At 39.7% G+C, this 57,498-nt stretch carries 64 protein-coding genes and 1 riboswitch (1 of these 65 cut by a window edge); of the genes, 22 read left to right on the top strand and 42 right to left on the bottom strand.

Going from position 1 to position 57,498, the window contains the following annotated elements:
• Positions 1–258 precede the first annotated feature (258 nt).
• Together ACQV1I_RS03820 and ACQV1I_RS03815 are read left to right on the top strand one after the other, a co-directional pair.
• A complete protein-coding gene (locus tag ACQV1I_RS03820; protein ID WP_116334781.1) occupies positions 259–4,839 on the top strand; it encodes a glutamate synthase-related protein in 4,581 nt (1,526 codons plus the stop codon).
• Positions 4,840–5,092: 253 nt separating this feature from the next.
• Positions 5,093–5,776, top strand: a complete 684-nt coding sequence (locus ACQV1I_RS03815; RefSeq protein WP_018672458.1) for a zinc metallopeptidase — start codon at positions 5,093–5,095, stop codon at positions 5,774–5,776.
• A gap of 66 nt (positions 5,777–5,842) precedes the next feature.
• Here ACQV1I_RS03815 and ACQV1I_RS03810 read toward each other — a convergent pair whose 3' ends face one another.
• The 6 genes from ACQV1I_RS03810 to fabL all read right to left on the bottom strand — a co-directional run bounded on the left by ACQV1I_RS03810 (position 5,843) and on the right by fabL (position 11,728).
• A complete protein-coding gene (locus tag ACQV1I_RS03810; protein WP_018672457.1) occupies positions 5,843–6,457 on the bottom strand; it encodes a DL-endopeptidase inhibitor IseA family protein in 615 nt (204 codons plus the stop codon).
• Between the two features lie 52 nt (positions 6,458–6,509).
• Positions 6,510–7,715 (bottom strand): MFS transporter, encoded by a 1,206-nt coding sequence (locus ACQV1I_RS03805; protein ID WP_018672456.1) that lies wholly within the window; start codon positions 7,713–7,715, stop codon positions 6,510–6,512.
• 68 nt (positions 7,716–7,783) lie between these two features.
• A complete protein-coding gene (locus ACQV1I_RS03800) occupies positions 7,784–9,577 on the bottom strand; it encodes an ABC transporter ATP-binding protein (RefSeq protein ID WP_116334782.1) in 1,794 nt (597 codons plus the stop codon).
• 285 nt (positions 9,578–9,862) lie between these two features.
• Entirely contained in the window at positions 9,863–10,405 is a 543-nt protein-coding gene (locus tag ACQV1I_RS03795) for a DUF402 domain-containing protein (protein WP_018672454.1), read from the bottom strand.
• Positions 10,406–10,452: 47 nt separating this feature from the next.
• Positions 10,453–10,866, bottom strand: a complete 414-nt coding sequence (locus tag ACQV1I_RS03790; protein WP_094701367.1) for a GNAT family N-acetyltransferase — start codon at positions 10,864–10,866, stop codon at positions 10,453–10,455.
• Positions 10,867–10,969: 103 nt separating this feature from the next.
• Positions 10,970–11,728, bottom strand: coding sequence for an enoyl-[acyl-carrier-protein] reductase FabL (gene fabL, locus ACQV1I_RS03785; RefSeq protein WP_094701366.1), 759 nt, complete (start codon positions 11,726–11,728; stop codon positions 10,970–10,972).
• A 536-nt stretch (positions 11,729–12,264) separates the two neighbouring features.
• Here fabL and ACQV1I_RS03780 point away from each other — a divergent pair.
• Both ACQV1I_RS03780 and ACQV1I_RS03775 read left to right on the top strand, forming a co-directional pair.
• On the top strand, positions 12,265–12,417 hold the full coding sequence (locus tag ACQV1I_RS03780) for a hypothetical protein (protein WP_018672450.1): 153 nt from the start codon (positions 12,265–12,267) through the stop codon (positions 12,415–12,417).
• A gap of 133 nt (positions 12,418–12,550) precedes the next feature.
• Positions 12,551–12,712 (top strand): hypothetical protein, encoded by a 162-nt coding sequence (locus tag ACQV1I_RS03775; RefSeq protein ID WP_018672449.1) that lies wholly within the window; start codon positions 12,551–12,553, stop codon positions 12,710–12,712.
• A gap of 51 nt (positions 12,713–12,763) precedes the next feature.
• Here ACQV1I_RS03775 and mutY read toward each other — a convergent pair whose 3' ends face one another.
• Positions 12,764–13,876, bottom strand: a complete 1,113-nt coding sequence (gene mutY / locus ACQV1I_RS03770; protein ID WP_094701365.1) for an A/G-specific adenine glycosylase — start codon at positions 13,874–13,876, stop codon at positions 12,764–12,766.
• 284 nt (positions 13,877–14,160) lie between these two features.
• On the opposite strand from mutY, the gene ACQV1I_RS03765 reads away from it, so the two are divergent.
• Entirely contained in the window at positions 14,161–15,168 is a 1,008-nt protein-coding gene (locus ACQV1I_RS03765) for a metal-dependent hydrolase (protein ID WP_094701364.1), read from the top strand.
• Between the two features lie 49 nt (positions 15,169–15,217).
• Here the strand turns inward: ACQV1I_RS03765 and ACQV1I_RS03760 are convergent, their stop codons facing one another.
• Together ACQV1I_RS03760 and ACQV1I_RS03755 are read right to left on the bottom strand one after the other, a co-directional pair.
• A complete protein-coding gene (locus ACQV1I_RS03760; RefSeq protein WP_018672446.1) occupies positions 15,218–16,132 on the bottom strand; it encodes a cation diffusion facilitator family transporter in 915 nt (304 codons plus the stop codon).
• Between the two features lie 538 nt (positions 16,133–16,670).
• Entirely contained in the window at positions 16,671–17,279 is a 609-nt protein-coding gene (locus tag ACQV1I_RS03755) for a superoxide dismutase (protein ID WP_018672445.1), read from the bottom strand.
• A 221-nt stretch (positions 17,280–17,500) separates the two neighbouring features.
• Between ACQV1I_RS03755 and ACQV1I_RS03750 the strand changes: the two genes are divergently transcribed.
• On the top strand, positions 17,501–18,268 hold the full coding sequence (locus tag ACQV1I_RS03750; RefSeq protein ID WP_018672444.1) for a TSUP family transporter: 768 nt from the start codon (positions 17,501–17,503) through the stop codon (positions 18,266–18,268).
• 122 nt (positions 18,269–18,390) lie between these two features.
• Here ACQV1I_RS03750 and ACQV1I_RS03745 read toward each other — a convergent pair whose 3' ends face one another.
• Entirely contained in the window at positions 18,391–18,567 is a 177-nt protein-coding gene (locus ACQV1I_RS03745) for a hypothetical protein (protein ID WP_176452440.1), read from the bottom strand.
• Between the two features lie 12 nt (positions 18,568–18,579).
• On the bottom strand, positions 18,580–18,822 hold the full coding sequence (locus ACQV1I_RS03740) for a YneF family protein (RefSeq protein ID WP_018672442.1): 243 nt from the start codon (positions 18,820–18,822) through the stop codon (positions 18,580–18,582).
• A gap of 147 nt (positions 18,823–18,969) precedes the next feature.
• Between ACQV1I_RS03740 and ACQV1I_RS03735 the strand changes: the two genes are divergently transcribed.
• Together ACQV1I_RS03735 and ACQV1I_RS03730 are read left to right on the top strand one after the other, a co-directional pair.
• Positions 18,970–19,707, top strand: a complete 738-nt coding sequence (locus ACQV1I_RS03735; protein WP_116334783.1) for an N-acetylmuramoyl-L-alanine amidase family protein — start codon at positions 18,970–18,972, stop codon at positions 19,705–19,707.
• A gap of 38 nt (positions 19,708–19,745) precedes the next feature.
• The gene (locus ACQV1I_RS03730; protein WP_116334784.1) at positions 19,746–20,387 is read left to right on the top strand and encodes a hypothetical protein; all 642 of its coding nucleotides are present in this window, start codon (positions 19,746–19,748) and stop codon (positions 20,385–20,387) included.
• A gap of 38 nt (positions 20,388–20,425) precedes the next feature.
• Here the strand turns inward: ACQV1I_RS03730 and ACQV1I_RS03725 are convergent, their stop codons facing one another.
• The 7 genes from ACQV1I_RS03725 to ACQV1I_RS03695 all read right to left on the bottom strand — a co-directional run bounded on the left by ACQV1I_RS03725 (position 20,426) and on the right by ACQV1I_RS03695 (position 26,077).
• Complete coding sequence (locus ACQV1I_RS03725) at positions 20,426–21,256, bottom strand: metallophosphoesterase (protein ID WP_018672439.1); 831 nt, start codon at positions 21,254–21,256, stop codon at positions 20,426–20,428.
• Between the two features lie 118 nt (positions 21,257–21,374).
• A complete protein-coding gene (locus tag ACQV1I_RS03720) occupies positions 21,375–22,004 on the bottom strand; it encodes a response regulator (protein ID WP_018672438.1) in 630 nt (209 codons plus the stop codon).
• The gene (locus tag ACQV1I_RS03715) at positions 21,979–23,130 is read right to left on the bottom strand and encodes a sensor histidine kinase (RefSeq protein WP_018672437.1); all 1,152 of its coding nucleotides are present in this window, start codon (positions 23,128–23,130) and stop codon (positions 21,979–21,981) included. The genes ACQV1I_RS03720 and ACQV1I_RS03715 overlap by 26 nt, the downstream gene beginning before the upstream one ends.
• A 19-nt stretch (positions 23,131–23,149) precedes the next feature.
• Positions 23,150–24,256: a cell wall-active antibiotics response protein LiaF gene (gene liaF, locus ACQV1I_RS03710; protein WP_116334785.1), complete on the bottom strand. Its 1,107-nt coding sequence runs from the start codon at positions 24,254–24,256 to the stop codon at positions 23,150–23,152.
• 29 nt (positions 24,257–24,285) lie between these two features.
• Positions 24,286–24,837, bottom strand: coding sequence for a class I SAM-dependent methyltransferase (locus ACQV1I_RS03705; RefSeq protein WP_094701357.1), 552 nt, complete (start codon positions 24,835–24,837; stop codon positions 24,286–24,288).
• A gap of 60 nt (positions 24,838–24,897) precedes the next feature.
• On the bottom strand, positions 24,898–25,602 hold the full coding sequence (locus ACQV1I_RS03700; protein WP_116334786.1) for a PspA/IM30 family protein: 705 nt from the start codon (positions 25,600–25,602) through the stop codon (positions 24,898–24,900).
• 43 nt (positions 25,603–25,645) lie between these two features.
• Positions 25,646–26,077 carry a LiaF transmembrane domain-containing protein gene (locus ACQV1I_RS03695; protein WP_094701356.1) on the bottom strand — a complete coding sequence of 144 codons (432 nt, stop codon included), beginning with the start codon at positions 26,075–26,077 and terminating at the stop codon, positions 25,646–25,648.
• Positions 26,078–26,446: 369 nt separating this feature from the next.
• Positions 26,447–26,584, top strand: a riboswitch (cyclic di-AMP (ydaO/yuaA leader).
• 6 nt (positions 26,585–26,590) lie between these two features.
• Here ACQV1I_RS03695 and ACQV1I_RS03690 point away from each other — a divergent pair.
• From ACQV1I_RS03690 to ACQV1I_RS03680, 3 genes are all read left to right on the top strand, one after another.
• Positions 26,591–27,043: a C40 family peptidase gene (locus ACQV1I_RS03690; protein ID WP_018672432.1), complete on the top strand. Its 453-nt coding sequence runs from the start codon at positions 26,591–26,593 to the stop codon at positions 27,041–27,043.
• Between the two features lie 203 nt (positions 27,044–27,246).
• Positions 27,247–27,972, top strand: a complete 726-nt coding sequence (locus tag ACQV1I_RS03685) for a response regulator transcription factor (RefSeq protein ID WP_094701355.1) — start codon at positions 27,247–27,249, stop codon at positions 27,970–27,972.
• A gap of 3 nt (positions 27,973–27,975) precedes the next feature.
• On the top strand, positions 27,976–29,355 hold the full coding sequence (locus ACQV1I_RS03680) for a sensor histidine kinase (RefSeq protein WP_116334787.1): 1,380 nt from the start codon (positions 27,976–27,978) through the stop codon (positions 29,353–29,355).
• Positions 29,356–29,511: 156 nt separating this feature from the next.
• Here the strand turns inward: ACQV1I_RS03680 and ACQV1I_RS03675 are convergent, their stop codons facing one another.
• On the bottom strand, positions 29,512–30,069 hold the full coding sequence (locus ACQV1I_RS03675) for a hypothetical protein (RefSeq protein WP_116334788.1): 558 nt from the start codon (positions 30,067–30,069) through the stop codon (positions 29,512–29,514).
• 239 nt (positions 30,070–30,308) lie between these two features.
• Positions 30,309–30,452, bottom strand: coding sequence for a protein YhfH (yhfH, locus tag ACQV1I_RS03670; RefSeq protein ID WP_018672428.1), 144 nt, complete (start codon positions 30,450–30,452; stop codon positions 30,309–30,311).
• Positions 30,453–30,901: 449 nt separating this feature from the next.
• Here yhfH and ACQV1I_RS03665 point away from each other — a divergent pair, with 449 nt between their 5' ends.
• The 3 genes from ACQV1I_RS03665 (at position 30,902) to ACQV1I_RS03655 (ending at position 32,266) form a co-directional block, all read left to right on the top strand.
• Positions 30,902–31,486, top strand: a complete 585-nt coding sequence (locus tag ACQV1I_RS03665; protein ID WP_116334789.1) for a TetR family transcriptional regulator — start codon at positions 30,902–30,904, stop codon at positions 31,484–31,486.
• A gap of 115 nt (positions 31,487–31,601) precedes the next feature.
• The gene (locus ACQV1I_RS03660) at positions 31,602–31,949 is read left to right on the top strand and encodes a DMT family transporter (protein ID WP_116334790.1); all 348 of its coding nucleotides are present in this window, start codon (positions 31,602–31,604) and stop codon (positions 31,947–31,949) included.
• 2 nt (positions 31,950–31,951) lie between these two features.
• Positions 31,952–32,266 (top strand): DMT family transporter, encoded by a 315-nt coding sequence (locus tag ACQV1I_RS03655; RefSeq protein ID WP_018672424.1) that lies wholly within the window; start codon positions 31,952–31,954, stop codon positions 32,264–32,266.
• Between the two features lie 93 nt (positions 32,267–32,359).
• Here the strand turns inward: ACQV1I_RS03655 and ACQV1I_RS03650 are convergent, their stop codons facing one another.
• Both ACQV1I_RS03650 and ACQV1I_RS03645 read right to left on the bottom strand, forming a co-directional pair.
• Complete coding sequence (locus ACQV1I_RS03650) at positions 32,360–33,190, bottom strand: transglycosylase domain-containing protein (protein WP_116334791.1); 831 nt, start codon at positions 33,188–33,190, stop codon at positions 32,360–32,362.
• 248 nt (positions 33,191–33,438) lie between these two features.
• The gene (locus ACQV1I_RS03645) at positions 33,439–33,780 is read right to left on the bottom strand and encodes a hypothetical protein (protein ID WP_018672422.1); all 342 of its coding nucleotides are present in this window, start codon (positions 33,778–33,780) and stop codon (positions 33,439–33,441) included.
• Positions 33,781–34,079: 299 nt separating this feature from the next.
• Here ACQV1I_RS03645 and ACQV1I_RS03640 point away from each other — a divergent pair, with 299 nt between their 5' ends.
• Positions 34,080–35,036, top strand: coding sequence for an RluA family pseudouridine synthase (locus tag ACQV1I_RS03640; RefSeq protein ID WP_018672421.1), 957 nt, complete (start codon positions 34,080–34,082; stop codon positions 35,034–35,036).
• 349 nt (positions 35,037–35,385) lie between these two features.
• Complete coding sequence (locus ACQV1I_RS03635) at positions 35,386–36,921, top strand: ABC-F family ATP-binding cassette domain-containing protein (RefSeq protein WP_094701348.1); 1,536 nt, start codon at positions 35,386–35,388, stop codon at positions 36,919–36,921.
• A gap of 154 nt (positions 36,922–37,075) precedes the next feature.
• On the opposite strand, the gene ACQV1I_RS03630 is transcribed toward ACQV1I_RS03635, so the two are convergent.
• Together ACQV1I_RS03630 and ACQV1I_RS03625 are read right to left on the bottom strand one after the other, a co-directional pair.
• The gene (locus ACQV1I_RS03630) at positions 37,076–38,347 is read right to left on the bottom strand and encodes an MFS transporter (protein WP_201747427.1); all 1,272 of its coding nucleotides are present in this window, start codon (positions 38,345–38,347) and stop codon (positions 37,076–37,078) included.
• 210 nt (positions 38,348–38,557) lie between these two features.
• Positions 38,558–38,917 (bottom strand): GIY-YIG nuclease family protein, encoded by a 360-nt coding sequence (locus ACQV1I_RS03625; protein WP_094701346.1) that lies wholly within the window; start codon positions 38,915–38,917, stop codon positions 38,558–38,560.
• Between the two features lie 344 nt (positions 38,918–39,261).
• On the opposite strand from ACQV1I_RS03625, the gene ACQV1I_RS03620 reads away from it, so the two are divergent.
• A complete protein-coding gene (locus ACQV1I_RS03620) occupies positions 39,262–40,893 on the top strand; it encodes a formate--tetrahydrofolate ligase (RefSeq protein ID WP_116334793.1) in 1,632 nt (543 codons plus the stop codon).
• 81 nt (positions 40,894–40,974) lie between these two features.
• On the opposite strand, the gene ACQV1I_RS03615 is transcribed toward ACQV1I_RS03620, so the two are convergent.
• The 5 genes from ACQV1I_RS03615 to ACQV1I_RS03595 form a co-directional block, all read right to left on the bottom strand.
• Entirely contained in the window at positions 40,975–41,607 is a 633-nt protein-coding gene (locus ACQV1I_RS03615; RefSeq protein WP_236645880.1) for a zinc ribbon domain-containing protein, read from the bottom strand.
• A 134-nt stretch (positions 41,608–41,741) separates the two neighbouring features.
• Entirely contained in the window at positions 41,742–41,915 is a 174-nt protein-coding gene (locus ACQV1I_RS03610) for a hypothetical protein (RefSeq protein WP_161555112.1), read from the bottom strand.
• Positions 41,916–42,226: 311 nt separating this feature from the next.
• A complete protein-coding gene (locus ACQV1I_RS03605) occupies positions 42,227–43,099 on the bottom strand; it encodes an ABC transporter ATP-binding protein (RefSeq protein ID WP_116334795.1) in 873 nt (290 codons plus the stop codon).
• Positions 43,096–44,100, bottom strand: a complete 1,005-nt coding sequence (locus ACQV1I_RS03600) for a FecCD family ABC transporter permease (RefSeq protein WP_116334796.1) — start codon at positions 44,098–44,100, stop codon at positions 43,096–43,098. The genes ACQV1I_RS03605 and ACQV1I_RS03600 overlap by 4 nt, the downstream gene beginning before the upstream one ends.
• Before the next feature lie 18 nt (positions 44,101–44,118).
• Positions 44,119–45,231, bottom strand: coding sequence for an ABC transporter substrate-binding protein (locus tag ACQV1I_RS03595; RefSeq protein WP_116334797.1), 1,113 nt, complete (start codon positions 45,229–45,231; stop codon positions 44,119–44,121).
• Between the two features lie 208 nt (positions 45,232–45,439).
• On the opposite strand from ACQV1I_RS03595, the gene ACQV1I_RS03590 reads away from it, so the two are divergent.
• Together ACQV1I_RS03590 and ACQV1I_RS03585 are read left to right on the top strand one after the other, a co-directional pair.
• Entirely contained in the window at positions 45,440–46,078 is a 639-nt protein-coding gene (locus ACQV1I_RS03590) for a phosphate starvation-inducible protein PhoH (protein WP_094701340.1), read from the top strand.
• Positions 46,078–46,683, top strand: coding sequence for a hypothetical protein (locus tag ACQV1I_RS03585; protein ID WP_094701339.1), 606 nt, complete (start codon positions 46,078–46,080; stop codon positions 46,681–46,683). The genes ACQV1I_RS03590 and ACQV1I_RS03585 overlap by 1 nt, the downstream gene beginning before the upstream one ends.
• Here the strand turns inward: ACQV1I_RS03585 and ACQV1I_RS03580 are convergent.
• Positions 46,602–46,778, bottom strand: coding sequence for an N-acetylmuramoyl-L-alanine amidase (locus ACQV1I_RS03580; protein WP_268878079.1), 177 nt, complete (start codon positions 46,776–46,778; stop codon positions 46,602–46,604). The genes ACQV1I_RS03585 and ACQV1I_RS03580 overlap by 82 nt on opposite strands.
• Positions 46,779–47,015: 237 nt before the next feature.
• Between ACQV1I_RS03580 and ACQV1I_RS03575 the strand changes: the two genes are divergently transcribed.
• Complete coding sequence (locus ACQV1I_RS03575) at positions 47,016–47,933, top strand: DMT family transporter (RefSeq protein ID WP_094701338.1); 918 nt, start codon at positions 47,016–47,018, stop codon at positions 47,931–47,933.
• A 102-nt stretch (positions 47,934–48,035) separates the two neighbouring features.
• On the opposite strand, the gene ACQV1I_RS03570 is transcribed toward ACQV1I_RS03575, so the two are convergent.
• The 4 genes from ACQV1I_RS03570 to ACQV1I_RS03555 all read right to left on the bottom strand — a co-directional run bounded on the left by ACQV1I_RS03570 (position 48,036) and on the right by ACQV1I_RS03555 (position 51,092).
• Positions 48,036–48,203 (bottom strand): hypothetical protein, encoded by a 168-nt coding sequence (locus ACQV1I_RS03570; protein WP_176452438.1) that lies wholly within the window; start codon positions 48,201–48,203, stop codon positions 48,036–48,038.
• Complete coding sequence (locus tag ACQV1I_RS03565) at positions 48,179–48,901, bottom strand: aspartate/glutamate racemase family protein (RefSeq protein ID WP_116334799.1); 723 nt, start codon at positions 48,899–48,901, stop codon at positions 48,179–48,181. The genes ACQV1I_RS03570 and ACQV1I_RS03565 overlap by 25 nt, the downstream gene beginning before the upstream one ends.
• 188 nt (positions 48,902–49,089) lie before the next feature.
• A complete protein-coding gene (locus ACQV1I_RS03560; protein ID WP_116334800.1) occupies positions 49,090–50,463 on the bottom strand; it encodes an MDR family MFS transporter in 1,374 nt (457 codons plus the stop codon).
• Between the two features lie 209 nt (positions 50,464–50,672).
• Positions 50,673–51,092, bottom strand: a complete 420-nt coding sequence (locus ACQV1I_RS03555) for an acyl-CoA thioesterase (protein ID WP_094701335.1) — start codon at positions 51,090–51,092, stop codon at positions 50,673–50,675.
• A 152-nt stretch (positions 51,093–51,244) separates the two neighbouring features.
• Here ACQV1I_RS03555 and ACQV1I_RS03550 point away from each other — a divergent pair, with 152 nt between their 5' ends.
• Together ACQV1I_RS03550 and ACQV1I_RS03545 are read left to right on the top strand one after the other, a co-directional pair.
• Entirely contained in the window at positions 51,245–51,703 is a 459-nt protein-coding gene (locus ACQV1I_RS03550) for a DinB family protein (RefSeq protein ID WP_094701334.1), read from the top strand.
• 2 nt (positions 51,704–51,705) lie between these two features.
• The gene (locus ACQV1I_RS03545; RefSeq protein WP_116334801.1) at positions 51,706–52,212 is read left to right on the top strand and encodes a GNAT family N-acetyltransferase; all 507 of its coding nucleotides are present in this window, start codon (positions 51,706–51,708) and stop codon (positions 52,210–52,212) included.
• A 446-nt stretch (positions 52,213–52,658) separates the two neighbouring features.
• Here the strand turns inward: ACQV1I_RS03545 and ACQV1I_RS03540 are convergent, their stop codons facing one another.
• The 8 genes from ACQV1I_RS03540 to vanS form a co-directional block, all read right to left on the bottom strand.
• A complete protein-coding gene (locus ACQV1I_RS03540) occupies positions 52,659–52,817 on the bottom strand; it encodes a hypothetical protein (RefSeq protein WP_161555113.1) in 159 nt (52 codons plus the stop codon).
• Positions 52,818–52,906: 89 nt separating this feature from the next.
• A complete protein-coding gene (locus ACQV1I_RS03535) occupies positions 52,907–53,200 on the bottom strand; it encodes a VanZ family protein (RefSeq protein ID WP_268878078.1) in 294 nt (97 codons plus the stop codon).
• A gap of 159 nt (positions 53,201–53,359) precedes the next feature.
• Positions 53,360–54,259, bottom strand: coding sequence for a VanY-A/VanY-F/VanY-M family D-Ala-D-Ala carboxypeptidase (gene vanY, locus ACQV1I_RS03530; RefSeq protein WP_094701331.1), 900 nt, complete (start codon positions 54,257–54,259; stop codon positions 53,360–53,362).
• Between the two features lie 14 nt (positions 54,260–54,273).
• Complete coding sequence (locus ACQV1I_RS03525) at positions 54,274–54,447, bottom strand: hypothetical protein (RefSeq protein ID WP_161555114.1); 174 nt, start codon at positions 54,445–54,447, stop codon at positions 54,274–54,276.
• Positions 54,448–54,614: 167 nt separating this feature from the next.
• Complete coding sequence (gene vanX / locus ACQV1I_RS03520) at positions 54,615–55,223, bottom strand: D-Ala-D-Ala dipeptidase VanX (protein ID WP_116334802.1); 609 nt, start codon at positions 55,221–55,223, stop codon at positions 54,615–54,617.
• 5 nt (positions 55,224–55,228) lie between these two features.
• Complete coding sequence (vanA, locus tag ACQV1I_RS03515) at positions 55,229–56,260, bottom strand: D-alanine--(R)-lactate ligase (RefSeq protein WP_116334803.1); 1,032 nt, start codon at positions 56,258–56,260, stop codon at positions 55,229–55,231.
• Positions 56,253–57,221, bottom strand: coding sequence for a VanH-A/VanH-Pt family D-lactate dehydrogenase (gene vanH / locus ACQV1I_RS03510; RefSeq protein ID WP_116334804.1), 969 nt, complete (start codon positions 57,219–57,221; stop codon positions 56,253–56,255). Before vanH ends, vanA begins: the two co-directional genes overlap by 8 nt.
• Before the next feature lie 224 nt (positions 57,222–57,445).
• A protein-coding gene (vanS, locus tag ACQV1I_RS03505) for a vancomycin resistance histidine kinase VanS (protein ID WP_116334805.1) crosses the window boundary here: on the bottom strand, positions 57,446–57,498 show its 3' end. It continues 1,102 nt past the right edge of the window; 53 of the gene's 1,155 nt are visible here — the last part of the coding sequence; its start codon lies off the right edge, out of view — the gene reads right to left on this strand; its stop codon occupies positions 57,446–57,448.

Here is a 57,498-nt window from a genome sequence, read left to right as displayed (position 1 = left end):
AAATATTGCTTAATAATTCCTTAAACACACAAATATCAGAAAAAAAATTGCATAAAAACGCTTACATTTGTATAATTAATTGTTTTGTTATTGTTTTGCTTGCCCCTTTCATGTTATTCTCAATGGTAAATAACGATATGCTTCCCCTGTTTGCTATATTGAACATCCACATTGAGGTCTACTCCTCTATAAAAGGATTTATACTCAACTGTCTTAGAAGAACTAAGGAGGTGGAGGTCAGGCCTACTGACCGTTACTATGCAAAAGAGAAATGAAAAGCATACACACACCGAAAACTTTCGGAATTATCACACAACAGAGCATGATAGCTGTGGAATTATCTGTATCATTGAAAAAAAAGGAACACCTACAAGAAAAAATGTAGATGAAACAATTCGTACCCTCGTACAAATGGAGCATCGCTCTGGATTTATTGATGGAGAAGGTGACGGATGTGGTGTATTAACTGATATCCCACGCTATATCTGGGAAAAAAATTTAGAAAACTCAATCTTTGAAAGCGATTTGGCTTATGATCCTTCCTTTGCTGTTGCTCATATTTTCGTTCCACGCAAAGGACATGAAGTAGAAAAAGTCCAAGAAGGAATTGGCTTGCTTATTAAAAAGTATGGCTTAATTATTTTAGCTCAACGTGAAAATCAAGTTCATTCAGACGTTCTAGGAAAAAACGGAAGACAGGATGAACCACTTTTTTGGCAAATTGCTCTAATGCCGAATCAAGCCACCCAAACAACTTCACTATCGCCTGAACAATACGCCAAATTATTGTTTGAACTGCACGTCGAAATTGAAGATACCTATCATGTACATGTTGCTTCCCTCAGTAATCGCACCGTTTCTTATAAATTGATGGGCGCAGCGAACATCTTACCCCGCTATTTCGTAGATTTAGCTGATCCATCCTTCGCCTCCACTGTTACAATCGGTCATAATCGCTACTCAACTAACACATTGTCTAATTTTTTCCGAGTTCAGCCCTTTTCTTTACTAGGACATAATGGCGAAATTAATACCATTAGTAAACTAGAAGAAGAAGCTCGCATGCTACAAGTGCCGTTAGTCGAAGGCGGTAGCGATTCTCAAAATCTAAATCGTACTATTGAAACTTTTATTCACCGCTACGGATTAACTCTGTTTGAATCCTTAGAGGTAATTTTTCCACCTATCCACAATGAAATCAAATTGTTATCTCATGATTTACAGGATTTATACACTTACTTACGACAGGCTTGGGGCCACTTTGCTCAGGGTCCTGCGGGAATTGTTTCTCGTTACTCCGATCAATGCGTATTTAGCGTGGACTCCTTGGGATTGCGCCCCGTCTGGATGGTAGAAAGTGAAGAATCACTTTATTTCTCCTCCGAACAAGGCATTATTCCTGTGTCAGAAATGGTTAGTGAACCAAAATCATTAGCACCTGGTGAGAAAATTGGTGTTCAGCTAAGCCCGCAGGGTATCACAATTTTTAGTCACTCAGAGTTACGAGAGCTTGTTAAAACTAGCTTCCAGACAAAAATTTCCTGTCAACACTTCCGCCAGCATTTACATTACGCCTATAAAAGTGAAATGGTTTCTCCTTCTTGTGATTATGAAGCGCCTACAGCTCAAACATTCAGTGCATTTGGCTGGGATCGAGAGCAAATTCAGCTTATTGAGCAAATGGCTTCTAATGGCGCAGAGCCGATTCGCTCCCTTGGCTATGACGGACCACTTGCGGCCCTCTCCAAAGAACGCCAGAATATCAGCGATTATATTAAAGAGAGCGTGGCAGTCGTAACCAATCCGGCAATTGACAGAGATCGTGAAATTGAGCATTTTTCAACACGTGTGGTTTTAGGAAAACGCACATTTCTATCCCAGAAAGATACCACACCACATACTCGCATGGAGATCGCTTCGCCGCTACTAGTAGAGGGACAATCGTTTCAAGAGCTTGCAACTCCTCAGGGAATGATGACTTTGGAACAAATTATCTCTAGCTTCCATAAAAATCCGCATAGTGTAGTCGTCCTGCCCATCGTATTTCGAGAAGCAGAACGTCTGCTAGAAGCCCTGGATCGTCTTGCCCAAGAAGCTTGTCAAGCTGTGGAAAAAGGTGCCTCCTTACTGATTCTCGATGACTCAATGGTGCATATTGAAAATCAATATTTTATTGATCCTTTACTCGTAACAGCTCACATTGACAAAGCGCTCAAACAAACTGAATCTTCCAGTAAGAACCTGCGAAGACAAGTAAGCATCATCGTTCGCTCCGGTGCTATTCGTTCCTTGCATGACATCGCTCTTCTACTGGGAAGCGGTGCAGAGGCGGTGGCTCCACACGTATTGTTTGCCACTGTATATGCAAAGGGCGGTACAACAGCTGTTCATAATCTATTTACAGCTTTAACGAAAGGCTTAGAAAAAGTAACATCAACGATCGGTATTCACGAACTACGTGGCTATGGACGCCTCTTTTCTGCAATAGGTATCAGTACAGAAGTGGCTAGTATCCTCCAAATCCCAACCTTCTGTGGCTCAGATAAAGCTGGCTTGTCACTTGACCAGTTAGAAGCGGAAAGCCGTCAACGCTACGAATTATATAGAGATGAAAAATCTCGTGAAGCACGAACCTTCCATCTATTTCCACGTTTATGGAAAGCAATAGGGCAAATTGCCAGTGCTGAAATACCTTATGCAGATTACGCATTAAAATTAGAAGAAAACGAACAGGCAAATCCGATTTCCATCCGTCACTTAACTGATATTGCTTATGAAAAAAGTAGCAATCAGCAAGAGGAAGCTCAAATCGAATCCGATCAAGTAGACAACAGCGTAGGGGAGCATTCATTACCGTTTATGATTTCTTCTATGTCATTTGGTTCACAGAATGAAACAGCCTTCCGTGCCTATGCAGAAGCAGCTGATCGACTAAATATGATTTCCATGAACGGTGAAGGTGGAGAGATTAAAGATATGCTGGGTCAATATCCACGCACCCGCGGTCAACAGATTGCATCAGGACGATTTGGCGTAAACGTTGAATTAGCTAATTCTTCAAACTTATTGGAAATCAAGATTGGCCAAGGGGCCAAACCAGGTGAAGGTGGGCATTTACCCGGCTCTAAAGTTACAGAAAAAATTGCTGCTGCCCGTAATGCTACCGTAGGTTCCGATCTAATCTCACCTTCCAACAACCATGACATTTACTCCATTGAAGACTTGGCTCAGATGATTACAGAATTAAAAACAGCCAATCATCAAGCAAAAGTATGCGTAAAGGTGCCTATCGTACCAAATATCGGGACCATTGCTGTTGGAATAGCCAAGTCTGGTGCTGATTACATTACGTTGTCAGGGTTTGATGGAGGTACAGGAGCTGCCCGTGTGCATGCCCTACAACACGTTGGACTTCCTGCTGAGATTGGTGTAAAAGCAGCTCATAATGCCTTACTGGAGGCTGGCCTACGCAATCAGGTGGAGCTATGGGCAGATGGTGGCGTCAAAAGCGCACTGGATGTAGCTAAATTAATGATGCTAGGGGCTAATCGCATTGGCTTTGCTACATTAGCTATGATTGCTGTTGGGTGTACCACCTGTCGTGGCTGTCATTTAGATACCTGTCACGTTGGGATAGCCACTCAAATTGACAATATGGAGGAGGCACATGAAAAAGGCTTACGCCGTTTTGTCCCACGTCAATTTGATTTAGCGGTAGCTGGTCTTACTAATCTGTTCACTCAATTTGGTCAGGAATTACAACGAATTACTGCTACACTTGGATTTACCCATTCGCAGGACTTAGTTGGTCGATCCGATTTGTTAGTGCAAGCACGTGGTTTTAACCAAATGGATTTGGATTCACTGCTTTCTGTACATCCATTGTTTACTACCAAACAATATCGTGAAGCTATTTATGAATCCACAGCGGCTAAGGTATTGGTAGCAGCAGGAATAACAGAAAAAATAGAACAAACTCATGAAAAAGATCACTATTTCAGCCAAGATCAACCCATTCAGCAAAATTTCTCAGCCATTTTATCAGGAGAACGAGTATTGGGAAGTCGTTGGTCAGGGGCACGTGTGAAACCTTATTTAGACGGAAGCTATGTGTCCTTTCCAGAAGTCTCTTTGCACCTTGATCACGGCAGTGTTCCAGGAAATGGGCTTGCAGCTTACAATGCGGAGGGTGTGAGAATACGAGTACAAGGCGGGGCACAAGATGGTGTAGGTAAAACAAGCTTTGGAGGCGTCGTCTCCATACTCAAATCTAAAGGAGCACACGGGCAATATATAAATGGGTCTGTTGGTAAAAGCTTTTGCTATGGGGCACAAAAAGGGCTATTTATCGTACAAGGGAATGCTGATTCTCGTGCCTGTATCCGACTTTCCGGTGCGGACGTTGTATTTGGCGGTGCTATTACAGAACCTCTTCAGGATCAATTAGGAGGTTTGGGTGCCCGGGCCAATCTAAAAGGTTTCGCTTTTGAATACATGACAAATGGTCGGGCAATCGTATTGGGTGATCCAGGTCCATGGATTTGTGCCGGAATGACAGGTGGTACCGTATATGTTCGACTACAACCAGAACTAGGCTTTGATGAAGATGCCTTGAAACGTCGTATCGCCAAAGGAGCCAAAGTATTTATTTACAAGCTTGATTCCAAAGGCATCTCTGATGTATCTGAACTACTAGGAAAATATAAAGAAGAGTTATCGGCTACTGAACAATATGAGGAAGCAGGGCTCATTCAAAAATTATTGGAACATCCAGAAGCACACTTTGTACAAATTACTCCTAAAAAAGAGCAAGCTGATCCATCTGTATCAACTGAATAACAAAAGAAGAGAAGCAGGCCCCGTCGTGGGCTTGTTTTTTATTTGATCTCTTTTTGTGGTACTATCAAAATAAATGAAACTTTTTTTAATTTAATTCGTATCTAAATTAACTGGCAAGACTGTGCTAACGAGCTACAATCTATTTCTTTTCATGTAAAGATGTATTTTTGTGTCTTCTCACCATTTTTAGTGCACAATGAGCATAGGATGAGAAAAGGACAAGAATAATCATCATAGATAGGAGTGATATTATATGTTTTTTACCCCATGGACGCTGTTAATTTTTGCGGCATTCGGTCTAACAATGTGGGCACAGTTCCGTGTTAAGGGAACGTTTAGCAAATACTCGGAGGTACCTGTCTCCTCTGGAATGACCGGAGCTGAAGCAGCTAGACATTTACTGGATTCTAACGGTTTATCGCATGTTCCAGTCGAACATATACCAGGTACTCTTACCGATCACTACGACCCTATGTCTAAAACTGTTCGCTTATCAGATCCTGTGTATTTTAGCGATTCCATCTCAGCAGTATCTGTAGCCTGTCATGAGGTAGGTCACGCGATTCAGCACAAGGTTGATTATCCAATGTTAGTTGCTAGACATCGCATTTTCCCATTAGTTAATCTTACCTCTGGGATAGCCCCTTTCTTGTTGTTAGGTGGTCTCTTCCTTAAAATCAGTGGTCTCTTCTTACTTGGGATCATTGCTTTTAGCGTAGCCGTTCTATTTCAAGTCATCACATTGCCAGTTGAATTTAATGCTAGTAGCCGCGCTAAAGATCTAATGATTAAAATGGGCTATATCCGCAATTCAGAAGAGCGTGAAGTTAAGGCCGTACTTGGTGCCGCAGCTCTTACTTATGTAGCGGCAGCTCTCATGTCTGTGCTACAGTTGCTAGAGTATATCTGGTTGTTTAAACGAGATAGCGACGACTAACTTTTACTTCCATTCACAAAAAAAGGCGTCCCATCAGGGGCGCCTTTCATTTGTTTTTGATGCAAATTACTCCTTCACACCGGGAATTGTATCAAGCTTCCATACGCCATCCTCTTGTTTAATACGTACAGAATAGACTTTAAAATCAACTTGATCGCCTTCTCCGATAGGAACTTTAATCTCATACTCTCTGCCATTTTGGTTTTCTGTAATCATTTCTGCCTGTCCACTACCCCATTGAAGCACACTACTTTTATCAATGCTTGGTTGAGCCAGCTTTCCATCTTTTTCAATCAGCTTGAGATTGTTCACTACTTTATCGCTTGCTGTTTTTGTATAGACATTCTCTAGATATTTCATCAGCTTTTCTTTTGTATCTATATCGCTTCCTACAAAGCGATAGTCTTTACCCTCATGAGTGAAGCTCTTACTTTTATCTGGCTCTATTTTTCCACCGTTCAATACATACGCATAAGCGTCTGCTCCCTCTGCGGCCAAAGCGACAGCTTCCTTTTCATCCATATTGATATGCTTACTTCCAGCTGGTTTTGTAATTTCAGTAGCTGGTTGAGCAGTTTCTGTCGTTGGAGTTGTAGGCTTCTGGTCTGGCTGATTGCCGGTACAACCTGCCAATGCTACAACCAAAGCTGATAAAAGCAGAAAGCCTGTCCATTTTTTCATATTGTTTCACTCCTTTTTCAGTATGACGACAAAACGTAGTGGCACGTTACGCCTATTCACTCGACACTGCTTGAAAACCATGTCGAACCACATACAAGAACCATAAAAAATTTATAAAGAGGAGGATGCTCGTCATTAAGAATACACCGTTTAATCCTACATATCCAGCTAGAAATCCACCTGTCATCGGTCCAAGCATATTGCCAAGACATAGAAAGCTATTATTATAGCCAAATACTCGACTAACCATATGACTTGGAGTAGCTTTTCGTAACAATGAATTAACAGCCGGTAATAGTCCACCTACACATAATCCCGCCATGAAACGCAAAATAAGTAGCTGCCAAAGCGTTTGCACCATCGCCGTTGGAATATAGACAATAGCAGAGGCAAGTAAACAGCCAAGCAATACTTTATGCGAACCAATTCTATCCCCCAATTTTCCTAATTGAGGAGAAGCTAGAACATTAGCTATCCCTGTCATAGCTGTAACCAATCCTGCAAAAAAGGCTACTCTCTCGCCACTTCCAATCAGCTCTTTAACAAAGATCGGTAAGATTGGAACAATCCCATTTAACGCAAATTGAACAATTACGGTCACTCCAAACAGAACCGGTAACGTTTTGCTTGCAAACACCATTTTAAAATCATCCCGCAAACTTGTCTGTTCTGTTTTTGGCAAAGGTGTAAAGTCTTCCTTGACGGTAAACGTGATGATGAGAGTTGCTATAAATAATAAACTACCCGTTACCATAAACACAGCACGGTACCCAACTAGATCAGCAAGCAAGCCTCCAAAGAAAGGCCCCATAATCGAACCAGATACAACACAGGATTGCAAAATACCCAAAGCCCACCCCGAACGCTCCTTAGGCACGCTGGAGGCTACCAAAGCATTGCTGGCAGGAATGATTCCACTAATCGTTCCGTTTAATAAACGCAGCAATAATAAATGCCATACATTTCCTGCCAGTCCGGTTAGCCCAATCGTAATTGACATTAAAAAACCAGAGCGGAGTATCATAATTTTACGCCCATATTTGTCTGCTAAATTCCCCCAAATAGGAGAAACTAATCCAGCCGTTAAAAAGTTAGCTCCAAATATGATCCCAGACCACAACGTTGCGTCATGAGTGTTCGTGATATGTAATTCTTCTTGAATAAAGAGCGGGAGAAATGGCATCACCATACTCATTCCTACCATAACGATAAACAAAGCACCACAGAGAACAAACAAATTGCGTTTCCAGGTCTCCATACCCTCACTCCTTATTTTAAGCCAGTGAAAAAGTCAGAGGCTGTTTTTCTAAGTTGGATGTTACCTGCTCATCCCATCGTGGAAATAGCTTCTTGATCTACGTTGCCAAAATCCTGTACGTTCCACAAAGCATGATAAACTCCTTGCTGTTGAAGAAGTTCTTCATGTTTCCCCATCTCCACAATTCGTCCATCCTTTAACACAACTATCTTGTCTGCATGCGTAATGGTAGACAGACGATGAGCCACAATAATAGTCGTTCTGCCCTTTGCCAAATGAGCTAAGGATTCTTGAATCATGTGCTCAGATTCCAAATCTAATGCGGAAGTGGCTTCATCTAAAATTAAAATAGCAGGGTCCTTTAAAAAGACGCGAGCAATAGCAATTCGTTGCTTCTGACCCCCTGAGAGCTTGACTCCTCTCTCACCCAATTCAGTATCGTAGCCCTCTGGTAACTCGCAAATAAAGTCATGTGCATTCGCGGCTTTGGCTGCTGCTAACATCTCTTCTTCTGTCGCTTGCGGATTCCCCATTGTAATATTCATTCTGGCTGACTCGCTAAACAAAATGTTATCCTGCATAACAATTCCAATTTGCTCACGTAAGCTGTTTTGAGTAACGTCCCGTACATCGATGCCATCAATAAGGATTCGTCCACCTGTCACATCCCAAAATCGCGGAATTAAACTAATAAGAGAAGACTTTCCACCTCCTGACATACCGACTAATGCTACCGTTTCACCAGGCTCAATCCGTAAATGTACGTCATGTAGAACAGGTTTATCTCCTTTGTTATAAGCAAATGTAACCTTTTCAAACTCTACACGCCCGCTAATCCTTTTTGTTACAGGATTCACGGGCAACGTACAAGCTCCAGGCCGATCCACGATATCATATTGCTCATCAATAAATTCAAACATACGATCCATAGAAGCAATCGCCTGCGTCAATGTAGTCGATGAATTAACAACCCGTCTAAGTGGTGTGTATAATCGCTCCAAATAAGCGTAAAAGGCCATGAGTGTTCCAATCGTTAACATACCTTGGATAACTTGATAACCGGCAAAGCCAATAACTAACAGCGGCGCAATATCAGTAATCGTATTAACCACAGAAAACGTATAGGCATTCCAACTAGTTTGCTCTAAAGCTTTATTTAGGAATCTTTGATTTTTCTTTTCAAATTGTTTAGCTTCATACTCTTCCAAAGCAAAACTACGAGTAACAGAAATTCCATTAACTCTCTCATGTAGATGCCCTTGTAATTCAGCTAGCTTCTGGGACCGATCCCTCATTAATTGGCGCAATCTCTTATAAAAATACTTAATCGAGAATCCGTATAAAGGAAACACAACAATAGCAATCAAAGTTAGTTTTACATCCATAAATAACATAATGGAAAGCGTAATCACAATGGTCACCAAATCCAGCCAAATATTCATAAGACCTGTTTCAATAAAGCTTTTTGTCTGTTCTACATCATTCACAACTCGTGAAATAATTTCACCTACCTTATGATTGTTGTAAAATCGCATAGATAATTTCTGTAGGTGGCTAAATAATTGATTACGAATGTCGAATAGAACACGACTGGATATCCATTGGGCGTAATATTGGCGATAGTACTCTACAGGAGCTCGCACGATTGTAAACAGAAAAAAAGCAGCACACATTAACCAAAACAATTGATATAGCTTATCTTCCTTAGGCATTGTACCGGTAACCAAGGTATCTATCACATACTTGAGAATTAATGGCATTAATAATGGAATCCCAAATTTTACAATACCGATACCAATGGTTAAAATAATTTTCACTTTGTAAGGTCCCACATAACGTAAATATCTGCGTATGCTACTCATAGCACCCCTCCTGCTGTTAGTATGAAAGATGGATGCGCCGCTTTAATCCTCCGAAGCTAAGTCTCTGTGAACCGATTTTACACCAGATAGACGGTTATGTCTTGTTGTCAAGTATATGGTAACAGCCCATTTACCTCCAATAAATTCACGTTTCTTTTTCTTTTTAGCCGGTTTTCTCTGTTTTCTAACTATTGTAAGCGTATGGGATTTAAAAATACCCCTGTTATCGTTGGCAAATTTGCGCTTGACCGATAACAGGGGTGTGTGTCCATGACATATAATTGACTACTCTTCATCATTGTGTTTTAACAGTTGATAACGTTCATACCATCTTTGAACAAACCCACTCTGGAAAGGCCCACGTCTCGCTTTGATCCACTCCAAAACCTCATCCAACGCCAAGTGAACCCGTTCTTTCACATATGGAGGGTAATTCATTTGTGCGCTATGTAGTGCATATTCTTCTTCATCTAATACCGTATACGTCATATCTGGATAGACCTTCACATCCAGATCATAGTCAATGTAGCTAAGTAAATTTCCTTTTAAACTGAAAGGAGAACCGATGTTACAATAATAGTAAATCCCGTCATCACGGATCATGGCGAGTATATTAAACCATTGTCCCCGTCCAAATGTACAGATTGCAGGCTCTCTTGTACGCCATTCACGCCCATCAGACTCTGTGACTTTGACACGATCATTACCGGCTATCACCACTGCATCGCTTGTATGAATAAGCGTAGTGCGATCCCAAGTACGGTGTAAGGACTGATTATGTTTGAAGCTTTCAATGCGTATAATGGAACCTGGTACTTGCGACGACATGACTCTCTCCTTTCTTCAATTCTGCATCTTTCAAAGAAATATTTCCTTTAGGAGGAAATCCTTTTAGAAAGCGTAATATACTGTTGCAACTCATATCCCATGGTTTGGTAAAAAGGTAGCACCCGTTCATTCGCCTGATTTACCATGATAAGAATTTGATTGACTCCACGTTGGTGAAAACGATTCTCTAGAGCTTCCACTAACTTACGGCCTATGCCCATTCCTTGGGAAGAAAGCGAAACGGCTAAACGATAAAAATAAGCACGAGTCCCATCTATCGTGCCGACAATAACGCCTACGACTTCTCCAGCTTCCTCAGCAACCATAACCAAGTCGCTGTCCCAAGCTAATTGTTTAGCAAGCGAATCCATCGTTTCGGTATCAGTTCGATCTAATTCTGTTTCTTGCCAAATACGAGTAATTGCCGCATAATCGCCCAGACGAAACGTCCGAATAATCATAATAGGCGCCTCCCTTAGACGGCTTCATTTTTCTATTGTACACTACTAGGGAAAGTTTGTCCCCTTAAACACAACTAACATTGTAGCAGTTTTCTAACAGGAACTAAACCAGTAAAGAAATACCGCCATCAACAATAATCGTCTGGCCGCAAATCATTTTTGCTTGGTCTGATAACAAGAACATCGCCGCATTAGCCAAATCCTCTTCTTCTACCATACGACCTACTGGAGTGCGGTTAGCGGATGCTTCTAATAATTCTTCTCGGTTTGGGAAGTGCTTTAATGCGCCTGTATCGACAACGCCTCCAGACACAGCATTTACAGAGATATTATACGGAGCTAATTCTACAGCAAGATAACGAGTTAAAGCCTCTACAGCGGCCTTAGATACTCCCACAGTTGTGTAATTTTCAATTACGCGTATGGAGCCCAAACTGGACAAGCTTACGATTTTACCACCATCATTTGTTTTTTCCATCAGTTTCGCTGCTTCTTGCGCACAGAATAATAAAGCTTTACTGTTAATTTCCATAGTCCAATCCCAGTGGCTCTCTTCAAGCTCCATTAAAGGTCGTAGGACACCAGAAGCTGCATTGTTTACAAGAATATCCAGACGGCCGAATACCTCATCAATCTCTTTAAACATTTCTTTGATTTTTGCAACATCTCCAACATTGGTTTTCACCAAATGAACGTGAACACCTTTCGCTTCCAATTCAGCTGCTGTTTCTCTTGCTGCTGTACGATTCCGTAGATAGTTAATGACTAAATCATAGCCTTGATCAGCTAATTGATGTGCAATCGCCTTCCCAATACCTCTGGTTCCACCTGTAACTAACGCCACTTTCCCATTTCTACTCATATATTTCTTCCCTTCTTCCTAAAATGTTAAAAAAACATTTCATCTACCAGCTATTAACATCTGGTACTAATTGACTTCTATATTATACAAGCTATATCATCGCATCGCTACGTGAAAATGTGGATAAGGTGTAGCCCTCATTACCTAATTATTGCCATCTAATTAATAAGCCTTCAATGTTTTTATTTTTTTTTACAAATGATTAATTTTATGCTTTACAAATTGAAAATAATGCCATACTATTAAGGAATAATACCAGTCATATGGAAAGGAGGTTCAGAAAATGATGTTTATGGGAATCTTTACACAATTAGTTGGCAACAATAGTGCTATGCATAATTTCATAACATTTTCTCTCCTCGCTTCCAGACAGGTGATGGTTGTTTAGCCATTCTTTATGCCTGATAAGTAGATCGTAGGAGAGGTATCTCTTGCGGTGCATATTTACTTTTACACGCTCAGACCGTGAGATACCCATATCTTACGGTCTTTTTATGTTCTTTTTTCATAGAAATTGAAAGGGGGTGACACAAGTCATGGTATTTCATTTTTTTATGTTTTCTGTTCAGATTAAACGCAACAAGCCGCCTGTTGAAAGACAAACAGAACTTTACTTCCAGGAACAATGGATTAAAGAACGCGATGAAAAACGGTACATGTTAGACGCCCAAACGCCGTATATTATGTAAGTATTCTTACTTTGAATGGGAGGAATGTTGAGATGAGAAATGTTAAACGTAAACAACGTATGAAGTATGTAGGTGTAAAGGCGCTAGATGGGACCTGACTGGATGAACAAAAAATAAAAGGAGGATGTGCACTGTGCATATTCCAATGATCTTTTTTACCATTATTATTGAACGTAAAAAGAAATCACCGGAGAAAACATACCGAGATTATATCCAACATAAACGTATTGAAAAAATCCGTGAAGAAAACCAACAACGATGTATTGAGCATCATTATTTAATGAATCGATTCTAAAAAATCGGAATAAGCCTGTAAAAAGCCCCTCTTGTGAAGGGGCTTTCTCCGTTAACAATTTTCTTCCTTCGCTAATATTTCGGCAATGATCTTATTGTGTAATACGGGGAATGCATATTGTGACATTTCCTCTGAGGTAACAAACACAGCATTCTCTTTTAGCGGCTCACCTGAAATGTGCTCCATTACATACACATCTACATTCCAATGCAAATGAGAGAAGGTATGTTGTACATTCATCAGATAATCTCCCAAATCTACCTCTAGTCCATACTCTTTTTCCAAGAAACGTAGCAATTGTTCCTCGTCATCCTTTGTCCCCGCATGCTCTATCATAGGAAATTCCCATAATCCTGCTAATAATCCCTGTTCAGGACGCTTTTGAATAAGGAATTGGGAGTCACGTTTTACTACCGCTGTTAGTAATTGAACGGGACGCGGTGGCTTTGCCTTCCCTTTGACGGGCAATGTATCCTGCACGCCTTCCTTTCGAGCTAAACAGTAATCAAAGACGGGACAGGTAAGGCATTGCGGATTTTTAGGCAGACAAACAAGTGCCCCTAATTCCATAATCGCTTGGTTAAAGTCACCCGCTCGTCCGATTGGAATTGTTTGTTTAACTAGCTGTTCCATTTTGGTCCGTGTAGCTGGTTTAGCAATATCATCATCCATCAGTAAAAGTCTGGAAAACACACGCATTACATTACCGTCCACCGCTGGTACAGGAACTTCATAAGCTATACTTAAAATGGCACCGGCTGTATATGGGCCTACACCCTTTAGCTTAGAAATTTCTTCAGGTGTGTCAGGAACTACTCCACCATACGAAACTGTAACCTCACGAGCTGCGGCTTGTAAGTTACGTGCTCGGGAATAATAACCTAGTCCTTCCCATGCTTTTAGAACCTGTTCCTCAGGAGCTGCAGCCAGCGCTTCCACTGTAGGGAATTTTTGCATAAAATTTTGATAGAAGGGTTTCACGGTTTCTACACGTGTCTGTTGTAGCATAATTTCTGAAACCCAGACACGATAAGGGTCTCGATTTATTCGCCATGGTAAATCTCGCTTTTGGGCATCATACCAATACAAGAGATCTTGAGCAAAATCAAACGCTTGAAATTCATCGGGCAGTGTATAAATAGTTGGTTGTTTTTTTCTTGTCATGCTTTTTCTTTGTTTCCCCTTTGTACTTTTCAGGTTACATCCATTTTTATATTGCAAGACGTGCAGAGATCATCTACTTCCATCTTGCCAAAAAAAACTGGTTTGAACAAGCGCCATCCTACATTTGCCATACTGATGTATTGTTTTTGTTAGATGTAGAGAGAATGATACACAACGAAGTCACTGTCTGTGAATTGAATACTTTTTTCTAGAAAGGATTGAAGAATTACGTTAGTTGTGCCATAATTTTTCCACCATCCCCGTGCGAAAGGAGAAATCTTCTAATGGATACTGCCACGCATTTTGCCATCGGTTTTGGTTTAGCCGCCCTTGCTCATCTAGATCCTGTTGTAGCAAACAATCCGGGTTTAGCTGAAGCGGTAATGATTGGAACAGTCATCGGTCAACAAGCACCCGATTTTGATGGATTTACTCGTCTACTCGGTAATGCAACATATATCCGCAACCATCGGGGAGCCTCTCATTCGATCCCTGCTATTTTCATCTGGACACTCTCCATTTTTGGACTTATCCAATACTTCATTCCGCAAGAACACTGGGGGCATTTACTCGGTTGGACATTCTTTGCTGTCTTTTTACATGTTTTTGTCGATATATTTAACTCCTATGGGACACAGGCACTACGACCCTTTAGGCGAAAATGGGTTGCCCTTTGTACCATGTTTATCTTTGATCCTCTAATCTTTGCCTTGCATATCATCGGACTATTATTGTGGGCGGCTGGTGCTGAGCCTGGTAAGCTGTTCCTTGTTATATACGTATTTATTGCCCTTTATTATGTAAAAAGGTATCGGGTACATGCACGTGAGCTAGCCTATCTTCAATCCTCATTGGGGCTAACAGGAGAGTATACGTTAATCCCTACTTATTCATGGAGTCAGTGGACGTTCGTCGTAAAAACGCCTCAGCAATGGTATGTAGGAGAGATACATCAAGGCTCAGAGCCATTAGTGCTTGATATTTTCCCAATTCCAAAAACTGAGCCAGAGCTTATTACCCTTACGAGACAGGATAAAAAAGTGCAAGCCTTTCTTTCCTTTACCCACCATGTTCATGCAGAAGTGATACAACGTTCTTTTGGCTATGAAGTAAAATGGAAAGATTTGCGTTATCGTGCTAAGCATATGGGTAAATCGCATTACATGCTGGTAGCTGTCGTCTATCTAGATCAAGATAAACAAATTCGCGATTCATTCGTAGGCTGGATTCACCACAGCGAAGACCAGTTAACCAAAAAATTAAATCCCCAAAAAGAGATTCAGGTTAATTAGAAAAGCAAAAGCTCCTTCTTAGTGAGGAGCTTTTGCTTTTTGACACATTCTATGTTCGAGATTTATTTGGTCTACGGGAAGCTGGCTCTACATGAATCAGCATTCGTTCAATCCCATTAAATCCTTTCAAATATTCTTCAATCCTATCCGTAACATCATGACTTTCTGCTACAGTTAAGGATGATGGTACTTCAATAATACAATCAACATGAACAGCGCTTCCATGATAACGAGCCCGTAAATCAGTCACTCGGCTAACACCATTCACTTCCATAATACGATCGTGAATCTCTTGCCATTTATCTTCTTCAAAGGCATCCATCAGGCTGTCAACTGCCTGTTTTCCTACCACATATGCCGTCTTAATAATGAGTAAGCCAACGATAAGTGCCACCAGGGCATCTGCCCATAGCCAGCCTAGTCGGGCTGTACCAATACCAATTAATGTTCCAATACTTATAATCGCGTCACTTCGATTATCATAAGCAGCAGCCATAACTGCCAGATTATCTGTTTCTTTGCCAATAGCCATATTGTAACGAGATAAGAGATATAGAATGAGAGCACCACCAAAAGCGACATACATAGATAAAGGATCAGGAGCTATTACTTGCGCTTCTGGTCTCCATAATTTCATAAAAGCACCCTTTAAAACATCTATTCCTACCACTGCCATCATAAAAGCCGCTAATAGGGCTGCTGTCGTTTCTGCACGAAAATGTCCATATCGATGATTGTGATCAGCTGGTTTTTGGGAAATATACATACCAATCATCAGGGCAATAGACGCCAACACATCTGATACGTTATTCCATCCATCTGCTGTCAATGCCTCAGATTGAGCAAACATCCCAACCAGAATCTTACTAACAGACAGGATCAAATAAAGGAAGATGCTAATCTTAATGGCTCTGCTTCCCTTTTTGTATTTCAGGAGCTTCGTGCTCCCTTCTATACTTTCCACAGTAGCTTTCCTCCTCATACCGAACTTTCTATGTTTAATGGTAACGATCCAAAACCGTGTTAGTCCAGAGAAACGTTTTTGCAAAAAGGCAGGATTGCATCTATAAGGAAAAAGATTTGCATGGAGGAAACCCTTTATAAAGCTAGATACTATTGGGCTTGTAGGAAAGTGAAGCACTTATTTTTTGGAAAGCGTTTTAGACAGTTCCTTTTTTAAATTTGTATGCTAATTCCTTTTTAGGATGTTATGCTTCTTAGAAGTTGTTGTCGGATCAAATAAAAAATTCATACTAGGACGAGGAAATAAAACCCAACCTCTAGATTTATTTATATCTTGGAGATGAGAAAAATGTGAGCAGAACAGCAGAAATTAGTGGGTTTATGTGGAAATTTTTGAGTCATTAATTGATGAGCCCTAACGTGCATCGTAGCCAATGGCTGTGGTCGATATTTATTTTATAGCATTACAATAAAAAAGGGTAAGCATACCTATTAGATCCATCTAATAGGAGGCTTACCCTTTGTATTTATTCCATGTATTAGCGAGCTGCTTCGAAGCGTTTGTTTACTTCTTCCCAGTTAATCAAGTTCCAGAAAGCACCGATGTAGTCTGGGCGTTTGTTTTGGTAATTCAAGTAATAAGCATGCTCCCAAACGTCTAGACCAAGAACAGGCTTTTTGCCTTCCATTACTGGGCTATCTTGGTTAGGTGTGGATGTGATCGCTACTTTATCACCGTCTACAATTAGCCAAGCCCAGCCAGAACCGAAACGGCCTGTAGCTGCTTTTGTAAATTCAGCTTTAAAGTTATCATAGCTACCGAATGCAGCATTGATTGCGTCAGCAATAGCACCTGTTGGGTTTCCGCCGCCATTTGGACTTAGAATTTCCCAGAATAAGCTGTGGTTCGCATGTCCACCACCATTGTTACGAACAGCTGTACGGATACCTTCTGGAAGTGCATCAAGATTAGAAATTAATTCTTCTACGCTTTTTCCTTGAAGATCAGCATGACCTTCTAAAGCGGCATTTAAATTGTTAACGTAAGTAGCATGATGACGATCATGGTGGATTTCCATTGTTAGTGCATCAAAATGTGGTTCCAATGCATTGTTTGCATATGGTAGTGCAGGTAGTTGATGTGCCATTACAAAAACTCCTCCTTTATGTAAGTAAAAAATCCTTTACTCTTGCTTTACTATTTAATTATAGCGTAAATGACTGGATTAATGCAACTAAAATGTATTGAAAGTATAGTAAGGTATTTCATTCTACATTACTGAAGGCTGAACCCTTGCAAACCCGATCTCTCATGATAAACTGTACATTATCAAATATTTCACAATTGAATAAAGGAGTCTGACTCTAAATGGAACTCGATATATCAACCATTATTTTACTTGCTTTAATCGGATTTTTAGCTGCGTTCATTGATAGCTGTGTTGGCGGGGGAGGTCTAATTTCTCTTCCTGCTTTGCTTGGTTTAGGCCTTCCCCCTCACCTTGCATTGGGAACCAATAAACTGGCAGGTACTCTTTCGTCCCTAACCAGTTCGATCACCTTCATTAGTATGGGGAAATACGATAAAAAGCTAATGTTAATCCTCGCTCCTGTTTCATTTATCGGTGCATGGATAGGTGCCCTGACGGTTTTAGATGTTCCTCAAGGCTTTCTTAACACGCTAGTTATTATTATGATGGGTCTTATCTTTGTTTATACTCTTCTAAACAAAAAGTTTGGCCATGAAGCAAATTTTAAAGGGTACACAACCTTTACAGTTAGCTGGGGCATTTTATTTGCCTTTTTGATCGGTTTCTACGACGGTTTTTTCGGTCCTGGCACAGGCTCCTTCTTTGTATTCCTCATGGTGCTACTATTCGGCTATGATTTTGTAATCGCTGCTGGTAATGGTCGTATCCTGAATCTAGCCAGCAATATCTCATCACTTGCTGTATTCATCTGGAATGGTAAAGTTCTCTTTTCTATTGGCTTAGTTATGGGATTGGCCATGATTTTAGGCGCAACTCTTGGTGCCCGTGTGGCAGTTATGACTGGTGTTCGCTATGTGCGCCCGTTGTTTCTTATCGTGTCAGTCTCTCTCATTACAAAAATGGTATATGAACTACTAATCAAATAAGAGTAAAGCAAAACGGCGTGCACCACCCAGTGGTTGCACGCCGTAATTTTTTACTATAACAGGTGACTTTCTCCTGTTTGATCAATGAAACCTGTTTCGCTAATGGGCACCAGTTCTCCCCGTTATTTGCCATCCTTATGTTGCTTTATACGGGCAATGATTCCGTCCGCTAATAGGCCAATACCTGCACCATAAAAGGGCGCTGCCATTCGAAATCCTGTTGGTAAATCTTTAAGAAAAAACAGTATGACTCCAATGATAAAGCCTAACATCATAAAGCGAATACGCGAGGAGCCCAAGTTGCTTCCCTCCTATTTTGACTTAGGTTTAGGGAATTTTGTGTTCGGCATTTTCATGTTTTTCATGTTGCGGCTCATTTGTTTTAGCTGCTTTTGATTTAAATTCATACCCATAGAACGTGCCATGGTTTGAATTTGTTTTTCATCCATTTGCATGTTGGCTACTTGCTTTTTAAGATAGTGAACTCCACCATAGAACCCACCAGCTAAACCTGCGAGTAGCGTAACAATTGGAATAACCCAGTTGTACCACATGTTCCATTACCATCCTTTTTTAATATCTTATCCCGTCCATTTTACCATAAGAAGCTTCCCTGTCCATGTAGATTTGTGTCGTACAGTATGAAATGAGGCTAACTTTTTATAATAGGACCCGCATATACTGTGCCGAGGTGAAGAAAAATGACTACTTTCGTCATGATCGACCCTGGACATGGTGGCATTGATCCAGGAGGGGGAACCAACAGCTTGTTTAAAGAAAAAGACCTCGTATTAAAGATTTCCCTTTATCAGCATCAACGCTTTTTAGACTTAAATATTCCAGCTATTCTTACTCGATCCGCAGATATGACGCTTGGAAGCGACCAGCGTACATCATTAGTTCGTAATAGCGGAGCACGTTATTGCCTATGTAATCATGTTAACTCAGGTGGCGGTTCCGGGGCAGAAGGAATCTATTCCATTCACGCCTCCTCAGCCATGGCTCGTTCTCTTTTTGAGGAAATCGAGACAGCTGGTATGCCTGTGAGACGGATCTATACGCGTACTCTTCCCAATAATCCCCAACTTGATTACTATTTTATGCATCGAGACACAGGAAATGTAGAAACGGTCATAATCGAATATGGATTTGCAGATAACCCAGCAGATGCCCAGTTCTTAAATACGAAGTGGAAGGATTTAGCGGAAGCCGTTGTTCGTGGCTTTGCTGAGTTTGCCAATCTACCTTATACTCCCCCATCGAGTACTTCACCAAAGCCTGAACCACCTAATGATTGGAAAGAAGAAGCTGTTAACTGGCTTTACCAAGAAGGTATTTTAACGAATGAGGATTGGCGGCAAAATATTGATAAACCTTTGCCGTTATGGGCAGAAGCCATCGTGTTGCGTCGTTTATACGAAAAAATAATGAAAAAATGATTATATGAAGACATGACCAAACAAAAGGAGACGTTCCCATGAGCTTAGACATTGGTGCTATTGTAGCCATCGCTATGGCGGCAACCTCTACTCTATCTACCTGGTTAGGTATTCCTGTGAAGCTAAGAGCCTGGACAACATTGGGATTTATTTTGCTACTAAAGCTGGGCTACGATTGGTTATATGGTCCTGTACCATTTATCTGGAAGGATTCACTCATGCATGGAATTACGGCTGGTCTAGCAGCCGTAGGAATTTACTCCACCACGAAAAATACCCACCAACATGTGCGCTCACTAAAAAATGAAACGATCAATAACGAACCAAATACTAATAAGTTGACCAATGATATTGATCCCACAACGCTTATTTTCTCTTCTCAAGATCAAGTTGTTGATCAATCTCCTGTGCAGCCCTTCAATCAATCCCATTCACAGGTTTCATCATTACAAACACAGACCCCAATAGAAAATCCTAGTTCACCACAGCAGTCATCAATAGAAACTGCATTGAATCAACCCCTACACTCCACTACCACCCCTTCTTCTATCCCCCATTCCGGTCCAGAGAACCTGCCCCCTACTACCTTCAAACCATCCAGTGAAGCACCTTTTGAAGAACCTACTCAATCATCTAATGATTCCTCTGATAAAAAATCTTCCTACGAAGACTATGTCTAAAAGCGAGCCAAAGTTGACCGGCTCGCTTTTAGATACAGCTATTTCTTTTTCACATAACGTGTGAGTGGAGTATCATCCAAACCGGAATAATTGGTTTTAGCCACAACGCTGACAAGCTCATCTTCTGGGAACCGATAAGCAGTTAACTTCCCCCCAAACACACATCCCTGATCAATATTAATCGCGTTCTGCCTCTCACTGCGTTCTGGTTCTGGGCGAGGATCATGTCCCCAAATGATTAACATATCGGATAAATGCTCTACCGTCCAATCTTTGCGGATAGGCCTTCCATCTGGACCCAAACCTGCAACATCTCCATATCGACAAAAGTTTTGGATGGTCGGTGAATCCTCCCCAATATAACTGTCCTTAATCCCAGCATGCACTGCAACCAAGGCTTTTTTACCTCGATACTTCACAATAATATGCGAAGGTGCTGACATGAGTAATTGCAAACTGGCATAACGAAATTGAGCAGTGCGTCGTGCCCCGTGTTCCGTTTCGTAACGTTCAAATTGTTGTTCCACTAACTCATCACCATGCGCTAGCATGACACGTCTTCCATCTAGCCAACGTGCAATTTTCCAGCCATGATTGCTGTCTACCATCTCAGCTAGCCCCTCTTTAATATGCCTGATAAAAAAATCAAGCAGCTTAAGTGATTCAGGCCCCCTACTCGTAATATCTCCCAGTGACAATATCTTTCTTCCCATAGGATGTTTATATAGCTGATCCTTTGCATCGAACGTGTAGCCGAGCACCGACAACAGTTCAATAAATTCTTCATAGCAACCATGTATATCTCCGATGACATCTACTCCACTATTTGCTGTGAAGAACTTGGATCGCTTCGGCATAAACTTTTTCATGCGACCAACTCCACTATATTCCATATTCTTATAGTATTACCCTAAGTAGTCCTATTTGATAAGTAATAGAAAGAAAAACCCGAAGACACTCTCCGGATTTTGTGGGGTTGTTTATTTATTAATGTAATTGATGTTTATGTACATAAATAGCCGCTTGTGTCCGATCTTCTACACCTAGTTTTGATAAAACATTACTTACATGCGTCTTAACCGTTTTAATTCCAATTATTAATTCATCTGCGATCTCTTGATTCGATTTTCCCTGCCCGATCAGCAACAGTACCTCCAATTCACGCGGGGTCAATTGCTGGTGCGCTGGCGTCTGCGCACCTGTACGAAAACGAGCCATGATCTTGCTCGCTACTCGCGACTCCAGTACAGGCTCACCATCTACCGCTGCACGAATAGCTTTTACAATTTCGGAGGCACGGGAGGTTTTTAACAGATAACTAAATGCTCCTGCTTCAATAACGGGATACACTTTTTCATCGTCAATAAAGCTGGTAAGTACAATAACCTTCGTCTGAGGCAATACTTCCCGAACTTTCCTAGTTGCCTCGATACCTCCCATGCCCTCCATGACTAAATCCATGAGTACAACATCTGGTTGCATTTCCTCTACCAGGCGTACACCCTCTTCTCCACTTGAAGCCTCTCCTACCACTTCTATATCATCCTCTGTGGATAAATAAGAAGCGAGTCCCATACGTACCATCTCATGATCATCTACTAATAATACCCGGATCATTCTCTCCATCTACTCCTTTTGGGTGTACGTCCAGCAGTAACGGGACGCGTATTTCGATCTGTGTGCCATTGCCTGGTGATGAGTAAATCTCCATTGCACCGCCGATTTCATCAACCCTCTCACGCATGGACACCAACCCATATGAGGTCATTTTTTCTCCATCTGGATCAAAACCAATTCCATCATCCGCAATGCGTAAACGTACATGCCCTTGTAGCGTGAATAATTTTATTGTAATGCTATGTGCTCTGGAATGACGCAAGGAGTTGGATAGTGCTTCCTGCAAAATCCGAAACAACTGATCCTCAATGCCATTTGGGATGTTGGCAATGTTACTGATTTCCCAATTAATATCCAATGTATGCTTGATCTTTAACTCTTCTAACAGCTCCTCAACCGCTTCACCTAACGATTTATTTTGTAATGTAGCAGGACGCAAATGTAACAGTAATGCTCTCATCTCTGCCTGTGCTCCTGCTGCCATTTCCTCTACCAATTCAATCTGTTGTGCAGCTCGACTTGGATTTTTATCAATCAACCGCTTGATAGCAGCAGTGGTCATCGCGATAGCAAACAATTGTTGACTGACTGCATCATGCAATTCACGTGCAAGTCGTTGGCGTTCCTCTGTCACCGCGGCAACTTTAACCTGATCATGCAATTCTGCATTATGCGTGGAGAGTCGTTGTAATGAGGCTACCTGACCTTCCCATTTAGCTGCAAGACGATTCAACTGCCAGCCCAATTCGCCAATCTCGTCTGATCCTAATTCAGGTACCCGATATGATAACATACCGCGTTCTAAATTCATCGTCGCTTCCCATAGAGAATATAGACGCTTTTTTAACAGATTACCAGCGATATAACCACTGACTAACCCAACAACAGTAGCCACTAATAATCCCACAACTAATTGGAAAAAGAAGATACGCCAGCTAAAATCAACGTTCACAGATACGTGTAGATATTTGGCCAACCACTCATTAACTTCTGGTCGATCCTTACTAAAATGACCAATCCATAAGAAAATACCGAACATCGTCAACACCGTGCTGTTTGTCCAGAACAGCGCTTGTTGAACTGCCTGCCATTGAATGCTTTTTAATGTCGAATATGATTGTTTCATACGTCAGTACACCCTCTCATCAGATGTACTTGACATCAATATCGCCCACCCAGAGCGAAATGATGATTTTTACTTTTTCAGTAGCTTCAGCGTAGTTATGAGTGGACAACATCACTTTACGCGTAATTCCATTTTGACGATGGCCTAGTACTTCCAATTCTCCGATAGTTACTTCTGCCATCACCTGTACCGGCATATCGATCGGAACATAGATCGTGACATCTCCAATCCAGCCGTTGACGACAAGCGTTCCTTCTTTTTCAGGAATCACAGCACGAGAAAGATCAATAACCACATCGCCGATCCCTTGCCAAATCCGCATATTTTTTAGCTCAAAGCGGCCTGAAATCAATCGATAATCACCGATCAACGAACTGCGTGTATCTTGAGGATTATGAATGTGAACATGATCATAGAACGTTTTATCAAAGCTTTTATGAAAGGTTTTATCGCTCGATTTACGCTGTTCTTTTTGAGCACCGTCCTTTGAAAAAATAGGTTCATCAGGCCCTGTATCAGAATAATAAGAGCCAGAATAGCATTCGCCTTCAATCCTAGGACCAGCCTGTGAATACGGCTCCTTCTTTGCCTTTTGATTATTCTGTTCACTTGTAAAGGGACTTTGACTTGTCGGCTCAGACTGAATACCATCCTGCATGTTTACTTGTGCCTTTTGCCGTTGTCTCTCCTTTAGTAACGCATCCATTGCAAGATCTAACTCATCCTGCTTAGGTGTTGATGTTGATTGTGAATTAGAGGATGTTTCGTGTTTCTTCTCTTCTGTATAAGTGAAGTCTGGGCCAAATTCATTCTTATTTCGACCTTTACGACGTATTAATCGAATGCCATAGTAGATAAAGAACAGGGAAAAAATAAAGCCAAACAAATTGTGGATGGCAATGCCAAACCATTCCTGAAAAATATTAAGAATACCAATGGTTAATAAGATACCACCAGTAATTTTTCTTCCTCTTTTCCAAAATCGATACCCCAAAAAAATTAATAGCAGAGGCCATAAGGAAAAAATGCTGAAAAAAATCAGCCCTAAATTATTGAGGAAGAGGCCTAAACCAACAAAGATGATAATGGTACCAGCTACCATTTTTTCTACGCGAGAAAATTTCAAACGGAGCCTACTCCTCTCTCAACTGATTTTTATCTTTTCTTACATACATATACAAAAGCTGGCGGGATATTAAATGGGGTAAATTTAATATCAACCTTTGAAAATCGCAATTCAAGCTCATTCTTCAGTTGCAAGGAGTACTGAAAGGTAACAAACACCCCACCCGGTTCAAGAGACTCGACCACACAATCCAAAATGTCACTACGCAATTGTTCTGGGAAAACAGCAAATGGTAGTCCAGACACAATGGCGTCTAGTGAGGGAATATTTAATTCATTCATATACTCTGATAATCTTACTGCTTCCGAGCAAATTGGTACCTGAGGAAAACGATGATGTAGCATTTGTTGAAATTGTGGATCACGCTCCACGATAAAAAACCGTGCATCTTTCTTCATCTGTGTAAGAATAGCACGTGTAAACACACCGGTTCCTGGCCCCAATTCGGCAATATGTCCTACTTGCTCCCATGGAACATTTTTCATCATTAGACTACTTAAATAACGCGAACTGGGGATAACGCTCCCTACTTGTCCCGGCCGTGAGACAAAGCGTCTCAGAAACACAAGCAAATCTGACATCTGGTAAACCCTCCTAGGGGAAAAGCAGCCCCTAATCAGGGCTGCTGTGTTTAATAATATCTAGTTCTTTGTTGCTGACTCTACTTCTTCCCTATTTTCAACGGATTTTCCTGCCAGCTTCTCTTTTAATTTTGCTAATTCATAATCTAATTCATCTTTTTTATCCAGCTTTTTCAATGAACGATGGTATTCTGTGTCCTCATACATACCGCTCATGCTAGCTTCTGCTTCCATCTGCATCACTTTTTCTTCCATGCGATGGAAACCGCGAGCCGCGTTTTCAACACCCATGCCTGCTACATAAGAATTTACTTGTTTTTGTGTACGAGCTACTTGAGCTCTGGACATTAACATATATTTTTTAGCACGCATTTTATAAAATTCTTCTTTTAGTTCAGCCAATTTTTCACGCATTTGCTGAGCAGCATTACTAGACGAATCTAATAGTTCTTTTAATTCAAGTGCACGTGATTCATAAGTTTTTTGATCCAATAGAGCGCGTCTAGCCAATTCGTCTTCGCCTTCAGTAAGAGCTAGCATCACTTGACGCTCACGTTTACCTGCTAAGGTATTCGCCTCTTCATATTGTTGGCGGAACTTCTTCTCCTGTGCCACCTGGCGAGCTACCGCTACTTCTACTCGACCAATCTCTGCTTCCATATCACGCATGTATTGTGTAAGCATAACAACCGGATCTTCTATGGAATCAATCGCATTATTTACGGAAGCCACCGTTACATCACGCAGTCTTTTAAAAATACTCATTTAGAATTCCTCCTTAGAGTTTATCATTTTTTGGTTTTTGTAATCAAAACAAATCCTTATGTTGACGTTTCTTTACCTCGTGTTCCCAACGATCTAGCTTATCTTCTCGTAACACACTCTGTGCCCACTCTCTCTCCCACATCGATGGAGTTGATTCATGCTGGGCAGTATGTCGTTGGCTTTTCATTACCTTAAATCCAAAGTAGATGATCGCAATTGCTAACATGCAACCAAATAGCAAGCTCAATTTATTTAAGAGCATTAATAGCCCGAAGAGGAAAACAAATATTCCCCATCCTTTATTTCCTGTTGAGCCAGCGCTTAACACCTTTTTGCAACCATAGACCATTAACAGTCCTGCGATAAACATGGGGATTAACCTGTCGATTCCTAGCCCTAGTTTGTCAAGCAATACCAGTACCCCTACGACAATCAGCGTAAGCCCCAGAAATATTTTTCCGGATTGCCCTTGCAAGTGTTTTCCCTCCTTTTTTCATTCGCTTGTTGTTCATGACCTTATTGTAGTCGACCCTGAAAAAATCTATAACGGGCGAGCGAATGGTTTTCTCCTCAGCCCTGAGTCGGAGAGAATGTCCATCCGTGAAAGGAAAGATAGATTTCAGCTGGTAGTGGAGAAGAAATCAGCTAAATCAACAGGAAACGACAGGAAGTTTCACTTTGTTTCTACCTATAAGAATGTAATGGAAGTGACACTCTTATCAGAATCAGATAAGACGGGTATTCTCTAAAAAGATTACTTAAAAATATGTCGAAAAAGTGAACTTTAATAAAAAAAAAAGGAGAATAACGACGAAAGTAGAATTTAATCTCTCTGTAAAAAAAAATCGAAAATTAGCCGAGTTCCAGACAATGGAAACGGGGGAACCATACTTTGGGGTGAATAGCTGTTATTACAAACAGCTTAGGGAAACCTTTCGACCGAACCCATCAGCTAACCTCGGAGGCTTAAAAGGAAGGGGCTCTTTCGTTGCGTAAGTTTGTGTGTTCCATACTAATGACTGCATTACTAGCCGTGGGTGGAGGTTCTGTATTCGCATCTTCCGACTCATTAGACCAAACCATCAATCCTTTGTATGGCGTACCTTACAAAGCAGCCGGTAAATCTACTTCAGGTTTTGATTGTTCCGGTTTTACCGGGTACGTGTTTGGGGCTTTAGGTGCAAAACTTCCAGCTTCTTCTTCTTCCCAATTCGATGTGGGAGAGTCAGTAGATCGAGAAGACCTAAAACCGGGAGATTTAGTGTTTTTTAACACGAATGGCAGAAACATCTCACACGTAGGCATCTATATTGGAAACAATATGTTTGCTCACTCTGAAACAGGAATTGGAGTAACGAAGACAAGCCTTGATGATCCCTACTATTGGAGCAAGAAATACGTAGGTGCTAAACGTGTAGCAATTCCAGAATTGGAAGACTAAAAATCTTTTTCCATGAAGCTGAAAAAGAAGTACGACCTTTTAATACAAAAGCCAGGGACATGAGTCTCTGGCTTTTTCTGACTACAATTAGTACCAGCTCACATGATAAGGCTATATGTTTCCTTATATTTAATTGTGCCAGACGCCCTTATCCATGATATGATGAAATTAATTGCATTTCGTAGAAACTAGGAGGGTCTCCCTTGAAAGATCATATTTTTGTTGTGGACGATAACCAAGAGATTGTCGATCTGCTCCAAGACATCCTTGAGAATGAAGGTTTTGACGTTTCTCATGCAAATAGTGGAGAAGAAGCACTTGCAAAGCTAGATAGTGGGTTAATCCCCAATCTCATCTTGCTTGATATTATGATGCCACAAATGAGCGGGTATGAACTGTGCGCGCAAATTCGTCGTGAACGGGAAATGCCAATCATTTTCTTAAGTGCAAAAGGTAAACCAGTAGATAAAGTAGTTGGACTAGAAATTGGTGCTGATGACTATATCACCAAGCCTTTTGATACAGAAGAATTGCTGGCTCGCATTCGTGCTCACCTTCGTCGCTATGACCGTTTGAGAAAATTAACTGCTCAAAATGAACAACTAGATAAGGAAGCAGGAAATTCAGCTCTCACCATCTTAAAATTTAAAGGGCTGGAAATTCATAAGGAAACCTACTCTGTCTATGTAGGGGAAAATAAAATTGATTTGTCTACAAAAGAATTTCAATTGCTAACCTTCTTAGCAGAGAATCCAGGTATTGTTTTTACTCGAGAACAAATCTATGATCGCGTATGGGGCTATGGGTATGGCTCACTTAATACTGTTACGGTACATATTAAGAACCTACGTGAAAAACTAGAAACAGAACGTACGTTTATTAAAACACAATGGGGAACTGGTTACGTCTTTATCGGGGAGCGTATCTAATTCGTGAAAATCAGCAATAAAATACTGCTCGCCTTTTTAGCTGTCATCGTGATTCATATTTTGGCGTACCGCTTTATCTTTCAAAACATTATTGTGGATCAGCTTAAAACAGATCGCCACGAGCAGTTTTTGCTGGGAAAAGAAGTGGCCGAGCGAGTCAGCTTTAATGAAGTGATTCGTCGTTCCTTGTTTAAAGATCCCAATGAATTAAAAGAATTAACGAAACAGTTGCCAGAAGACTTGATGTACACGATTGTAGTGGAAGATGAAAGTGGCAATGCCATTACCACGAAAACCTCAGAAGCCTATAATGCTATAGGCAAAGGATCGAAAAAGGTAATAGCAGAGTATTCCATTGATCGTAGTGCTCCTGTAGAAGGTAGGACCGTTGTTCGTTTTTATACAGATGACTATGATATCCTCTCTTCAAAAGGGGTTACCATGATCATTGTGTATATTTATGTCAGCTTAATTTTCATAGGTATTATTCTATTTATTGTGGTCATTCGTTGGATACTACGTCCTGTTAATGAACTTTCGCGTGTTACCCAGGAAATTAAGATGGGTAAACGTGATGTTGCCTTTTCTTATCAATCTACCGATGAATTTGGGCAACTATTCCGCTACTTCGATGACATGGTAGAAGAGCTCACTTTTGTTGAAGAACGACAACAAGAATTGATGGCCGCTATTGCCCATGATTTCCGTACACCTTTAACCACGATTAAAGGATATGCATCTTATATTGCTTCAGGTCGTGTTACCGATCTTGAGCGCATACAGAAGCAAATGGCCAAGATAGAAGAAAAGGCACTTGATTTGGAAAATTTATTGGATGAGTTGCAGGACCATAATCAATGGATGGGTCGCTTTCCACTCAATCTAACTCGCATTCATATTCGAACGTTTGCCAGCAACATCGCTGAGGAATACGCTACCCGTCTGGAACAAAGTCCCATCAGCTTCTCTAGTAAATTCCGTGTTTCTGATTCATTACATATGGAAGCGGATGAACAAAAACTACGACGTGTTTTAGAAAATCTACTAAATAACGCCATACATTATAATAAACCTGATGGAAGTATCCTGTTTACCTGTGATATGGGAAACAATGAAGTGAGCTTCTCTGTCATTGATAAAGGGGATGGAATCGCGGAAGAAGATTTATCTAAGATCTTCACCAAATTCTATCGGGCTGAAAAATCACGTAATCGCAACAGTGGTGGTACAGGACTAGGATTAACAATCTGCCAGCGACTTGTTGAACGTCATGCTGGAAAAATTACTGTGAGCAGCCAGTTAGGTATAGGCAGTGCCTTTACAGTAACCATACCTCTTAAACAGAAAAAAACACCTCCTGATAAGCCGTTACCACAGGATTAGGAGAACACCAACCGGTTTTTTCTAAAGGATAAGTCAACTAAGAACGTAGTAGATATAAAATACCGCATCAGAGCTAGTGACTCGGATGCGGTATTTGTTGTTTTATCCATAACCTAATTCTCGTTTCTATACTACGATACAGCCTGAAACCTCAGATTATACCTCTCGTTGCTCTAATAATCGTAATGATTCAATACAATACTCTACAATTTCATTCAAATCAGGAATGTTACCTTCGTCGATCTTACGATGAAAATCTAATTTTATTCGTACCTGGAATTGTTCAGGTGGCCATCTAAATTCCTGATGCTCATCTACTGTAAACATTACCTGCTGTGTAATATGTGGCCGATGTCCCCAAATATCATTTAACAAATGTATCACCTGCTCAGATTCGTAAGGCACATCTCTCATGGATAGATCGAAATGAATACAGATCCGACAGCCCATCGGTACGGCGAGCGTTTGTTCTAACTGCTCACTTGCGATATCAGATAGTTCCGTTGAAAGCTGAATTTCAGCAGTTACCTGATGCTTGTTTGTGTCCTCTGTAGAAGACAATAAGTGAAATTGAATATGAAAATAGCGTCCAAATTTGGCTAAATCAACAGCATCTACTCGATTTATAACCAAAATATCGCCATCCAAATCATGGTCATAAACAGCGCCTTCTAATACAACTTTTATATTGTCATAAATAATTGGATGAAACATCAAAAAGCTCCTCTCCATATTCTGTTCTTAGAATGCCCTGTTTTTTTTACTGGTGCAAGTAAAACGTAAAGAAAAAAAATGCCTTCAGTGCTTCTTTGCATTAGTAGCGATAGGAGCACAAAACAATTTATATATATACAAAAAGAAGCCATTCTGCTTGACTGGCAGAATGGCTTAATAAAGGGTGTGTATATGGAGTAAAGAAAGGGTTCCAAAAAAGGTAATTTATAGCATATTGATTAAACTTCTACGATGATGTACTTCTTTTCGGAGCAATCCAAGCATTCGGACATATAGGATTCTGCTTGTTCTGTAATCGGTTGACCACAGCATTCACATTGTTTTGGTCCCAATGTAGCAAAGAAATGAGTCATTTTCTCCATGTTAATCGCCTCCGTATGTTTTCTTGCTCAATGTGTGATTTGTTGACTTCATTGTACTACAACAGCAATCAAATAAAAATCTTGTTATAGCACATTTTACAGCGATTATCCGTTATTTAGTTATCCTATCTCTCGAATACTCTTTCTTTCTCTGTATTAATACTATTTTTACTAAATTTCACTGTTATAATACAAGAAATAATACCCAGTAGTGAAAATGACTGGTGAAACAAGCTACCCCGCCACAAGGAAAGGAACAATCCACAACAACCTTACTATTCGTAAATTTTTAATTGTAGCTACTACATGTAAAGACATCTTTACCTTGCCCACTCCTCCTTTCATTACGTAATGGTTATTATCTTAGATACAATTGATTTTTTGACATTATATTAGTGTTGCTTTATAATGAATGATAGTCATTCATTTAACAAGAGGAGGTAAATGATATAGCTAGCATTTCTGACGGAAAATACAATAAAATTTTAGAAGCTGCCATTGACGTCATTTCAGAAAAAGGACTTGATAAGACTTCCATTTCAGATATCGTAAAAAAAGCAGGAATTGCCCAAGGAACTTTTTATTTATATTTTTCATCTAAAAAGGCTTTAATACCAGCCATTGCAGATAATCTTCTCACAACTACTTTAGAAAGAATTAAGGAAAATATCCAAGGGAAAGAAAACTTTTGGGACGCCTTAGAAATTGTGATTGACGAAACCTTTAACATAACAGATTCATATAAAGAGATTATTGTCCTTTGTTATTCCGGTCTTGCCATAGATTATTCAATGGAAAAATGGGAAGCGATATACCGTCCCTATTATCATTGGTTTGAAATTATATTAAATAAAGCCATAAACGATAACGAGATCATCAATGACATTAATGTGGAACGAATGGCAAAAATGATTATCAACCTTGTTGAAAATGCGGCTGAACGATTTTATATAGGGCGCGATCAGGATGATACTGTGGATATCATTAAGGCGGAGACCTATAGCTTCATCAAAAGATCACTGTTAAAAAAATAAATAAAGTTATTGGGTATGTCCAATATTTTTTTAAAATAAAAATGACTGACATTCATTCATATGAAAAGGGGCTATAATTTGTGATTTAACATTTTAAAAAAAGGAATGGTTGTTTATGAATAAAGCTTGGATTTATGTCATTTTAACTTGTTTATTCGAATTGTTTTGGGTTTATGCATTTAACGTGGCAACAGCATGGTGGCACTGGGCTATCGTAGGTGTCATTATTATTGCAGATTTTTATCTTCTCTCTAAAGCATGCGAAACATTACCAACGGGTACAGTTTATGCTATTTTCGCAGCAGCAGGTACAGTAGGTACAGCCCTAATGGACATTTTTATCTTTGAAGGGTTATTCAGTCTAGCAAAAGGTCTATTTATGGGTCTTCTAGTCATCGGCGTAATTTCATTAAAACTTGCAGACAATAAAGGCGAAGACGCACAAGGGAAAGGAGTTGCTTAATTATGGGTTGGTTATTTGTATTTCTAGCGGCAATATTTGAATTGATTGGTGTAATAGGTTTAAAAAAGTTTAGTATAAATAAATCTTTAATAAATACAGTTCTTTTCTTTGGAGGGTTCGGTACATCTTTTGCCCTCCTCTACGCATCTCTTAATTATCTTCAGTTAAGTGTAGCCTATGCCGTTTGGATTGGTATTGGAACAGCCGGTGCGGTACTAGTAAATATGATTTTTTTCAACGAGTCAAAAAGCATAGGACGTATCATCAGTCTCATCATCATTGTCGTCGGTGTGACTGGACTAAAAGCAGTCTCTTAACCTACACTTCTTATAGAGTAAAAAGAAAACCGTATTCCTTGAAAGGAAGCCTCTATTACATGTTGCCCCTCTTTATGCTGAAAAACCTCGCAGTTATGACTGCGAGGCGGCTCTGGATAGCTCATTGCCTGTTGTGGGTAAAATTATTTTTTGTTTCAAAAAATCCTGTTCCTGCTTATCTGTGATATAACCAAGCTTTTTCATTCGACTTAATACCACATGTTGCCGGGTCATTGCTTTATCAGGATATTTGATTGGCGAATAATTTTCTGGTGCTTTTGGTAAAGCTGCTAACATAGCTGCTTCACTCTCATTAATTGTTTTTAGCTTTGGATAATGTAGACGTACCGTCTTTCCAAAATAATGTTGAGCTGCTGCTTCAATTCCGTATTTTCCATGACCAAAATAAATATTGTTTAAATACATCTCTACTATTTCATCTTTAGAAAATTGACGTTCTAAATTCATCGCGATTAAGGCTTCTTTTACCTTACGTGTATAGGTTTTCTCATTTGTTAAAAATAAATTTCTAGCTAGTTGCATGCTGATCGTGCTACCACCCTGCCGTTTACTCTCTGACATCGTGTTAATCCATAAGGCACGTCCAAATGCAATGTAATCAATTCCTTTATGGTAATAGAAGCGATGGTCTTCAATTGCGATAAAAGCATCCTTCAGATAAGCAGGCATTTCGTCTGTAGCAACATACGTGCCCTGACCTCCTAAACTACTACCTACCGTCTTGGTTAAGATCTGTTGGTCAATTAAATAAGTACCTGCTATGGTTACAATAGAATATGCAATAACCTGTAAGAAAAGCGCAGCAATCAACAGTATCACTAACCACTTTGGTACTCTGGTACGCCAGGTTTTAGGCTTGCTCTGTTTTAACGGTTGTGCAGTTCCTTGTAAGACATGATTCATGATTGCTGCCTCCTTTCTTCTTATAGGACGTTATTTTCTTTGACATGTTTCGACTTTTTCCTCGTTGTAACCTAATTGTAGTCCAAAATCCTTACCATGACCTATTGAAAAGTCTTACAGAAACCTTAAATTTTTGTAAGGTTTTTTGTTCATAAGCCTGCCCCATAACAGAAAAAAGCCTGACTCCCATAAGGAATCAGACCTCAAATAACCTTAACAAGTAAGTAAGCTCTGGTAAGTACGAATACCTACACAGCTTCGTAAATTGCCTCGTAACGCTTGCCGATCTCTTCGTCGTTTAAACCGAATTCTTTCATACGTTTAATCATTACTTGCGCCCAAATATTTGTGCGTTCAGCAATTTTAGCGAATTTCTTGGATTCTTTCCCTTTACGCTTAGAACGCTCTTCGCTGTTCGCTTTTAAGTTATCAAGAATGAAGATCATACGCATGGTATCCTCTTCGTTCAAGTTTGTCCATTCAGTATCTAAAAATACCAATACATCTTTATAATACTTATCAAATTCAAGGAAAGAGATTTCTGTATCCATGTTTAGATATTCTTTCAATTGGTCAAACAATGCATCCATCTTTTCGTAACACTCCCTTAATTGGCTTAAGCACCATTATAACAAAAATGAAGAAGACAGGGAAAGAAAAAAGCTTGAATATTGCTAAGTAGTAATTATTTCTAAGCAGACACTTATAGGAAGAGAATCTTTTTCAGGTATATCCTAGTTTCCACTAGCATTCTGCTTCACAGGGCCTTTCATTTCTCATAGTAAAAACCCGTTTTGCTTGGTGGATCGTTTTTTATTTGTTAGTATAGAGACTATCGGTTACAATTCGTGTAGCTTATATTGTAGTTTCTAAGAAAGAGGTTTATCTCATGAATAATAGAAGGAACCATCCCAAAAAACACGTAACTAAAAACAACAGCAAATTTACCAGTAAAAGTCAGGCCCCAGCCAAACAATATACGGTCAAAGAACCATCTGAATTACTACCGTTTTTATTACAGCATATTACACATCTCAGCCGGAACTCTATTAAATCCCTGTTAACACGCGGTCAGGTATTAGTAAACGACCGAGTGGTGACGACTCATAATCATGTATTGCATCCTGGACAAACGGTCTCCCTACAGAATAAAAAGGTTTCTGAAACACCACCTATGATTGGAATTAAAATTTTATTTGAAGATGATGATGTCATTGTTATCCAAAAAGAGGCTGGCTTGCTATCTATTGCTTCTCCACAAGAGAAAGAGTTAACCGTCTATCGTCAATTAATGACCTATGTTCGTGTTGAGAATCCTAAAAATAGAATTTTTGTGGTGCACCGCCTAGATCGAGACACGTCTGGTGTTATGATGTTCGCTAAAAATGAACATGTTCAACAGGCACTTCAAAACTCTTGGAAAGACAGTGTCAAAGAACGTCTGTATGTTGCTCTTGTTGAAGGAAACGTTAAGAAACAGGCCGGAACTATTTCATCATGGCTAAAAGAAAGTAGTACATTAAAAATGTATTCCAGTCATTATCCAAATGATGGACAGCATGCTGTTACTCACTACAAATTGCTTCAGTCTGATCGGAATTTCTCCTTGCTAGAAGTCCAACTAGAGACAGGCCGCAAAAATCAAATCCGTGTCCATATGGAAGATATAGGACATCCTATTGTAGGTGATAAGAAATACGGCGCTAAATCAAAACCAATCGGTCGATTAGGGCTACACGCACGAGTCTTAGCTTTTGTACACCCTAGTACAGGAGAACTGCTACGTTTTGAAACAGATATTCCTAAGACTTTTTTTCATCCATTTAAGAAGGAAGCCCAGCAATAAAAGCAATGCAATAACCATTCTATTATCTTGACATGACAACAAACATTTACATATACTGTAAGTGTATAACAAATATGAAATGATAATGAGGTGTAGAAAAGGATATGATGATTTTATCGACTGTTCTTCTAAGAGATTAGGCTTACTACGGGAGAAGTCTGCCCATTTTTCGTTAGCCAATCCGAGGACAGTAGATAAAGAATCGTATTCCTTTCTTACTAACATTATTTGGTAGTGGGTAAGGCATATTCGCCTTACCCATTTTTTATGTTCAGCTAATTGAATATTATTTTTATCATACTGTTCTCTCGTTGGCTTTCCATGTGAAACAAGAAGGAGAGAATGTCTAATGAGTATGTTAACAGTTGAAAATGTTACACAGATGTATGGTGATAACATTATCTTTCAAAATATAAGCTTTCGATTACTTCAAGGGGAACATGCTGGTCTTGTTGGAAGCAACGGAGCGGGAAAATCAACACTGCTTCGAATTTTAGCAGGCGAACTACTCCCTGATTCAGGGAAAGTTGAGTGGCTTTCTCATCTCAAGATTGGTTACCTACAGCAGCATATTCATTTACAAGCTGGTACAACTATTTTGCAGTATTTACAAGGTGCTTTTACCCATCTGTATGAGATAGAGAAAATGATGCTAGCATTAACAGAGGAAATGGCTATCCCCAGTAATAACCTTGAACAACTGCTAGCTCGCTATGGTGAGTTGCAAAGTATTCTTGATCACTCTGACTTTTATCATATAGAAGCCAAAATTGAAGAAATTGCTTCTGGATTAGGCATTTCTGAACTCGGTATGGATCGTGATGTTGAAAAGCTAAGCGGTGGTCAGCGAACAAAGTTATTGTTAGGAAAGCTTTTATTAGAAGAGCCTCATGCTTTGTTACTTGATGAGCCAACAAACTATCTTGACGACGTGCATATAGCTTGGCTTACCAATTATTTAAAAAGCTATAAGCATGCCTATTTTGTGGTCTCGCATGATGAAAGATTTCTCAATGAAATTACAACTACCAATTATCATTTAGAACATCAGACGATCAAACGATACACAGGGAACTATGATTATTTCGTAACAAGCTATGCACAAAGTAAACTACAGCTACAAAATGCATATGAAAGGCAACAAAAGGAAATAACCAGGCTAGAGAATTTTATTGAAAAAAATCGTGTTCGCAAAGCCAAACAAGCAAAGAGCCGTGAGAAAGCATTAGAAAGAATGGCTCGCGTTGGGAAACCAACCTCCACGACACAACCACGCTTTATTTTTCATATTCAATCGGAGCCAGTAAGCCAGATTTTAGAAGCACAGAATTTACAAATCGGATATACAGAACCATTATTGGGGCCAATTGATTTACGAGTAAACCGCGGTGAAAAAATAGCGATTGTGGGCTACAACGGTATAGGTAAATCTACCATGCTTCGAACACTATTAGGATATTTGCAACCATTAAGTGGCAATGTACTAATCGGAGAACGAGTAAAACCAGCTTATTTTTCACAAGAAGGGTTGTCTTCGAATCAAACACCACTTGAGCAAGTCTGGTCATTGCGACCTGATTTAACACAAAAAGAAATTAGGCAGGAGCTAGCTAGATCTGGTCTTACTGAACAACATATTCGCCAAAAACTCTGCTCATTGAGCGGTGGGGAACAAGCAAAGGTCAGGTTATGCGAGCTCATGCTAACAAACAGCAACGTACTCGTGTTAGATGAACCGACGAATCATTTGGATGCTGGCTCAAAAGATGCTTTTAAAGAAGCACTCAAGCAATATAGGGGAACAATATTACTTGTTTCTCATGAACCTGCGTTCTATGAAGAATGGATAACGCAAGTGTGGCAAGTACAGGAATGGTGCCAATAATAAAGGAAGAGGTTTCAACTGGAGTTTGCGCTCCGTTGAAACCTTTTTATTATAAGTTAGAAAGATACCAATTATTTGATATTACCGAACATTATGCAGAGCTTTTATGCACTGATAAATCTCATGAATTTTTACGCTCGTCTGGTGCTTCTCGTTAGGGTTGGCTGTCCACTATCTCTTCTTGCTCTGCCAATGACTCTCTCGTATCCGTTTGTTTTTGCAATTGCATTTTAAATAAGGGAATCACTACACAAACCGCAGTTACAAATAATAATCCAGCAATTTGATAGCTTGCTTGTAGAGAAACTGATTCTTTCACCACCCCAGCTAAACTCATCGTTACGACCATCATTCCTGAAAATAAGGGACTAAGAACCCCGTTTACCCTCCCAACAAATTTTTGTTCAGAGGAAAACAAAATCATGGTATTAATTCCAATTTGAATACAGGGGAAAAACAGTCCATTTACAAATTGGAAGATCAACACAACCCAGAAGCTCTGCGTAAAACTAATACCAAATACGGAAAACGCACTGCTCAAAAGTCCCAGTGCTAGCAGTCTTTGCGGTGAGATTTTTTTCGAGAGAGTCATTACCAATGCCCCGCCAAGTAACATAGCTACTCCAGTCGTTGTAAATAACCATTGTAAATTCTCTTTGGGTAAACCTAATTGTTCTACAACTACAAAAATACCTAATGGCTGGATAAGACCTACTGCCAGACCCACTGCTATGAAACAAATGCTTAACCGGCGTAAGACAAATTTAGACCATACGTACCGTAAGCCGTCTCCCATTTCTTGCAGTAAGCTTGTTTGATTAGAGTTCTGTTCAGGTTGATGATCTTTTGGTAATTGATACAGGACGGCTGCTGATAATAAAAAGGCAACCCCTGTTACACCAATCGATATTGTAATACCAAAGCTTTGATATACCATTGTTCCAATCGCTGGACCAAGAATCATAAAGATCGCTACTAGAGTTTGAAACATAGCCATTCCCGCTTGCATTTGTTCTGCTGGTACATGCTGTTTAAACAGTTTCATTGCGGACGGCTGTGAGAATTGCGACAAGATCGCTGAGAACAATGTAACAAAGAAGATAGCCTTCCATGATCCAAACATAAGCGTTCCTAATACACAAAAAACAGAAATAGCACTTAAGATGTCGCACCATACCATTGTTCTCTTGGGTCTCCAACGATCGGCAAATGTTCCACCAATAAATGAAAAGATAAAGATGGGGGCAAACTCCGCCACTGATATCAAAGAGACAACATACGGGTCATTATTTGTAATCTCCATGACATAGAGAAGTACAGCAAAATTACGCACCCACGTACCAATCTGGAGAAAAATACCTGATAAAAGAATAACGCGAATAAACGTATGTGAAAAAATATGCGGTTGTTTTATTATTTCCACCATGTGTCCCCCTATTTTTGAAAGAAAAAAGAGATAGTCACAGGTTTGCTATCCCTATGTATCCCCTGTTGAAAATTTTTATTCTTAAAAAGCTGGTGGTATAACTAAAGAATGGTTTCTCCTATGAAAAAACTTCACATGAAAGATGTATCGTATTACATTTTCCTCAGGGGTATCTCCAATTGGCGAAAAACTTGCTCTTTGTTTCATCACTTACTGAGCTACATTATGATACCCGGCTTCCCCATACGGTTGTAGTTTTACCAACCATTTTTCGTACATCTTGTTTAGTTCATCAGCAGGATCAAAATATCCCTCCGTTTTTTCCTTTAGCTCTTCCAAAACTTCAAAAATAAAAGCATCCTCCCCATATTCATTCCATTCCTGTTGTAGCTGCTTATTTGGATGAGAGCCTGCTTTTAATTGAAATAATCGACCATTCATCATCTTTAAATTGGGAGTACTTCCTACAAATATCTTTTGGTTTTGAATGTTTTTAATTTGATACACTCCTCCTATTGGCTTTGTTTCTTTGTATTGGCGTTTTAATTCCGCTTTTCTACTTGTGGACATAATGATTTTCCTTTCTACTGTAAGATATGGCTTCCAGAGATAATCTAGTTTCAAATCAAACGTTGTTTTTATTTGTTTATATAATAATAGACAACAACTGTTTTTGTCTACAGTTAAATGTAATTAGTGATTTTACATTCCTTATTTTTATTATGATTCCCTTTCGTCTTTTTCATCAGCTTATGTTTTCATAACAGGTTGACCAGCTGTCAGATCGAAAGTAGTGGAAGAAAAAAACACTTTGCTTCTCTTTCCATGGGTAATTTTCATTTTCTCCTTACCTGTAGTAAAGATATAATGGTATGGATGGACAGAATATCACCTAACGTAAGAGGAGGTAGCATATGAAGCCGATTGTGGAAGTTGCAAATCACCTAGGTATTACAGAAGATGATCTAGAGCTTTATGGAAAATATAAAGCTAAGCTTTCATTAGACGCATGGGAAAAACGAAAGGATCAACCAGATGGTAAATTAGTGTTGGTGACTGCCATGAATCCTACACCAGCTGGAGAAGGTAAAACACTAACAACCATTGGACTTTCTCAAGCACTAAATCATATTGGTAAAAAAACGATAGCTGCCTTACGTGAGCCTTCACTAGGTCCATGCATGGGTATGAAAGGCGGAGCTACAGGCAGTGGTAATGCTCAAATAATGCCAGCAGAAGAAATCAATCTACATTTTACAGGCGATATTCATGCCATTACAGCAGCGCATAATCTATTATCTGCTCTTATTGATAATCATCTTTTTCAACATAATTCCCTTCGCCTTAACCCAAGTAAAATCGTCTGGAAACGAGCACTCGATATGAACGATCGTTCGCTTCGACATATTGTAGTTGGATTAGGTGATGCGAATGGCGTAGTTCGTGAGGACGGCTTCATGATCACCACAGCATCAGAGATTATGGCGATCCTTTGTTTAAGCGAAAGTTTGGAAGATTTAAAAGAGCGTCTAGGTCGAATCATTATCGGTTATGACTTGGATGATCAGCCAGTCACAGCTAAGCAATTAGAAGCGATCGACGCTATGACTGTACTCTTAAAAGAAGCAATTAAGCCTAATTTGGTACAAACCATCGAAGGAACTCCTGTCATTGTGCATGGGGGGCCCTTTGCCAATATCGCTCATGGTTGCAGCAGTGTAATTGGTACAAAACTAGCTCTAAAGCTAGCCGATTATGTAGTGACGGAAGCTGGATTTGGTGCTGATCTTGGCGCTGAAAAATTCTTTGATATCAAATGTAGAAAAGCAGGTCTCACGCCTCAAGCCGCTGTATTAGTCGTTACTGTAAAAGCACTTAAATATAACGGCGATGTAAAAAAAGACGAGTTGCAAAAGGCCAACCTGCCTGCTTTGGAAGCTGGCTTTTCTAACGTACAGCGTCACATCGAGAACTTGCAAAAATTTGGTGTACCTGTGGTGGTTGCGATTAATCATTTTGCGACAGATTTTCCTGAAGAGGTCGCTTTTGTCAAAGAGAAATGTCAGACTCTCGGTATAGAAGCGGCAGTATCAAATGTGTGGGCAGATGGTGGTGCTGGCGGTGTGGAACTTGCTGAGAAGCTAGTCAGCGTACTGGAGGGAATACCTTCTGAATATAAGCCATTGTATGAATTAAACAAACCCATAACAGATAAAATCAAGACGATTGTGGGAGAAATCTATCATGGCTCTGATGTTTCTTTCTCACCATCAGCTATAAAGACGTTACGTAAAATTGAAGAGTTAGGGTTGTCGGACTTGCCTGTTTGCATGGCTAAAACTCCTTATTCTTTCTCAGATCAAGCGAACTTATTAGGAGCTCCTACGGATTTCATAGTGAATGTAAGTGAAATTCGTCTTTCCGCCGGAGCTGGATTTATCGTTGTTCTTACAGGCAATGTATTGACCATGCCAGGTTTGCCAAAAGTACCTGCCGCTCAGCATATTCATCTAGATAAGAATGGACAAGTAACGGGACTAATGTAGGTATTTGATAAAAAACCCCCTTTGAGTAGACGGTAATAAGAATATCTTTTCCTGTTTACTTGAGGGGGAATTTATGAAGAATCAAGGGGAGTTAAGCTGATACCGATAAAATACAGTTACTCCGAAAATATCTTGTAACTTCGCCTTCGCTTCTACGAATTTTTGCGAGTTTACAACATTTGTGTCTCCCTCCTGCTGATCTTGATGTGTCTTGATTACATCCAAAACATAAGAGTATATGGTAAGTTCATCAGGTGTTAAATTATTGATGCCGTATCTGCCTATATAGTCAAAAATAAATTGTGATTCCTCAGAGTTTGTGCCCGTATTATAGCTTATTTTTCTATCTAGCATATTGTATATGGCTATTGATTCATCCCAAAATAATCGACCCACACTAGCTGGTTTACTAGTAACATTTTTAGGTACTGTAAAATTAACAACAGTAATACCTGCTCCCCCTATTAATCCCAAAATAAGAAGGAAAATCAGACAGCCCATCACTGGCGAAATTTTAAGTCGTTTTCCACAGTGTGGGCAAATCTCAGCCTTTACTGCAATCCGTTTTTGGCAAACCTTACAGGTAGTCAGTACATTTTTCTTTGATACCTTATGTAATTGATTTTGTCTCATAATCAAAAAAACAAGTAAGCAAATTAGTACAATAAAAACGGCTATAAATCCCGTTACTACAGCAATAGACAAGTATAGCACTCCATTCATGATAAGATGTCAAGATTGCAAATAAACATAGAAATTAGTCCCACCATAAAAATTATCAAAGTTAATACCATTGATGCCCATTGTCTTAATGATATCGTATTGATCAGAACCTCTCATAACAGCTATCAAATCATAGGTATTAATCGAATTCCTTTGACCCTCTCCTCTACGGGATGATGAGTAAGTTGAAACAAATTGGTTCTGACAATATCCTTTAGTAATGCTCCACTTTGTTCATCTATGCCATTTTCCTGAAGTAACTCTTTTTCAATGTCAGTAAGTGTAGGTTCACGTTTCATATTTCCCCTCTCCTTCTTTCGAGATATGAATTCGATCCATGATTTACTAAAAAACATTATACAATTATTCTTTATTTTCACAAAAATATGTATAACAAGAAAATTATATCATGCTTGATAGGAGTTGAACTATTCCTTGTTACTGACTTTCTTTGCTGGTTAAATTAAAAAGCCATCCTAATCCATGCGAAATGGTTTATAGATGGCTTTTTTTGTATAGTAAGCTCATTTGAACTTATTTCTTTCGGCTACCCATATTGAAAATACGATTCAGGAGGTGCTTTTTCCTTGTCTCAATTTACTGGGTCACTTCACATCTTACTAGCAGGCCTGCTTTTATCCCTATCCCCACTGCCAATGCATTCTTTGTAATCTATACCGAAATATTTTGGTATTATTGTTTCGTATACATGTCCATCAACCTTATGAAGTAGCTTAGTTACTTCGATATGGAAGTAATTTAATATGTTTTCTTCTGTCATCAACTCAGATACTGGACCTGTAATAATTGGTTGGTCTTTAGCAACCATGAGTACTTTATCTCCAAAATAAAATGCATGATTTGCGTAATGTGTATTGATAACACATGCTAGCCCACGTTCTTTCACAAGCTTTTTAATGGTTTGTAATATAATTTTCTGCTTATGAATATCTAGATGCGATTCTGGCTCATCCAATACTAAAATTTTAGGTTCTGATACCAATGTACGAGCAATCAATGCAAGTTGTAGTTCCCCACCACTAACAGCTGTACATGGCTGTTCTGCTAGGTGTTGAATACCTACTAAATCGAGTGCATCTAGTGCAGCCTTTCTATCGACTTCAGATGGTTGTGCGTAAGTATGAAGTAACAATGCACGCCCCATTATTACTAAATCTAAAATAGAATAGCCAAATGTCATTTTAGATGCTTGTGGTACATAACCAATAGTTTGCCATACTTCCTTTCGACTATAGCTAGAAAGAGGTTTCCCATCTAATAAAGTTTCTCCCTTTTTCCATCTCAACAACCCCATTATACACTTTAGCATTGTCGTTTTTCCCGCACCGTTTGGGCCGAGAATGGACATAATTTCCCCAGGCTGTAGTTCAAAGTTGATATCGTTATGGTATAAATACTTTTGTTCTTTGCCATGATTTGATTTTTTATAAAAATAGTTGCCATCTTTTATTTGTAAAATCAACTCCAGCCACCTCCTGTTTTTCGTAATAAATACGCAAAAAAAGGTGCCCCGACAATTGCTGTTAAGATCGATAATGGTATTTCTGCTGCGGTTAAACTTCTCGCTAAATTATCAATAATTAACAAATACATCGCACCAATTGAGATGGATGCAGGCAATACATACTGATTATTACTACCAACAAGCATTCGGGCAATATGTGGAATAATTAAACCAACCCAGCCTATGATTCCTGCTATTGCGACTGCAGAAGATGTAATTAACGTTGCCCCTAAAATTACGAGCCATTTCATCTTCGCTACCGATATCCCAAGCGATTTTACTTCATCTTCAGGAAGCGATAAAATATTTAAACGCCAACGTAAGATATATAAAATGATGATTCCTATTAATATAAGTGGACCACCAATTAATAAATCTGAATAGCTTGCTGTTCCGAGGCTGCCCATCAGCCAATAAGTAATGGAGGGCAGCTTTTCTTCTGGATCAGCTAGAAACTTCACTAGTGAAATAAGAGCTTGAAATAAGGCGCTTGTTACAACCCCTGCTAACACTAGCATAAAAATAGGCATATCTCGTTTGGAACCACCGATAAGAAATGCGAATCCAATGGCTAACATTCCCATCAGTAGTGAGAAAATTTGCATTGTAAAACCATTACCAAAGAGTAATATTCCAATAGACGCACCGAATCCAGCACCGGCAGAAACACCTAAAATGTCAGGACTGACTAAAGGATTCGCAAACATTCCTTGGAATGCAGCACCGGCGATGGATAGACCGCCACCGATGAGCATTGCAAGTAAAATACGTGGAAGACGGATATTCATTACAACCGTTTCATCCATATTTGTCCACGTCTTTTCTATAGGGACTATTTGTGAAAGTAATATTTTAGTTTGTACAATAAAATCTACGTGATAACGTCCAATGCTAATTGATATAAGTCCAAATATCAGCGGTAGCATCCAAAGTAATGATTTTATGAATCTAGATTTCATTTGAAAGCCACCTTTAAACTAATATTTTGCTGCCTCTGATGGGGGATTTAAGATTTCTTGTACTTGCTTATCTGTTAATTCATAATCATAGAAACGCTTATAGTAATCCTTAATTTCTTTATTCATGTCGTATGTGAAAAGTTCTGGATAGTTTTTCTGTGCCATCCATTTCAGCATTAGAGGAGCATCTCCACTTGGTGGATACCAACGATAAATTCCAAGAGGCATTTTATAAACTTTCTTATTTTTCACTGCCTTTACTTGGCTCCAGTCTTGTCCATCAAATACGTTAGTATATAAGTCTTCTGGTTGTGTTTCCGTGAAATTTGTAATGTAAATGATGTCCGGATTCCATTCATAAATTTGCTCCATATTAATTGCTTTAATACCTTTTATTTTTTCAGCAGCAACATCAATACCTCCCGTTGCGTTTAACCAACGATTTCCATGCATACCAACTCCGGCTGTCGAAATTTCCCCATTACTATGATATTGAAGGATCATTACACGAGGTTTAGCTTCTTTCACTCCTGAAAGTACTTCACTAATCATTTTCTGATTTGCTTCACCCTCTTCAATAATTTCTTTTTGTCGATCTACCGTACCTGTAATTTCCCCTGTTAAAGACAACCACCGATTTAATGTATCAAGTGGGTTTAAAGAAGTTGTTTTTGTATCTAAAGCAACTGTTGTAATACCTGCTTCTTCAAGCTTTTTTACAGTCTTTTGTTGGTTAGCAATTTCAAAATACACTTGAGGATTTAACGATAATAATTCTTCAATGTTTACTTCACCATTTTTAATAAAATTTGTTTTCGCTTTTAGAATAGATGGAGAAATATCTTTTAAAATCGAATGTGATGCTGCATTATATGAATTCGGATGAATCCCTACAATTTCATCCGTTGAATTGGTTGCAATATACCATGTCGAAAAGTATGGAAGTATACTTCCCATTACCACACGATTAATTTTTGCTGGAATTTCCACCTTTCGATTTAATTCGTCAACAATTAGTTTTGTTTCTTGAGTTGGCTTAAGTTCTTTACTCGTAGAAGTCTCTTCTGTATTACCACATCCAGCAAGAAACAATAGTAGAGTAGTAGCCGATAAAATAAATTTACACTTCATTCTTTTACCTCATTCTGATATTATTTTTATTGATAACGATTTTCATTATCAATTTACCGCAATACTATTCTTTGGTCAATCTTAATTTCAAAATTTTAATATTAAGATAATAATATATATTAATTTTTGAATATGGTGACGGTGTTCACAGTTAAATTGATATATGTAACAAAACCTATTCAAACCCAATTCGATTGGAGGATTTTTTTTGGCTCAGTTTAAAGAAATTTTATGGTTAGATCCAGGTCATGCATTTGGTCTAGAGAATCGTACAAGTCCATTTATCGTAGAAAACTTTACACAAATTGATCAGTATGACTTTGCTGAGATAAATCTAATGCCATTCAAATGTATTGTCATCCATGATTTTATTGATCAGGAATATATGTTTAAACATAAGGAGAAAATTTCTTCGTTTTTAGATGGAGGTAAAATTGTTATTTTTTCTGGACAGTTATGTAAAGAATGGTTACCTGGTTGTCCAATATTTACGCCTAAACAGATAAATACATACGAAGATTATGAGATTTCTATAGCAACATCAAATCCAATATTTGAAGGTGTTAATCCAAACGATATGACTTATAACAAAGGAGTGGCTGGTTTTTTCGCTCGCGGCACATATTCACCTGTTCCAGCCAAAGCTGAAGTATTGCTTACACTTTCTGGTGATTTGCCGGTAACATATATTGATCGGCATACAACGAAAGGGACAATTTTAGCCCACGCGGGGCGAGACATTTTTGCCCATCGTATGCAAAATAAATCAACAGATCGTATTAGTGCACAGTTACTTCAATGGATTCACGATGAATACGAAACAATACAAAATTCAGGAGGGAAATAATGAGAAAAATCGCTGTAATTTATAGTGGAAACGCTCCGCATCATCGCACATTTAATGAACCTAAATACCGACAATATATGAAAGAACTCATATACTTTCCCGAATTTTTAAATACACCTCTAGAAAGTTTTGATGTATTAATAGTTCCGTCTCAACTGAACCAAAAATTACTTCTAGAATCTAAAGAGAAAATTCATGCTTTTGCACAACGTGGAGGAATTGTGGTTTCATTTGGCCCACAACCATGGGAGTGGCTACCAAACCAAAAATGGGAGGACCGAGAAACGAATTTTTGGTGGTGGTTAGAAAAAGGAGCCCAAAGTGGTCTAGTATTGTCTGCATCTGAATACGACCTTTTTAATTACATTACTTTATCTGATGCAACTTGGCATCAGCATGGCGTGTTTTGGCCAATAGAAGGTACGAAAAAACTAATCACAACAGAAGATGGAGGTGCAGTTATGTATGTAGATAAGATAAGCACTAATGGAACTTGGATTATTACAACACTTGATCCTGACTATCACTTTGGCTCATATTTTATGCCAGCCACTGAACGTTTCTTCGATGGCTTTCTTCCTTGGTTAGCACATGGAAAAATATAGAATAAGTTTTTTGCAATCTTAAGATTCAAATCAGCCTCATCCGTTCCGTCGCTTCCTATTGATCCTGGATCTTTTCCACCATGACCGGGATCAATAGCTATGACTGGATCTGCATCTTACCATCAGTTACATTGCTGTAATATATCCAATAACTATTAACAATAACTGAATTAATTTGATCATCGGTTAGTTTCGTACTTTTCATACCGTCTGTTTTTAGTGCTGTCTCTTTTCCTGTTATAAAAAAGGTTTCTTCTGTGTCCAATAACAAGCTGTGTTATCATAAAGACCTACACTAAGATAGGAGTATAGATAAAAAGGAGATCACGCAGATGAAACCGATGTATGTCGCTCTGTTACTTTTCACAAGCTTCCTATGGAGTGGCAATTTTGTAGTGGGTAAATTCTTGGTGAATCATGCATCCTCCATGACCTTAACCAATTTACGCTATATGATTGCCGTTGTTGTATTAATTCCTGTAGTCTACCTAGCGGAAAAGCGCCTACTGCCACCCCGGAGAGCTATTTTGCCGCTCATCCTGATGGGAGCTACTGGCGTGGTCTTATTTAATTTATTTATGTTTTGGGCTCTAGAACGTACAGCTGCAACAAATGTCGGCTTACTCTCTACACTTAATCCTATCTCAATTGCGATCTTTTCTTTTCTATTATTGCGTGAGAAAATCAAGTTTTTGCAGATAGGCTCAATGATTCTGTGTTTTACAGGGGTTCTATTAGTACTATCTAAAGGAGATTGGCATGCTTTGTTGTCACTTCGCTTTAATTCCGGTGACCTTTGGATGCTAGCAGCTGTTGCTACCTGGGGACTCTATTCTGTAGCGGGGAGATGGGCCATGCGTGACGTTTCTGCACTGATGTCCACTTTGTATTCTGGATTCTTCGGGGTCTTAATGCTGTTGCCCTTCAATTTAAGTAGCTTTACGATTACTGATTTTAATGCTGAGTTTATTTGGGGCATATTGTATATCAGTGTGTTTGCGACTGTTATTAGCATGGTGCTATGGAACATGGGGGTTAAACAGCTTGGTGGTACCGCGGCAGGAATGTTTCTTAACTTTAATCCCATTTTTACGGCAATCTTAGCTTTATTGTTGTTAGATGAGCAGATGACCTGGACTCAGGTATACGGGAGTCTGATTGTCATTCTGGGGTGTTTTTCGTTCACACGCCTTCGTAATATCTCCTTACCTTTTGAAAAAAAGCTTTCAAATCTGAAAGATAATTCATAGATAAATTTCATGTATCGCTTGAAGTAATCACGTGCTTATGCAAAAACAGACCTCCCCTATCGTAACAAAAGGGAGGTCTGTTTTTAACCTTGTTACTTACGATTAACGTGGAAGCAAACCATACAGCAAAATATCCAATGTATATCTTATATGCTCTTCATCACTATGCAAGCGATACTCTTCAGGATCAATCGTGTTCTTACATAACAAAATGCTTGCTACGCTTGAAACTAATACCCGCACCACTATTTCTGGTGGTAAATCTCGCAATTCTCCACTAGCAATAACGCAAAATCAACCGCTTTTTCTGCGTGTATCCGCGTTGTGTCAAACAGTGGAACAGTCGCATCCTCTGGAGACACTAACAAGGTAATTTCCGTACAACCAAGGATAATACCTTCCGCTCCCGCCTTCACTAACTCATCCATAATGTTCCGATAAGCCTGTCGAGATGTGTTGGTAATAATCCCTTTACAAAGCTCATCAAAAATCACCTGATGAACAATATCTCGCTCTTTTTCCGCTGGTACAATAATTTCAATACCATGGTTTTTCATTTTTTCAATAAAAAAATCTTGCTCCATCGTAAACTTAGTACCTAGCAATCCTACTTTTCGTAGCTTTCGTTCCTGAATTTTTTCTGCTGTTGCATCTGCAATATGTAAAAAGGGTATTGTGATGTGGGCAGAGATTTGCTCGGCAATCTTATGCATGGTATTGGTACAAACTAGAAGACAATCTGCGCCAGCCTTCTCGATACGTTGTGCTGCCCCGCCCAATATAGCTGCAGCATCATCCCAACGCCCTTCCTTTTGACACTGGACAATCTCTTCAAAATTAACGGAGTATACAACACATCTAGCTGATGCAAGAGCCCCGACTCGTTGATTCACCATCTGATTGATATGTTTGTAGTACTCAGTAGTAGATTCCCAGCTCATACCGCCTAACAGTCCGATTGTTTTCATGCTGTATCCTCCTTCTTACATGTTTCTGATAGATTTTGACAATCGTATCATGAAGTTAATGAGAGTAACAAGATAAATTTGATACAACACACGAGCACAAACAATATGAGGCCATGTATATTCACATAGAAAAAAGCAAGATCGCTAAAGGCAGGAAATCACCTCTTACTCGATCTTGCTTTATTAGCTTAGTGCTCTTCTTCTACTTGCTCTGCTTTTTTCGGCAAAAAAATCGTTACAAACATCCCAATAATCGCCGTTACAAATAAAGCATGGAAAACCTTTACTAGCCCTGTTTCCATATGGCCTTGCAATAGATACATATTAAATACAGCACCAAACATAGTAATCCCTACTGTTTGTCCCATCGTTCTCATGAATTGTATGGAACTGGTTGCGACACCACGTTGACGCCAGACGACGCTACTTTGTACAGCAATTGTGATAGCAGTCATCGTAAGACCGAAGCCCAGACCCAGAATAAACATTAAGAAACCAATGTAGAAAACAGATGTGGTTGGCGTGAGGAATGATAGGAGAAGTTGACCAATCAAAAAGAAAACTCCACCGATTGCAACCAACCATTTATATCCCAAACGACTGTAGTAACGTCCACCTACAGAGGCAGCTAATGGCCAGCCAAGAGATAACGGCAGGACGACGATCCCCGCAAGCGTTGCGGATAATCCAACAATATTGATAAGCCAGTTTGGCATATAAACCGATATACCAATTAATAAAGCCCCATGTAATGCAGAAATAACTTGTGAAGTTGCAATCAGACGACGCTTAAATAAGGATAATGGAAGCATCGGTTCAGGTGTTCGCCTTTCAATAGCAATAAAAATGGAAAATAAAACGAAACTGACAATAAGTAAGGATATCGTTGTAGAATTAAAAGTAATCCCTTGTCCTTCACCTTCTGCTAAGAGTGTGTACAGGAATGAAACCAAGCTACCAGTAAAGAATAAAGCTCCCCAATAATCAATGTGCACTGTTTTGGGAGTAAGTTCTTCATGGAAATATTTCGAAATCATAAAGATACTAACAAGTCCAATTGGAATATTAATATAAAAAATCCATTCCCAAGCCACATAATCTACGAAAAAACCACCGATTACAGGCCCTACAATTGCCGCGACTCCCCATACAGCACTAAATAACCCCATCAATTTAGCACGCTCTTTCTGTGTGAACAAATCCCCAATGATAGTCATGGTGATCGGTTGAACAGCCCCCGCTCCCAAGCCCTGAATACCTCGGTATAGCATGAGCTGCGTCATGGAGCTAGATAAGCCGCATAAAAATGAACCTGTTAAAAAAACGGTCGCACCAAATAAGAAGATTTTTTTTCGTCCAAACAAGTCAGCTAACTTTCCATAAATAGGTGTTGTAACAGCCGTTGTTAACAAATAAATGGAGAATACCCATGAAATGAGTGTCGTTTGTCCCAAATCATTTGCTATGGCAGGCATTGCTGTTGTGACTACGGTCGTATCAATGGCTGTTAGAAATGTCGTTACCATCAAAGCAGTCAGGATGCTTCTTTTAGAACGTACCATGCTCGTACACCTTCTTCTTCCTACTTAAATTACTATTTTCTATACATAATAGTTGATTATGTTTCACAAAAGGACAATTGTCAATCGTTTCTACCTATCCCTTCCTCCTTCATTCCCTTATGAAAAGAAATAACCCCCCGCTAGCGGAGGGTAGACAGCCTACAATTATTCTTCCCCAAAAGGACTCATATTTTCCCAATAGTAACTACTTAAGGTATCAGTTCTTCTTTTTGTAAAGACAGAAATAACTCTTTCAACTCGTTAGGCAATTCAACAGCACGCCGTTGTGTCTGATCAATCATAACCATCGTAACCAAGCCATCAGCGACCAAGCCCTTCTTCTCATGATGCAATTCGTGCTTGATCACAAAGCTTCGTTTGCCTACGTTCACCAAGGTAGTTTGAATAGTAATCTCATCACCCAAGACTAGCTCACTTCGATAATTGACATTCATATTCACAACTACCGGGAAAATATGCCGTTTCTGTAGCTCTTCTATAGTATATCCTTCAGCGATTAACCAGTCAAAGCGAGCCCATTCCATATATTCCAAATATTTGGCGTTGTTCACATGACCAATGAAATCAACTTCTGTAGAACGAACCGTAAAAGCAAAGGTATGTGCCATGTCTGTAGCCTCCTTATTTTCCCTTTTTTTGATTATATACGATTCTTGTAGAGCTTGAACATTTTTCTTTTTTGCTTGCGTGAAATTTCAAAAATTATCTCATATAATAAATGACAAGGTTATCTATTATACGTTAAGGAAGGGTGTGTCCCATGATTGTTCAAGAATTATTACCGCAATACCATGCAGCTCATCAGAAGCGTTATCTAGCTTTATTGCAAGGAATCAGTGAAGAACAGCTATCATGGAAAATTGCTCCTGCCACTAATTCAATCGGGTTTCTTATCAGGCACCTCGCTGAAGTAGAATATGCTTTTTCTCAGATGTTTTTTAACCAAATACCTGCTAAGGAAGAGGGCAGCTTTACCTTAGGAAAAGTCACAGACACAGGAATTTGGACGAATGGAAACGATCTGATGGACTACACCGAACGTGCTAGTCAATTCTTCTTACAATCAATGGAATTATTGCCCGAGGAAAGCTGGGATCAACCAGTCGAATCCCGTATTGGTATGATGACCCCACGGGATGCCTTTGGTCTATTAATTTATCATAAAGGGTATCACGCTGGTCAAATTGGCTGGATCAAAAAATACGGAGCCCAAGCCTAATTATGAAGCTATCCTTCCTTCAAGACGATGTACTCATCACTCCATTAGAACAACAGGAGCTTCCTCGTGCAGTTGAAATCTATAACAGCAATCCAAACTATAATGTATTAACAAACGGAGAGCCTACATTAACTCTAGCTGAACTAAACCAAGAATATGCAGACATGAACAAATATCCATCCGGTCATTGGCTTGCCATTCGGCACGAGGATAAAATAATTGGAATCTCACATTTACTGTTGGAAAATCCAAACGACCAAAAACCTTGGATTGGTTTATTACTAGTGGATTCCAGCTATCAAGGTAAGGGTTACGGAAAAAAAGCATATCTAATGCTAGAAGAGTATGTTCGTTCATTGGATAAAACGACCATACATATTGGTGTCATTGCCTCCAATCAATCTGCCTTAGATTTTTGGGGAAAATTAGGTTTCGAACAGTATCGACAGGTGACTGCCTCTGTAGGGAAACTGACGCAACCGATCTTATGTATGGCAAAATTCTTATAAGGAGGGACTATAACATGCAACATTCCCGTTTTGAAAATGCTTTACCTGACTCCCTGACCTGTTAAGGATTCGGGTTCCCTGTCTTTGCTGTATGAGAAATAAAAGAACCGACTTATCCTTATTGAGGAAAAGTCGGTTTTTCATCTGTTTTTTCATTTCCTAACAAGCTGTGCGCATGGATTGCACATCCTATGTTGAAATCGAAATAGGGGTAGCGTCAGGAAAATGCGAATTTACAACGTTAAGGAAATTTATTAAAGAGCTCAATTCCTCAGCACTAAAATTGAGAATTGGGCTTTCTTCGTTACTATAGTGATAGGTAAGCTTTTGCAAGATCAGGTTGCTTGGTTTAGACATATATACGTGAAAAATCATTTCGGAAGGATTTATACTAAACACAAAATCTTTACATTCCTCGTAATCAGATTCCCCTGTATAGTTTTGCTCTACGCTGAAATATTACCGTCATCATCTAAGAAAAATTCATGAGATATATCTTCTTTATTACTAGCGAATGAATAATGTTGAGCAAGCTCTTGATCCATAACCTTAAAATCAATATCATCCATCCCTTGATAAGCATCAATTTTTGAGATTCTTTTCATTTCTGGCTCCCCCTCAACAATTTAAGTTACTTAAATTCAAGGATTTTCCTAAGAGGCCCAAAATATCCCCACTTTCATTCAATACGTACCTACCTGTGCCTTTTAAATATAAAGATAATAAAAAATATTGCACAAGAAGTTAACACCAAGGCAAATAAATTTATAAATTTATTCGTCCTGTGTTTTAGAATCTTGAATAATAGCTCATAAATACCAATACCGATTGTACCTCCAAGTGTATTGGCCAGTATATCAGTAATATCACTTCTTCCGATTGCTAAAACAAATTGTATAGTCTCAAATGCCAGAGTAAAACCAATAATTGAAAGAAGTTTTTTCATAAAAGACCACTTACTTTTCAACATGCAAATATAGATACCCAAAGGTACAAAAATCCTTATTTATTTTCCAATATTTCTCCTCCAATTTCTTGTCACGCCACTCTGAAACAATGCTGGTTCGCTTATGGGCATCTCTAAAAACTCACATTTGCTATGTTCGGCTGGTTGTTGTTGATACTCTCTCCGTTTTTCCGTCGGAACTTAGTCTCGCTTACCAGAATACACTGTCACAATCACGCCATCCATATTGTTGCCTGAAATTTCATACTGGACATTCGCAGGCACAGGGATCGTTGTATTTTGGGAGATAGGATAGTAAAAGATTTTATAGACTTGGTGGTCTATTGTAGTCGTAATGGACTTCTGTTCCTTCAAAAAATCCATATATTCTTCTAGAGCGAAATTCTTTTCTTTCATAATCGCGCTGTGAGGGAAACCAACATAACGGATATGCCATGGTTCATATTGAATTCCAGTAACATCAGTTTTATCCTTTGGATAGCGTAATATAAAGCCGTATTTCCAGGCATTTTCTTTCAGCCACTTTCCTTCAGGTGCTCGATCCATTTTCGTTAAGCTTGATCCTACATCAAGTGATAAGCCTAAATTATGTTCACTATAACCTGCTGGCAAGGCATAATCAGCCCCCATTTCTTGGTAAAGCACACTTTGCTCATCAAAGTCACGATAGCCACTATTAATAAAAAAATGACTAACCCCTTCCTTTACAGCATCATTGATCATCTCTGAAAATTTTTGTGCTATTCCTTTTGACAGATAAATATTCGTATTAAGCAACCCGTATCCATTTATCAATTCATTATGTTTAGATAAATTTACGATATCTGATTTCACACTCTCTTGGCGAATAGAATATTTACTGTTGATTAAGAGCAGATTTCCTTGATAGATCTGTTCTTTTGCAATCTCTTTCTTTTGGATACTTAAGGGGGTCCCTATATTCTCTATGTTATCTATATTATCTTTGTGATTTTGATCATATTTTTGAATCTCTACTTTATCCTGAAAAAACAGTGCTTTATTAATGAAGGCAAAACCTAAGCACAATAAAAATAACAATAAAAAACCCCACTTCTTCATTTTCAGTTTCCTCCTTAAGTGAGCGGCTTGGTGATAATGCCGCGCTGGGTCAGCGCGCGGGAGATTTCGGGTATGTAGTCCTTAACGATAGCTTTCTGCAGGGCGATGCTGGACGTGGCCACCACCACGGGCATCTCGGCAATATACGCCATGCCGGGATATTTGCATTTGAGCCAGAAATCGCCCACGCGCCCGCGCTTGGCGAGGGCGGCGGCGATCAGGTAGGCGTGGGTCTTTCCGATCTCGACGCCGGGCTATCTACTATATATAAATTCCCTACAAACCAGTTGCAATCGACGGTTTCCGTGCCGAAAGACATAGCATTATATAGGTTGCCCGTGCAACGGTTAAAAGCTTATTTAACGGGGAAATCAAAATAGCTATTGGGGTATGGTTCGTTTCTTAATACATAGTGCCACCATTCGAAGCTATATGCTTCAAACCCACTGTTTTCCATGATGGAACGCAAACGTCTGCGATTTTGCGCTTCATTGCCTGAAATTCCTTTTGCCGCATGATGAGAGCGTTCATCCATAAAATCAAATCCGCTCCCCATTGGTACAAGCTCACCCGTGTCTAATCGGTAAAGCGTAAGATCAATTGCACTTCCGCGGCTATGGCTTGATTTTGAAGCCACGTATCCTTTTGAAACCATCTCGGTTCGGTCAATATTGGGATAATATCTTTCCTTTGTCAGGTCATTTTCCGGCTGTGCAGCCCATTGCAAAAAACAGTTTACAGCGCGTTGGGGACGGTAACCGTCCCATAGAAGCAATCCGTACCCTTGAGTAGCAGCCAGTTCTTTTACCTTCAAAAGCGCGTCGGCCAACTCGTATGTTCCTACCATGCGATTTACTTCATATCCGTCAACCGGCTTTCCGGTGAAATTGTCCCATGTGGCATATTTAGCGTCCCATCGAACACCGTGTAATATTTCATCTAAAAAAGTAAATCCTTTTTTCATGCTTATCACCCCTTTAACGCTAATACGATTAGGCGGTCAATCAGTTCGGGAAGTGTTATACCTGCAGCGACCATCATACGGGGATAACGACTGTATGACGTGAAACCGGGCAGGGTATTGACTTCGTTAAGCACAATGCGGCCGTTATCTTGTAAAAACATATCAACACGGGCTAGACCTCTACAGCCGAGCGCCTTATATATTTTTTTTGCAGTTTCCCGTATCCGTCCTCGCTCCTCTGCCGACAGGTCTGCGGGAATGGTTATAACTGCGTTTTCAGAGCCTTTTTCCGGCTCGGCTTCCTGATGAATACGAAAGATTCCGTGCTGCAGCCTGATTTGGTCCACCTCGCCAACAATCAACTCGGAACTGTTTCCCAATACGGCACAACCGACCTCACAGCCCAAAACAGCCTGCTCAATTAAGATTTTGCTGTCATATTGTCTTGCCGATTCAATTGCGGCGTTCAATTCGTCTGCGCCATTGACTTTTTTCACGCCATAAGATGAGCCTGAACGCGCCGGCTTAACAAAAACAGGATAGGTAAACGCATCTATCGCCGGCTTATCGTCTTTATTAATAACCCAAAATTCAGGAGTAGCTATGCCAGCGTTTTTCGCAATGATGTATGCCAGCGATTTGTCCATACAAATCGCGGAGCTTTGAATATCGCAGCCCACATAGGGGATACCGGACAATTCAAACAGACCTTGTATTGATCCATCTTCACCCGACTTGCCATGCAAAACCGAAAATGCTACATCAACGTGGTGGATTTCATATTCATGGTTCTTTATAACAAGCAAACCGTGCATTTTTTTATCCGGCGAGAGTACGGCTGAACAGCAATTGTCGTTTTCCCATTCCGCGCACGGTTTTTCGCACATTTTCCAAACACCAGATTTCGTAATTCCAATGTATAACGGCTCGTATTTTTCTTTGTCAATGTTAGCGGCTATCTCTATTGCGGATTTTACCGACACGTCATGCTCCTCCGAGCAACCGCCAAACAGGATTGCAACTTTTACTCTATCCATGTGCCAAGCTCCTTTCAAAATCCAAACAGTTTTTAATTGTTTTTTCAACGGTATCACGCAACGCCTGTTCGGTATAGTAAGCCGTATGCGGCGTGATTATCACGTTCTGCATCCTTTGAAGTTTCAATAAAAATTGATTATCAATTGGTTTTTGTGTGCAATCAAAATAGAAAAGCCCTTCCTCTCCCTCCAATACATCCAATGCGGCGCCGCCCAGTTTTCCGTTTTCCAATGCTTTAACCAGCGCATCGGTATCTATAAGCGCACCGCGCCCTGTATTGATAATAAACGCGCCTTGCTTCATTCTCCTCATTTGTTCGTGGCCAATGATATGGCGCGTATCCGCATTGAGCGGCACATGAAGCGTAACGATATCGCTATTTTGCAACAACTCATCAAACGGAACATAGTTTGCCTCTATACTTTGGCTGCGATTATAAGCCAGCACTTGACATCCAAATCCCCGTAGCCGCTCAATAACCGCTTTGCCTATATGGCCCGTTCCTACCACGCCGACTGTCATGTCGCTCAGTACCTTGCCACGGACGCTGTCCAACCTGTAATCATGTTTTTCCACAGAGCGCACAATAGAGTTCGCGTTGCGTACTGCCATAAGCATCAGCATCATGGTATAATCGGCAACGCTATCCGGTGAATACGCCACATTGTTGACAGTGATGCCCATTCTCTTAGCGGCAGTTGTATCTATATGATTGCAGCCGATGCTTCGGGTGGAGATATATTTCACACCGGCTCTCTTCAGCGCAAGAAGAATAGACGCGGAAACCTCTGATTTATGTCCCACACTGATACATTGATTGAAAGGGGCGGATATGGCGTTGGATTCCGACACGTCGGCGTTAATTATCGAGGGCATAACGCCAAAGCGCGACGAAAGGGCACGGAATGCATCTGCCTCATCCTGATCGCATCCATAAACGGTAATGCCGATGTTTTTCATAATTAAGACCATTCCTTTCTGCGAAAGGCACCAATAAGAAATAAAACGGGGATGCCAATCGCGGTAAACTTGTCATATCTTTCTCTGACGAAACGAAAAAAGCTCGTTCTTACGGTTTTAAGTCTACCGCGTAAGAACGAGCCGTTTTTTAATATTAAATTGTTAATTTCCTAAGAAAAAGTAAAGATGACCTTGAGATTTTCCTAAGAAACGATATTCATTTCTTAGGAACCCCTTTTATCAACCAAGTCTGGCAAGGCTGGAAGCTCTACCGTAA

Origin of the sequence: Brevibacillus sp. JB24b (genome assembly GCF_051713385.1) — a bacterium.
Classification (GTDB): Bacteria; Bacillota; Bacilli; order Brevibacillales; family Brevibacillaceae; genus Brevibacillus_B; species Brevibacillus_B laterosporus.
Note: the sequence above shows the minus strand (reverse complement) of the source record. Positions and strands in the feature narration are given on the sequence as shown.

Excerpts from the sequence above, each read along its gene's own strand:
- ACQV1I_RS03820 (WP_116334781.1), top strand. The coding sequence starts at position 259 with ATGCAAAAGAGAAATGAAAAGCATACACACACCGAAAACTTTCGGAAT.
- ACQV1I_RS03640 (WP_018672421.1), top strand. The coding sequence starts at position 34,080 with ATGAATAATAGAAGGAACCATCCCAAAAAACACGTAACTAAAAACAAC.
- ACQV1I_RS03595 (WP_116334797.1), bottom strand. The coding sequence starts at position 45,231 with ATGAAGTGTAAATTTATTTTATCGGCTACTACTCTACTATTGTTTCTT.
- ACQV1I_RS03715 (WP_018672437.1), bottom strand. The coding sequence starts at position 23,130 with ATGAAACAATCATATTCGACATTAAAAAGCATTCAATGGCAGGCAGTT.
- ACQV1I_RS03720 (WP_018672438.1), bottom strand. The coding sequence starts at position 22,004 with ATGATCCGGGTATTATTAGTAGATGATCATGAGATGGTACGTATGGGA.
- ACQV1I_RS03635 (WP_094701348.1), top strand. The coding sequence starts at position 35,386 with ATGAGTATGTTAACAGTTGAAAATGTTACACAGATGTATGGTGATAAC.
- ACQV1I_RS03650 (WP_116334791.1), bottom strand. The coding sequence starts at position 33,190 with ATGAATCATGTCTTACAAGGAACTGCACAACCGTTAAAACAGAGCAAG.
- ACQV1I_RS03600 (WP_116334796.1), bottom strand. The coding sequence starts at position 44,100 with ATGAAATCTAGATTCATAAAATCATTACTTTGGATGCTACCGCTGATA.
- ACQV1I_RS03700 (WP_116334786.1), bottom strand. The coding sequence starts at position 25,602 with ATGAGTATTTTTAAAAGACTGCGTGATGTAACGGTGGCTTCCGTAAAT.
- ACQV1I_RS03735 (WP_116334783.1), top strand. The coding sequence starts at position 18,970 with ATGACTACTTTCGTCATGATCGACCCTGGACATGGTGGCATTGATCCA.
- vanX (WP_116334802.1), bottom strand. The coding sequence starts at position 55,223 with ATGAAAAAAGGATTTACTTTTTTAGATGAAATATTACACGGTGTTCGA.
- ACQV1I_RS03705 (WP_094701357.1), bottom strand. The coding sequence starts at position 24,837 with ATGTCAGATTTGCTTGTGTTTCTGAGACGCTTTGTCTCACGGCCGGGA.
- ACQV1I_RS03620 (WP_116334793.1), top strand. The coding sequence starts at position 39,262 with ATGAAGCCGATTGTGGAAGTTGCAAATCACCTAGGTATTACAGAAGAT.
- ACQV1I_RS03810 (WP_018672457.1), bottom strand. The coding sequence starts at position 6,457 with ATGAAAAAATGGACAGGCTTTCTGCTTTTATCAGCTTTGGTTGTAGCA.
- fabL (WP_094701366.1), bottom strand. The coding sequence starts at position 11,728 with ATGAGTAGAAATGGGAAAGTGGCGTTAGTTACAGGTGGAACCAGAGGT.
- ACQV1I_RS03630 (WP_201747427.1), bottom strand. The coding sequence starts at position 38,347 with ATGGTGGAAATAATAAAACAACCGCATATTTTTTCACATACGTTTATT.
- ACQV1I_RS03645 (WP_018672422.1), bottom strand. The coding sequence starts at position 33,780 with ATGGATGCATTGTTTGACCAATTGAAAGAATATCTAAACATGGATACA.
- ACQV1I_RS03575 (WP_094701338.1), top strand. The coding sequence starts at position 47,016 with ATGAAACCGATGTATGTCGCTCTGTTACTTTTCACAAGCTTCCTATGG.
- vanH (WP_116334804.1), bottom strand. The coding sequence starts at position 57,221 with ATGAAAAACATCGGCATTACCGTTTATGGATGCGATCAGGATGAGGCA.
- ACQV1I_RS03565 (WP_116334799.1), bottom strand. The coding sequence starts at position 48,901 with ATGAAAACAATCGGACTGTTAGGCGGTATGAGCTGGGAATCTACTACT.
- ACQV1I_RS03800 (WP_116334782.1), bottom strand. The coding sequence starts at position 9,577 with ATGAGTAGCATACGCAGATATTTACGTTATGTGGGACCTTACAAAGTG.
- ACQV1I_RS03730 (WP_116334784.1), top strand. The coding sequence starts at position 19,746 with ATGAGCTTAGACATTGGTGCTATTGTAGCCATCGCTATGGCGGCAACC.
- ACQV1I_RS03765 (WP_094701364.1), top strand. The coding sequence starts at position 14,161 with ATGGATACTGCCACGCATTTTGCCATCGGTTTTGGTTTAGCCGCCCTT.
- ACQV1I_RS03755 (WP_018672445.1), bottom strand. The coding sequence starts at position 17,279 with ATGGCACATCAACTACCTGCACTACCATATGCAAACAATGCATTGGAA.
- ACQV1I_RS03740 (WP_018672442.1), bottom strand. The coding sequence starts at position 18,822 with ATGTGGTACAACTGGGTTATTCCAATTGTTACGCTACTCGCAGGTTTA.
- ACQV1I_RS03625 (WP_094701346.1), bottom strand. The coding sequence starts at position 38,917 with ATGTCCACAAGTAGAAAAGCGGAATTAAAACGCCAATACAAAGAAACA.
- ACQV1I_RS03750 (WP_018672444.1), top strand. The coding sequence starts at position 17,501 with ATGGAACTCGATATATCAACCATTATTTTACTTGCTTTAATCGGATTT.
- ACQV1I_RS03655 (WP_018672424.1), top strand. The coding sequence starts at position 31,952 with ATGGGTTGGTTATTTGTATTTCTAGCGGCAATATTTGAATTGATTGGT.
- ACQV1I_RS03725 (WP_018672439.1), bottom strand. The coding sequence starts at position 21,256 with ATGAAAAAGTTTATGCCGAAGCGATCCAAGTTCTTCACAGCAAATAGT.
- ACQV1I_RS03815 (WP_018672458.1), top strand. The coding sequence starts at position 5,093 with ATGTTTTTTACCCCATGGACGCTGTTAATTTTTGCGGCATTCGGTCTA.
- ACQV1I_RS03675 (WP_116334788.1), bottom strand. The coding sequence starts at position 30,069 with ATGTTTCATCCAATTATTTATGACAATATAAAAGTTGTATTAGAAGGC.
- ACQV1I_RS03795 (WP_018672454.1), bottom strand. The coding sequence starts at position 10,405 with ATGTCGTCGCAAGTACCAGGTTCCATTATACGCATTGAAAGCTTCAAA.
- mutY (WP_094701365.1), bottom strand. The coding sequence starts at position 13,876 with ATGACAAGAAAAAAACAACCAACTATTTATACACTGCCCGATGAATTT.
- vanY (WP_094701331.1), bottom strand. The coding sequence starts at position 54,259 with ATGAAGAAGTGGGGTTTTTTATTGTTATTTTTATTGTGCTTAGGTTTT.
- ACQV1I_RS03545 (WP_116334801.1), top strand. The coding sequence starts at position 51,706 with ATGAAGCTATCCTTCCTTCAAGACGATGTACTCATCACTCCATTAGAA.
- ACQV1I_RS03585 (WP_094701339.1), top strand. The coding sequence starts at position 46,078 with ATGAGAAAAATCGCTGTAATTTATAGTGGAAACGCTCCGCATCATCGC.
- ACQV1I_RS03550 (WP_094701334.1), top strand. The coding sequence starts at position 51,245 with ATGATTGTTCAAGAATTATTACCGCAATACCATGCAGCTCATCAGAAG.
- ACQV1I_RS03560 (WP_116334800.1), bottom strand. The coding sequence starts at position 50,463 with ATGGTACGTTCTAAAAGAAGCATCCTGACTGCTTTGATGGTAACGACA.
- ACQV1I_RS03540 (WP_161555113.1), bottom strand. The coding sequence starts at position 52,817 with ATGAAAAGAATCTCAAAAATTGATGCTTATCAAGGGATGGATGATATT.
- ACQV1I_RS03790 (WP_094701367.1), bottom strand. The coding sequence starts at position 10,866 with ATGATTATTCGGACGTTTCGTCTGGGCGATTATGCGGCAATTACTCGT.
- vanA (WP_116334803.1), bottom strand. The coding sequence starts at position 56,260 with ATGGATAGAGTAAAAGTTGCAATCCTGTTTGGCGGTTGCTCGGAGGAG.
- yhfH (WP_018672428.1), bottom strand. The coding sequence starts at position 30,452 with ATGGAGAAAATGACTCATTTCTTTGCTACATTGGGACCAAAACAATGT.
- ACQV1I_RS03805 (WP_018672456.1), bottom strand. The coding sequence starts at position 7,715 with ATGGAGACCTGGAAACGCAATTTGTTTGTTCTCTGTGGTGCTTTGTTT.
- ACQV1I_RS03555 (WP_094701335.1), bottom strand. The coding sequence starts at position 51,092 with ATGGCACATACCTTTGCTTTTACGGTTCGTTCTACAGAAGTTGATTTC.
- ACQV1I_RS03780 (WP_018672450.1), top strand. The coding sequence starts at position 12,265 with ATGGTATTTCATTTTTTTATGTTTTCTGTTCAGATTAAACGCAACAAG.
- ACQV1I_RS03660 (WP_116334790.1), top strand. The coding sequence starts at position 31,602 with ATGAATAAAGCTTGGATTTATGTCATTTTAACTTGTTTATTCGAATTG.
- ACQV1I_RS03610 (WP_161555112.1), bottom strand. The coding sequence starts at position 41,915 with ATGAAACGTGAACCTACACTTACTGACATTGAAAAAGAGTTACTTCAG.